Annotated in this window: 40 protein-coding genes, 2 tRNA genes and 1 pseudogene (1 of these 43 running past the window's edge); 36 read left to right on the forward strand and 7 right to left on the reverse strand. The window is 43.9% G+C overall.

Features of this window, described 5'->3' with window-relative positions; translation table 11 throughout:
* The 15 genes and pseudogenes from RDN93_RS03795 to RDN93_RS03865 form a co-directional block, all read left to right on the forward strand.
* The coding region (locus tag RDN93_RS03795; protein ID WP_308744242.1) for an RNA polymerase sigma-70 factor at positions 1–485 on the forward strand (485 nt) is incomplete at its 5' end.
* A gap of 63 nt (positions 486–548) precedes the next feature.
* Positions 549–1,511: a FecR family protein gene (locus tag RDN93_RS03800; RefSeq protein ID WP_308744243.1), complete on the forward strand. Its 963-nt coding sequence runs from the start codon at positions 549–551 to the stop codon at positions 1,509–1,511.
* Between the two features lie 76 nt (positions 1,512–1,587).
* Positions 1,588–3,147 carry an ATP-binding protein gene (locus RDN93_RS03805; RefSeq protein ID WP_308744244.1) on the forward strand — a complete coding sequence of 520 codons (1,560 nt, stop codon included), beginning with the start codon at positions 1,588–1,590 and terminating at the stop codon, positions 3,145–3,147.
* 170 nt (positions 3,148–3,317) lie between these two features.
* Positions 3,318–6,740 carry a SusC/RagA family TonB-linked outer membrane protein gene (locus tag RDN93_RS03810; RefSeq protein ID WP_308744245.1) on the forward strand — a complete coding sequence of 1,141 codons (3,423 nt, stop codon included), beginning with the start codon at positions 3,318–3,320 and terminating at the stop codon, positions 6,738–6,740.
* 18 nt (positions 6,741–6,758) lie between these two features.
* Entirely contained in the window at positions 6,759–8,300 is a 1,542-nt protein-coding gene (locus RDN93_RS03815) for a SusD/RagB family nutrient-binding outer membrane lipoprotein (protein ID WP_308744246.1), read from the forward strand.
* Positions 8,301–8,312: 12 nt separating this feature from the next.
* Entirely contained in the window at positions 8,313–9,218 is a 906-nt protein-coding gene (locus RDN93_RS03820) for a glycerophosphodiester phosphodiesterase family protein (protein ID WP_308744247.1), read from the forward strand.
* A 16-nt stretch (positions 9,219–9,234) separates the two neighbouring features.
* Positions 9,235–10,131, forward strand: a complete 897-nt coding sequence (locus RDN93_RS03825; RefSeq protein WP_308744248.1) for a glycerophosphodiester phosphodiesterase family protein — start codon at positions 9,235–9,237, stop codon at positions 10,129–10,131.
* Positions 10,132–10,219: 88 nt separating this feature from the next.
* Positions 10,220–11,731 carry a sulfatase gene (locus tag RDN93_RS03830; protein ID WP_308744249.1) on the forward strand — a complete coding sequence of 504 codons (1,512 nt, stop codon included), beginning with the start codon at positions 10,220–10,222 and terminating at the stop codon, positions 11,729–11,731.
* 17 nt (positions 11,732–11,748) lie between these two features.
* Entirely contained in the window at positions 11,749–13,104 is a 1,356-nt protein-coding gene (locus RDN93_RS03835; protein ID WP_308744250.1) for an MFS transporter, read from the forward strand.
* A 125-nt stretch (positions 13,105–13,229) separates the two neighbouring features.
* A complete protein-coding gene (locus RDN93_RS03840) occupies positions 13,230–13,352 on the forward strand; it encodes a hypothetical protein (RefSeq protein WP_256380237.1) in 123 nt (40 codons plus the stop codon).
* An 8-nt stretch (positions 13,353–13,360) separates the two neighbouring features.
* Positions 13,361–13,636 (forward strand): hypothetical protein, encoded by a 276-nt coding sequence (locus tag RDN93_RS03845; protein ID WP_308744251.1) that lies wholly within the window; start codon positions 13,361–13,363, stop codon positions 13,634–13,636.
* 222 nt (positions 13,637–13,858) lie between these two features.
* Complete coding sequence (locus tag RDN93_RS03850) at positions 13,859–14,152, forward strand: type II toxin-antitoxin system HigB family toxin (RefSeq protein WP_308744252.1); 294 nt, start codon at positions 13,859–13,861, stop codon at positions 14,150–14,152.
* A gap of 4 nt (positions 14,153–14,156) precedes the next feature.
* Positions 14,157–14,522 (forward strand): type II toxin-antitoxin system HigA family antitoxin, encoded by a 366-nt coding sequence (locus tag RDN93_RS03855; protein ID WP_073348210.1) that lies wholly within the window; start codon positions 14,157–14,159, stop codon positions 14,520–14,522.
* Positions 14,523–14,844: 322 nt separating this feature from the next.
* A pseudogene (locus RDN93_RS03860) lies at positions 14,845–14,985 on the forward strand (type II toxin-antitoxin system RelE/ParE family toxin); the annotation flags it as partial.
* Positions 14,966–15,271 carry a helix-turn-helix transcriptional regulator gene (locus RDN93_RS03865; RefSeq protein ID WP_308744253.1) on the forward strand — a complete coding sequence of 102 codons (306 nt, stop codon included), beginning with the start codon at positions 14,966–14,968 and terminating at the stop codon, positions 15,269–15,271. The pseudogene RDN93_RS03860 and the gene RDN93_RS03865, both read left to right, overlap by 20 nt.
* A gap of 63 nt (positions 15,272–15,334) precedes the next feature.
* Here RDN93_RS03865 and RDN93_RS03870 read toward each other — a convergent pair whose 3' ends face one another.
* Both RDN93_RS03870 and RDN93_RS03875 read right to left on the reverse strand, forming a co-directional pair.
* A complete protein-coding gene (locus RDN93_RS03870; RefSeq protein ID WP_308744254.1) occupies positions 15,335–17,455 on the reverse strand; it encodes a BT4734/BF3469 family protein in 2,121 nt (706 codons plus the stop codon).
* 93 nt (positions 17,456–17,548) lie between these two features.
* Positions 17,549–17,779 (reverse strand): DUF4248 domain-containing protein, encoded by a 231-nt coding sequence (locus RDN93_RS03875; protein ID WP_308744255.1) that lies wholly within the window; start codon positions 17,777–17,779, stop codon positions 17,549–17,551.
* 194 nt (positions 17,780–17,973) lie between these two features.
* On the opposite strand from RDN93_RS03875, the gene RDN93_RS03880 reads away from it, so the two are divergent.
* The 3 genes from RDN93_RS03880 to RDN93_RS03890 are packed head-to-tail and all read left to right on the forward strand — an operon-like array spanning position 17,974 to position 19,106.
* Positions 17,974–18,468, forward strand: a complete 495-nt coding sequence (locus tag RDN93_RS03880; protein WP_308744256.1) for an HU family DNA-binding protein — start codon at positions 17,974–17,976, stop codon at positions 18,466–18,468.
* 40 nt (positions 18,469–18,508) lie between these two features.
* Complete coding sequence (locus RDN93_RS03885; RefSeq protein WP_308744257.1) at positions 18,509–18,676, forward strand: hypothetical protein; 168 nt, start codon at positions 18,509–18,511, stop codon at positions 18,674–18,676.
* Entirely contained in the window at positions 18,663–19,106 is a 444-nt protein-coding gene (locus tag RDN93_RS03890) for an N-acetylmuramoyl-L-alanine amidase (protein ID WP_308744301.1), read from the forward strand. Before RDN93_RS03885 ends, RDN93_RS03890 begins: the two co-directional genes overlap by 14 nt.
* Positions 19,107–19,131: 25 nt before the next feature.
* Here RDN93_RS03890 and pflA read toward each other — a convergent pair whose 3' ends face one another.
* Positions 19,132–19,860 (reverse strand): pyruvate formate-lyase-activating protein, encoded by a 729-nt coding sequence (gene pflA / locus RDN93_RS03895; protein ID WP_308744258.1) that lies wholly within the window; start codon positions 19,858–19,860, stop codon positions 19,132–19,134.
* A 14-nt stretch (positions 19,861–19,874) separates the two neighbouring features.
* A complete protein-coding gene (pflB, locus tag RDN93_RS03900) occupies positions 19,875–22,103 on the reverse strand; it encodes a formate C-acetyltransferase (RefSeq protein ID WP_308744259.1) in 2,229 nt (742 codons plus the stop codon).
* Positions 22,104–22,343: 240 nt separating this feature from the next.
* Between pflB and RDN93_RS03905 the strand changes: the two genes are divergently transcribed.
* Together RDN93_RS03905 and RDN93_RS03910 are read left to right on the forward strand one after the other, a co-directional pair.
* A tRNA-Ser gene (locus tag RDN93_RS03905) sits at positions 22,344–22,428 on the forward strand.
* Between the two features lie 81 nt (positions 22,429–22,509).
* A tRNA-Ser gene (locus tag RDN93_RS03910) sits at positions 22,510–22,597 on the forward strand.
* An 80-nt stretch (positions 22,598–22,677) separates the two neighbouring features.
* Here RDN93_RS03910 and nuoE read toward each other — a convergent pair.
* The 3 genes from nuoE to nuoF are packed head-to-tail and all read right to left on the reverse strand — an operon-like array spanning position 22,678 to position 26,859.
* Positions 22,678–23,154: an NADH-quinone oxidoreductase subunit NuoE gene (nuoE, locus tag RDN93_RS03915; RefSeq protein ID WP_008021615.1), complete on the reverse strand. Its 477-nt coding sequence runs from the start codon at positions 23,152–23,154 to the stop codon at positions 22,678–22,680.
* Positions 23,155–23,172: 18 nt separating this feature from the next.
* The gene (locus RDN93_RS03920; protein ID WP_308744260.1) at positions 23,173–24,939 is read right to left on the reverse strand and encodes an NADH-dependent [FeFe] hydrogenase, group A6; all 1,767 of its coding nucleotides are present in this window, start codon (positions 24,937–24,939) and stop codon (positions 23,173–23,175) included.
* A gap of 12 nt (positions 24,940–24,951) precedes the next feature.
* Positions 24,952–26,859 carry an NADH-quinone oxidoreductase subunit NuoF gene (nuoF, locus tag RDN93_RS03925; protein ID WP_308744261.1) on the reverse strand — a complete coding sequence of 636 codons (1,908 nt, stop codon included), beginning with the start codon at positions 26,857–26,859 and terminating at the stop codon, positions 24,952–24,954.
* 160 nt (positions 26,860–27,019) lie between these two features.
* Here nuoF and RDN93_RS03930 point away from each other — a divergent pair, with 160 nt between their 5' ends.
* The 16 genes from RDN93_RS03930 to RDN93_RS04005 form a co-directional block, all read left to right on the forward strand.
* The gene (locus tag RDN93_RS03930; RefSeq protein WP_308744262.1) at positions 27,020–29,776 is read left to right on the forward strand and encodes a heparinase II/III family protein; all 2,757 of its coding nucleotides are present in this window, start codon (positions 27,020–27,022) and stop codon (positions 29,774–29,776) included.
* A 242-nt stretch (positions 29,777–30,018) separates the two neighbouring features.
* On the forward strand, positions 30,019–30,564 hold the full coding sequence (locus RDN93_RS03935) for a DUF3575 domain-containing protein (RefSeq protein WP_308744302.1): 546 nt from the start codon (positions 30,019–30,021) through the stop codon (positions 30,562–30,564).
* A gap of 32 nt (positions 30,565–30,596) precedes the next feature.
* Positions 30,597–32,630 (forward strand): carboxypeptidase-like regulatory domain-containing protein, encoded by a 2,034-nt coding sequence (locus RDN93_RS03940; RefSeq protein ID WP_308744263.1) that lies wholly within the window; start codon positions 30,597–30,599, stop codon positions 32,628–32,630.
* 23 nt (positions 32,631–32,653) lie between these two features.
* Entirely contained in the window at positions 32,654–35,020 is a 2,367-nt protein-coding gene (locus tag RDN93_RS03945; RefSeq protein WP_308744264.1) for a hypothetical protein, read from the forward strand.
* A 196-nt stretch (positions 35,021–35,216) separates the two neighbouring features.
* Entirely contained in the window at positions 35,217–39,311 is a 4,095-nt protein-coding gene (locus RDN93_RS03950) for a two-component regulator propeller domain-containing protein (protein ID WP_308744265.1), read from the forward strand.
* Between the two features lie 113 nt (positions 39,312–39,424).
* A complete protein-coding gene (locus RDN93_RS03955) occupies positions 39,425–40,837 on the forward strand; it encodes a glycosyl hydrolase family 28 protein (RefSeq protein WP_308744266.1) in 1,413 nt (470 codons plus the stop codon).
* Between the two features lie 39 nt (positions 40,838–40,876).
* Positions 40,877–42,730 carry a beta-L-arabinofuranosidase domain-containing protein gene (locus RDN93_RS03960; RefSeq protein WP_308744267.1) on the forward strand — a complete coding sequence of 618 codons (1,854 nt, stop codon included), beginning with the start codon at positions 40,877–40,879 and terminating at the stop codon, positions 42,728–42,730.
* Between the two features lie 521 nt (positions 42,731–43,251).
* A complete protein-coding gene (locus tag RDN93_RS03965) occupies positions 43,252–43,770 on the forward strand; it encodes a sigma-70 family RNA polymerase sigma factor (protein ID WP_308744268.1) in 519 nt (172 codons plus the stop codon).
* Between the two features lie 43 nt (positions 43,771–43,813).
* Positions 43,814–47,065 (forward strand): TonB-dependent receptor, encoded by a 3,252-nt coding sequence (locus RDN93_RS03970; protein ID WP_308744269.1) that lies wholly within the window; start codon positions 43,814–43,816, stop codon positions 47,063–47,065.
* A gap of 28 nt (positions 47,066–47,093) precedes the next feature.
* Positions 47,094–48,872 (forward strand): RagB/SusD family nutrient uptake outer membrane protein, encoded by a 1,779-nt coding sequence (locus tag RDN93_RS03975; protein WP_308744270.1) that lies wholly within the window; start codon positions 47,094–47,096, stop codon positions 48,870–48,872.
* A 25-nt stretch (positions 48,873–48,897) separates the two neighbouring features.
* Entirely contained in the window at positions 48,898–50,067 is a 1,170-nt protein-coding gene (locus RDN93_RS03980; RefSeq protein WP_308744271.1) for a DUF5013 domain-containing protein, read from the forward strand.
* A gap of 25 nt (positions 50,068–50,092) precedes the next feature.
* Positions 50,093–51,601 (forward strand): IPT/TIG domain-containing protein, encoded by a 1,509-nt coding sequence (locus RDN93_RS03985; RefSeq protein ID WP_308744272.1) that lies wholly within the window; start codon positions 50,093–50,095, stop codon positions 51,599–51,601.
* A 24-nt stretch (positions 51,602–51,625) separates the two neighbouring features.
* Complete coding sequence (locus tag RDN93_RS03990) at positions 51,626–52,945, forward strand: alginate lyase family protein (RefSeq protein WP_308744273.1); 1,320 nt, start codon at positions 51,626–51,628, stop codon at positions 52,943–52,945.
* 105 nt (positions 52,946–53,050) lie between these two features.
* Positions 53,051–54,490 (forward strand): glycosyl hydrolase family 28 protein, encoded by a 1,440-nt coding sequence (locus tag RDN93_RS03995; RefSeq protein ID WP_308744303.1) that lies wholly within the window; start codon positions 53,051–53,053, stop codon positions 54,488–54,490.
* Positions 54,487–56,073, forward strand: a complete 1,587-nt coding sequence (locus RDN93_RS04000) for a glycoside hydrolase family protein (protein WP_308744274.1) — start codon at positions 54,487–54,489, stop codon at positions 56,071–56,073. The genes RDN93_RS03995 and RDN93_RS04000 overlap by 4 nt, the downstream gene beginning before the upstream one ends.
* A gap of 15 nt (positions 56,074–56,088) precedes the next feature.
* Positions 56,089–57,671, forward strand: the 5' portion of a protein-coding gene (locus tag RDN93_RS04005) for a glycoside hydrolase family 97 catalytic domain-containing protein (RefSeq protein ID WP_308744275.1). Its footprint extends 328 nt past the window's final position; only the first 1,583 of its 1,911 coding nucleotides appear in the window; it begins with the start codon at positions 56,089–56,091; the stop codon falls past the right edge of the window.

The raw sequence follows: 57,671 nt of genomic DNA on the forward strand, positions 1-57,671 counted from the left end.
TGCGGCTTTCTTCCGGCAATCAATATATGGCTGAAGAAGTGGTGCAATCCACTTTCATTCGTATATGGGAAGTGCGTGCGAAAGTAGATCCCGATGCTTCATTCATATCTTTTCTCTGTACGATAGCCAAAAACTTACTGATGAATATGTATCAGCGTCAGACCATTGAATATGTTTACAATGAATATCTGATGAAGAGTGGGGTAGACCGTGACTCGCAGACAGAAGATAATATTGACCTGCGTTTCTTGAACGAATATATCGACTCTTTGGCAGAGGAACTGCCGGCTCAACGCAAGAAAATCTTTATCCTGAGCAAGCGTCAGAACTATACGAATAAGGAAATAGCCGAGATGATGGGGATTTCCGAAAGCACGGTCGCCACACAATTATCTTTGGCTGTGAAGTTTATGCGTGAACAGTTGATGAAGCATTACGATAAGGTAATTGCGCTTCTGTTCGCCTTCTTTGTTAATGAAATGTAATTGTAATACACATTTTTGGATAGTAGATAGGATGAAAATGTATACCTATAAATAAGTAAGAAGATGGATAAAATATATTATAAAGAGCTGATTGATAAGTATTTCGAAGGAAATATAACGGATAATGAGATTAAAGAGCTATCCGATTGGATAAAGAACGACCGCCGCTTACAAAGCTGGTGGGAAGAGGAGTTTTCCAAATCGGATGCCGACATTAATCCGATACTGCGTGACAAACTATTTGCCCGAATCAAAGAAGAGACACAAGGGGAGGAGAAACGAAAGGTCATTCGCATGAATCCGTGGAAATGGGCTGCCGCCATCCTTCTGCCTATCTGTGTCGCCTTCTTTACCTACTATCTTATAGATTCTTCTCAAACAGCGGGAGCTCCCTTTATAGTAAAAGCCGATAAAGGAGACAAAGCAACCATTGAATTGCCGGACGGAACGAATGTCGTGCTAAACTCCGCTTCACAATTAAGCTACCTGAATAATTTCGGAGAAAAAGTCCGTCGTGTACAACTGAATGGCGAAGCCTATTTCAAAGTAGCCCATGATGAAAAGCGCGCCTTTATTGTGCAAGTCGGTGATTTGGAAGTGAAAGTACTCGGCACTTCTTTCAATGTATCCGCCTATGAAGACGCCAAAGACGTGACAGTCGTTCTTTTGGAAGGAAAAGTGGGAGTCTATGCGCAGAAAACGTCGCATATCATGAAGCCCGGCGATAAAATAGAATATAATAAAGCCACTCATAAGATAACAACCGCCCAGGTGCACCCGGATGACTACATCGAATGGACGAAAGGAAACATTTATTTCGAGAAAGAATCTTTGGAAAATATAATGAAAACCCTTTCACGCATTTATGACGTAGAAATCCGCTTCGATTCCAGTAAACTGCCAAAAGAATACTTTACGGGAACCATTCCGGGTGGTGGCATACAGAACGCTTTGAATATCCTGATGCTTACTTCACCTTTCTATTATGAAATGGACGGTTCGGTGATTGTCTTGAAGGAGAAATAAGTGGAACTTTCATAGAGTATCTTTGTTTATTCATCGAATAACGTCTATATTTGTGGTACACTAATTTGAAGATGCAATGAATACATTAGAACGTAAATTGCCGATAGGGATACAGACGTTTGAAAATATACGTAAGGGCGGTTTCCTTTATGTAGATAAAACGGCTATTTTGTGGCAAATAATAAATACGGGAAAGCCTTATTTCCTTAGTCGTCCCTGTCGTTTTGGCAAAAGTCTGCTAATTTCTACTTTTGAAGCCTATTTTCAAGGTCGTAAAGACCTTTTTGAAGGCTTGGCAATTGAAAAGTTAGAGACAAAGTGGGAGCAATATCCGGTTCTGCATCTTGATTTGAATGCGAAGAAATATGAGACGGCAGCAGATTTGGTTGCCATGCTAAACCAATATTTGGAGAAATGGGAAGCCGTCTATGGTGATGAGAAGAAAGACCGTAGTCCTGAAGAACGTTTTAGTTATGTCATTGAGCAGGCCTGCCTGAAAACAGGAAAAGGAGTTGTGGTATTGGTTGACGAGTATGATAAACCCTTACTGCAAGCCCTTTTGGACGAGAACCTGTTGGATGAATACCGTCGTATTCTGAAAGCCTTTTATGGTGTGCTGAAAAGTTCCGACCGCTATCTCCGGTTTATATTCTTGACAGGAGTCACTAAATTTGCCCAAGTAAGTGTGTTCAGTGATTTGAATCAACTGAATGATATTAGCATGAAGATTCCATACGCCAATATCTGTGGTATTACTAAAAAAGAATTAGTATCCACATTTACTCCCGAGTTGGAGCGGTTGGCAGAAGTGCAGGAGATGTCCTTTGAAGATACAGTCGATAAAATGACAGCGATGTACGATGGCTATCACTTTACATACAGCGAAGAAGGACTATTTAATCCCTTCAGTGTACTCAATGTATTTGATGGATTAATGTTTGATAATTATTGGTTTCAGACCGGTACTCCTACCTATCTTGTAGACTTGCTGAAACAAAGTGATTATGATTTACGTTTGCTGATAGATGGCTTGGAAGTAGGAAGCTCCGGGTTTGCCGAATACCGTGCAGAGACGAAGAATCCTCTTCCGATGATTTACCAAAGTGGTTATCTGACCATTAAAAACTTTGATAAATCATTGAACCTATATACGCTAGGTTTTCCGAATGACGAAGTGAAATATGGTTTCCTTAAATTCTTGATACCCTATTACACCCCCATCTCTTCCGATGAAACAGATTTTAATGCTGTTAAGTTTGTCCGCGAACTTCAGTCGGGCGACGTTCATGCTTTTATGGAACGTATGAAATCTTTCTTTGCCGACATTCCCTATGAATTGAATACAAAGACCGAACGTCATTATCAGGTTATCTTTTATCTCGTCTTTAAGTTGATGGGACAATATGTAGATGCAGAAGTCCGTAGCGCAAAAGGTCGTGCCGATGCTGTGGTGAAAACAAAAGACCGCATTTATGTTTTTGAGTTTAAGTTGGAAGGAACGGTAGACGAAGCTCTGAGGCAAATAGATGAAAAAGGATATTTGTTACCTTACCGGACGGATGGGCGTGAGTTAGTAAAAGTCGGTGTCTCCTTCAATGCTGAAGAACGTAATATTGGTGAATATAAAGTAGTTTAATCGTTCATTGAGTACAATATAGAATAGAGCCATTCCGGAGCCCACTTCTTTGGAATGGCTTTTTTATTCTCTGAATCAAATAAGTTAACGAGAGTTAAAGTACGATAGGCGATTGGACGAGCGGATATAACAGTCTGTATACTTATCAAACAACTTAAAAGTTTTGATATATGAAAAACGGAACAACCTTTGAAGCACTCCCTGGAACGTTGGAAGGGAGAAGTAAGAACTGGAGAACATTACGGGCTATCTGTCTAGTCTTGTTTTTAAGTATTTCTTTTACCGCTTACTCTCAAGTTACGGTAAATGTGAAGGACCTTTCTTTAAGAGCATCCTTAAAGAAGATTGAGCAGGTAAGCAGTTACAAATTTTTCTACAATGAGAATCTTCCTGAATTAAATCAGAAAGTTTCGTTGGATGTGCAGAATGTAACTATTGAACAGGTTATGAACAAACTTCTGACCGGAATGGACTTGACTTACAAAAAAGAAAAAGAAAACGTAATTGTTTTGATTCGTAAATCTCAGGAGAAGCAAACTACTAGAAAAGTAATGGGAACGATAGCCGATGAAAAAGGCGAACCTATTATTGGGGCTAGTGTCTTGGTGAAAGGAACTACTATGGGGACAATAACTGATTTCGATGGAAAGTACAAACTAGATGATGTACCAGGGGATGCGATGATATCTATTTCATATATTGGTTATCAGCCGGTAGAGCTTAGTGCTTCAAACAGTAAAGATTTAGCTCAAATTATACTAAAAGAGGACAGTAAAGTGTTGGATGAAGTAGTTGTTACGGCACTCGGTATTTCCCGTAAAGAGAAAAACTTATCTTATGCCACACAGGCTGTTGCCGGAAAAGAACTGGAGCAGGTACGTGATTTGAACGTTGTCAATTCTCTTTCCGGTAAAGTAGCAGGTTTGGATATTAGTAAAGTATCTTCCGGTTTAGGAGGTTCTTCAAAGATTTCATTGCGTGGAAACCGTTCTATTAGTGGTAACAATCAGGCTTTGATTGTTGTCGATGGCGTACCTATTGACAATACGTCTTCCACCACTCGTTCACAAGGTTCGGATGGTAAGGCATTAACGGGCGGATTTGATTCAGGAGACGGTATCTCTTCTATCAATCCGGCTGATATCGAATCTATTAATGTTCTGAAAGGAGCATCTGCGGCAGCTTTGTATGGTTCACGCGCCAGTAATGGTGTAATTATCATAACTACCAAGAAAGGAACTGTCGGACAAGGGTTAGGCGTCACCTATTCATCTTCTTTCTCAATAGATTCTCCCAATATAATGTTAGACCTGCAAGATGAATATGCGCAAGGTTCAGGAGGACAATATAATAAAAACACTTTATATAATTTTGGTCCTAAGATGGAAGGCCAGATGGTCGAACATTGGTCTAACAATCCTAATTATGCCGGAAATAAGGAGTACGCTTTAACTCCCCAACCCAATAATGTAAGAGATTTCTTTAATACAGGTATCAATTGGTCTAATTCTGTTGGGGTGTCTACCGGGACAGAAAAGACACAAGCCCGTTTTTCTCTGAACCATGATTATGCGACGGGAATTGTTCCTCAGAACCGGTTGAATCGCGCTTCCGCTTCTTTACGTTTGAATTCAAAACTAAGTAAGAGTGTAGAAATAGATGCAAAAATAAACTATATGAACCAAAAGGTAAAAGGTAAACCCTGGACGGGGGAGAATATTTTCAACCCTGTACGCCAGATTTATACCATGCCGAGAAATATCGTGTTGGATGATGCTAAAACATACGAATATGTAAGTACAGGAGGTACGATAAAGACATTACAACATCATTGGCTGCCAGGTGGCGCAGACCTTTCTCAGAATCCATATTGGGTTGTTAATCGCAATGTACGGTCAGACGAACGTAATAAAATATTGGCAATGGGATCTGTAAAATGGACTATACTTGAAGGATTGAGCTTGATGTTGCGTTCCAGTGTAGATTATTATCACGATTCGGGTGAATTCAAATTATATAATGATACTTATCAAAGAGCGCCGAATGGTAACTATATATTAGATTCTTATGATTCTTTTGAATGGAACAATGACTTCTTGCTGACTTATGCCAAAACCTTGAGTGAGGATTGGACTTTTGACGTAAACTTTGGTGGAAGTACTTTCTATCAAAACAGGAAAGGAAGCAGCTATTCAAATACAGAATTACTGGCAGAAAACTTATTCTCACAATCCAACGCAAAGAACCTGGTAGGAGACAATTCTTTGTTCCGTCGTAAGCTGAACTCTTTTTATGGCTTTGCACAAGTAACATATAAAGGATTCCTTACTTTGGATGTGACAGGTCGTAATGACTGGTCGTCTACTCTGCCAAAATCAAGCTTCTCTTATTTCTATCCATCGGTAGGTTTGTCGGCTGTATTGAGTGATATAATCAAGATGCCCGAATGGTTTAATTTTGCAAAGGTGAGAGCTTCTTATGCGCAAGTGGGTAATGATACAGACCCCTTTATTGTCAATCAGACCTATTCGTATATCGCAGGAGGAAATAATGGATATGTATACCAATCAAGTAAATTGCCTGCAGTAGACTTGAAACCGGAAAAAACAGATTCGTTTGAAATGGGTGTCGATGTTCGCTTCTTTGGTGACCGTTTGGGACTGGACTTTTCTTATTATAACTCAAACACTACTAACCAGTTGATTTCTATACCTATGCCTTTGCCCTCAGGTTACCAGAACCGTTTTATAAATGCAGGTAAGGTACAGAATAAAGGTGTTGAAATCAAGCTATACGGTACTCCGATAGAAACAAAAGCCTTCTCTTGGACTACTCAATTCAACTTTAGCAAGAATACGAATACGATAAAAGAACTGACAAAAGATGTGAAAACCATCACTTTGGGCTCTGAAGATTTTATAGCAAATGTGGTGGCTGAAGAAGGAGGTTCCTTTGGTGATATTTATGTGCGTGGATTTCAGCGTAATGATGCCGGTGAAATACTGGTGGGGGCAAACGGACTACCTAAATTGACCTCTAAGAAAACAGTGAAAGTCGGTAATGCAAATCCGGACTGGACAGGCGGCTGGTCAAATACATTCAGATATAAGAATTTATCATTGAATGTTTTGATAGATACTAAACAAGGAGGTAAGATTGTATCTTTCACAGACGCAGTATTAAGTGGGTATGGTTCTACTGCCCGTACATTGGCCGGACGTGAAGGCGGTATTGTATTTCCCGGAGTGTTGGATAGTGGAGAGAAGAATTCGAAAGAAGTCAATGCGGAAGCTGTGTGGACTACTTTAGGAGGACGTAACAATCCGGTGGGTGAAGTATTTGTATATGATGCATCCTTCATTCGTCTGAAAGAAATCTCACTTTCCTATTCTTTCCCGAAATCAGTATTAGGCAAATTGCCTTTCACAGGATTATCCTTAGGAATCTATGGTAAGAATCTTTGTTACCTACAAAATAAAGCAGGAATCTTTGATCCGGAAATGACGGTAGGTACAGGAAATAATCAGGCGTTGGAAGCTTTTGCTTTGCCTTCCACCCGCTCATTCGGTATTAATTTGAACGTATCTTTTTAATGAATAAACTTTAGAATTATGAAGAAAATAAACTATCTATATCTGTTGTTACTGACCGTGGTAACTTTATGGGGATGCTCTGATTTCGAGGATTTGAATAAAGATGACACGAAACTTCCGGAGCTTGGGATGGCACACGTTGGTGCAGCTTTCGCATATTCGCAATATTGGGGAATGTATGTTGACCGTTACGAGTTTGAACTGGTAAGTTCGGTAATGTCCAATTTGTATGTTCAGTATTTTACGAATGTAACCCCGTCTTTTCAGTCGGATAGGTTTGCCGCTCCTGATAAGTTCTCGAGAAGAGCATGGGCTACTTACTATTTGAAAGCACTTCCGCAATTAGAAACCGTACTTGAAATGACTGAAAGCACATTGCCGGTGGCACACGCGGTTGCTTTAGTTTGGAAAGTGCAAATATCTCATCGTGTAGCCGATTTATATGGACCGATGCCTTATTCTGATGCAAATAATGCCCAAGTAAGCGTGAAATATGATTCACAGGAGGATGTTTATAAACAGATGTTTACGGATTTGAATACAGCTATTGCGGTATTGGCTCAAAATAGAACTGCTAATGCATTTGGCACAGACGACCAAATATATAGTGGAAGTGTAGAAAAATGGTATCGGTTCGCTAACTCGTTGAAATTACGTTTAGCCATGAGAATTTCGGATGTAAACTTTGCAGACGCTACAAAATATGCAGAAGAAGCAGTAGCGGCCGGAGTTATGGAAACTGCCGGTGATGATGCTTTCCTCATTGCTACTCCCTCATCAACTACTCCTTATGGTTGGCTTTCCGCTTGGGGAGAAACTTACATGAGTGAGGCAATGCAAAGTATATTGGTGGGTTACGATGACCCGCGTTTGCCTGTATTCTTCAATAAGCCTGTTGACGAGACATATAATAGCAATTATAGAGGTGCGCGCAATGGCATGAATTCTATTGAAATGGGACTTGCAGAACATGCGAAAAATACATTATCCTTGTTGGGTTCGCGTTTTTCTGATTCCGATTCTAAAAATACAGAGCCACTAATGGTAATGAATGCGGCTGAAAGTTATTTCTTGAGAGCGGAAGGAGTGATTAAAGGATGGAATATGGGTGGAACTGTTGAAACATTGTATAAGAAAGGTATTGAATGTGCCATGAAAACATGGGGAATCCCGGATGCAGCTATTACGGCTTACACAACTTCCGAAAAATTGCCGATGGCTCCGGGAGGTCATTTTAACACTCCGGCAATGAATCAGTTACCCGTTAAATTATCTGCCGATGAGTCCGAACAGCTAGAACAGATTGCGTTACAGAAATGGTTGGCTCTGTTCCCTTACAATTCGGTAGAGATGTATGCTGATATACGCCGTACCGGTCGTCCGCATCTTTACGACCGCATACATACAGATGATGAAACAGTAGGAGTGAATCAACTTCCGGCCCGTTATTTATATCCGGAGGATGAAATCACTAAAAATAAAGCAGAATATCAGAATGGATTAAAATTACTCGGTGGTGAAGATAAGATAACTACGCGTGTTTGGTGGGATATAAAATAAGAAATGTGCATCATGAATACTAAATATTTAACCATTATAACATTTATGCTTTTTATGAGTGGAGTTTTCTCCACTCATGCTCAAAATCGGTTGGATTTTCTTTTGAATACTTTGAAAGACAGCGGTAAATCTGATTATGTGATGATTTTTGCTCATCGTGGTGATTGGCGGAATGCTCCGGAAAACTCACTTCAAGCGTATAAGAGCTGTATTGATGCCGGATTTGACGGTATTGAGATTGATGTACAAATGACAAAAGACAGCATCATAGTCATGATGCATGACCAGACGATAGACCGTACAACGACAGGAACCGGTAAAGTGTCTGACTATACTTGGGCGGAATTGAAAGATTTAAAATTAAAAAGTCCTATCGGGGTGATTACACGCCAAAGAATACCTACTTTCGATGAAGTGCTGGAACTGGCTAAAGGTAAAATTTTAATTCAGGTAGACAAATGGCAGCCCATTAAAGAAAAAGTTATAGAGGTTGCGAAAAAACATGGATGCTTGGAACAAATAATTCTACGTGGAACGACAGATAGCAAGCATGTAGCCCAAACTTATGGTAAACTGCTGGACGGAGTAAATTATATTCCCGTATTGGTTTGCAAGGGAGAAGGTGATGATGAGAAACTGGATGATTTTATGGATAATATAAAGACATCTGTTATTAGTCTTTCTTTCACAAGGGATGATTTTCCTGTGATAGACCGGGCTAAGGAAATAAAGGACAGAGGATTCCGTATTTGGTACAATTCATTGTGGGCAGAGTTTAACGGTGGGCATGATGATGAAATGGCAATGGACAATCCGGAGAATAGTTATGGGTGGTTACTGAAAAAAGGAGCTAATATAATATTTAGTGACCACCCGTTCCTGCTGGATGCATACTTGAAGAAAATAGGAAGAAGATAAATAATACATAAACGAGATGAAGAAACTCATATTAATTGTAGTTGCTGTACTGGCAACAGTTCAACTTTATTCGCAGGATAGAGTAAGTTTGATACGTGAGAAGCTACTGAACCGTGAACAAAGCACAGTTATAGTTGCCTCTCATCGTGGAGATTGGCGTAATTTCCCCGAGAATTCATTGGAGGCGATAGATAATGCAATAAAAATGGGAGTGGATATTGTTGAATTGGATGTGCAGCGTACTAAAGACGGACAGTTGATACTAATGCATGACCCCACATTAGACCGTACATCTACGGGAAAAGGGAAAATAGCCGAAGTTACATTGGATTCTATACGCAAACTGAAACTGAAGAACGGTTGTGCAATTCGTACCATTCATAATGTACCGACACTTGAAGAAGCTCTACTACATGCTAAGGGTAAAATCATGTTGAATTTAGATAAAGCCGACCGCTACTTTGAGCAGGTATATGCATTGATGAAAAAGACGGGAACGACTAAACAAATCATAATGAAAGGAAATAAATCCGCCGAAGAAGTAAAAAAGCAGTTTGGTGATTATTTGAATGATGTCATCTATATGCCTATTGTCAATTTGGATACTCATGGTGCGGAACAGCAGATTGAAACTTTTATTAAAGATATGCGACCGGTCGCTTTTGAATTGCTTTTCGTCAAGGATTCAAATCCTCTTCCTGTCAAATTGAAATCGTCTCTTGACGGACGGGCATTGATTTGGTACAACACCCTTTGGGATACAATGGCTGGCGGGCATGATGATGATATGTCCTTAAAGAATCCTGATGACGGCTATGGATATCTTATCGATACACTTGGGGCAAGAATCATACAAACCGACCGCCCTCAATATCTGCTTGACTATTTGAGAAGCAGGAAACTACACGACTAATAGTAAGTTTGCATTTATTTTTAATATAGGCTTATTCCGGACTTTATAGTTCGGAAAAGCCTGTTTTATACTTAAAAAATAACGATACATGAAAGAAAATTCGATATTGTCAGGTGCAGTTTTGATTTCAACAGTGCTGGTATCCTGCCAATCACAGCATAAGGAGAAAGTTCGTCCGAATGTTATTTTCATCTTAGCGGATGACTTGGGGTGGACGGATTTGTCATGTTATGGCAGTCGTTTTTATGAGACACCCAATTTAGACCAACTGGCTAAAGAAGGTGTCCGTTTTGCGAACGCTTACGCTGCTTGTCCGGTAAGCTCGCCTACACGTGCATCTTTTCAAACGGGAAAATATCCGGCACGTCTGCATTTGACTGATTATATTCCCGGCGGCTATTCCATTCCTTCAAGAAAAAAACAGATTGAAGAATATTGTCCGGTACTCCCGGTCGATTTTGTGCAAAATATGCCTTTGGAAGAATTGACTATTGGCGAAGCATTGAAACAGGAAGGCTATCAGACAGCTCATATTGGTAAGTGGAACTGTTCGGTAGACTCATTGACCTATCCTCAATATCAGGGATATGATATAAATATAGCAGGTTGTAATAAAGGTGGCCCAGGTAAAGGAGGATATTTTTCACCCTATCATAATCCTTATTTGAAAGACGGGCCGGCGGGAGAATATCTGACGGACCGGTTGGGTGATGAATGTATCCGTGTCATACGTCAATTCAAAGATGCTCCTTTCTTTATCAATCTGCCTTTTTATCAGGTGCACACTCCATTGTTGGCGAAACCGGATAAAGTGAAATATTTTGAAGAAAAGGCTTTACGGATGAACTTGGACACTTGCCGTACTTTTGATGAGAATCCGGAATGGAAGTCTATGCAACCTTATCAAGATGCTTCTCATCATGAAAGGCTTGTACATAGCAACGCTGTATATGCTGCTATGCTCGCCAGTATGGACGAGAATATCGGGCGAATAATAAATGAGTTAAAGCGCCTGAAACTCTATGATAATACTATTTTGATTTTTACTTCGGACAATGGAGGTCTTGCTACTTCTGAAGGCTCGCCAACTTCCAACCGCCCATTGCGGGGTGGGAAAGGATTTACTTATGAAGGTGGTATTCGTGAACCTCTGATTATACGTATGCCGGGAGTTACGATTCCTGCTACTATTTGCGATGAAGTAATAACCTCTACCGATTATTATCCTACAATTTTAGAAATGACAAATAGCAAGATGCAGCCACAACAACATTTGGATGGAATTTCTTTTCAGCCTTTGCTGAATGGAAAAAAAGAACATTTAGATAGGGATGCTGTCTATTGGCATTTTCCTCATTATTCCAATCAGGGCGGCAGGCCTTCGGGTGCCATTCGTTGGAATAATTATAAATTGATTGAATTTTATGATACCGGTACAGTCGAGTTGTACGATTTGTCTAAAGACATATCCGAACGCAATAACCTTGCAGAACAGAATAAAGTGTTAACTGACGAACTTTTAAAAAAACTGCATCATTGGCGTACAGAAGTTAATGCAACGATGCCGGCTAAGAATCCCTTATTCACGACTTGCAAATAATAATAAAATAGTCTTTTATGATAAAGAAGTTGCTGAATTTCTACAAAATCTCTCCTCCGGCAGTCGGGGGAGAGACTGATTCCGAACACTCTGCCCGTTTTAAACGTATCCGTTGGGCTACATTTCTATCCGCCACTACCGGATATGGCATCTACTATGTTTGCCGTCTCAGTATGAATGTAGTGCGTAAGCCGATTGTAGAGGAAGGAATATTCTCCGAAACTCAATTAGGAATCATAGGCTCCTGCCTGTTCTTCGTGTATGCAGTGGGTAAGCTGACGAATGGATTTCTTGCCGACCGTAGCAATGTGCGACGTTTTATGTCTACCGGATTAGTATGTTCCGCTTTGATAAACCTGTATTTGGGCTTCACCAGTTCATTTTATGCATTTGTCATACTTTGGGGATTGAATGGTTGGTTTCAGTCAATGGGGGCGGCGTCCGGTGTCGTTTCGCTGACACGGTGGTATAGCAGTAAGGAGCGGGGGACTTTCTATGGTTTTTGGTCTGCCAGTCATAATTTGGGCGAAGCATTGACGTTTATCTCCATAGCATTGCTGGTTAGTTGGATGGGGTGGAGATATGGAATGATTGGAGCCGGAGTAATTGGTATCCTGGGATTCCTGATGATGCTTGTCTTCATGCGTGATACGCCACAGAGTCAGGGATTCTTGTTGGACAAAGATTCTTCCTCCGCAGATTCCCAGTCTTCATCCGGTAAACAGACGGAAGATTTCAACAAAGCTCAAAAAGCAGTTTTGAAGAATCCCGCAATTTGGATTTTGGCTTTATCAAGTGCATTTATGTATATCAGCCGCTATGCGGTAAATAGTTGGGGCGTTTTTTATCTGGAAGCTCAAAAGGGATACTCTACATTGGATGCCAGTCTCATCATATCTATCAGTTCCATTTGCGGAATCATCGGCACGGTATTTTCCGGTATCATTTCCGACAGGTTCTTTTCCGGCAGTCGTAATATTCCCGCTTTAGTATTTGGGGTGATGAATGTGTTTGCTCTCTGCCTGTTTCTCTTAGTTCCAGGTGTTCATTTTTGGATAGATGCATTGGCAATGGTACTTTTCGGCTTAGGTATCGGAGTCTTGATCTGTTTTCTGGGTGGTTTAATGGCAGTGGATATTGCTCCCCGTAATGCATCGGGCGCCGCTTTGGGGGTAGTCGGCATTGCCAGTTACATCGGAGCCGGACTGCAAGATGTGATGAGCGGTATACTGATAGAAGGGCAAAAGACCGTTCAGAATGGAGTAGATGTTTATGACTTTACATATATCAATTGGTTTTGGATTGGTGCGGCATTACTTTCAGTATTGTTTGCTTTATTAGTTTGGAATGCAAAATCAAAAGAAGTCAATTAAAGTGAGTACATTAGGTTAGAATATAAGTCTTTGTTTTCGAGGTATTAGTCACCATTCCGGGAAGTAAGTAATGATTGCTATTCTTCCTGGAATGGCTTTTTTATAATCAATTAAATAATAGTTTTATGGAAAATTCATGTAATGATGAATTGTTTTGTTCATTGAAAAATGAACTTCGTGAAGTAGATGCACAAATCAATGTGCAGAGTGAAAAACTAATCGAGCTGTTCGACCAAAAAAAAGATTAGTCGGTCTGTTGGTTCGGGAACTTGAATCGCATACGCCTGCCACAATCGAATATCTGGGTGACCCGAAGCAGTACATTTCCGTAGTGCTGGCGGCTATCGACCACGGTCGTCTTACGTATGACGGAGTAGCGAACTGTGAACAGACTTTCCGCTCTTTGGCGAATGTGATAGATGTCATAAGTCCTAAAAATGGGAAAGTGCTTAGTGTGGAGACGTTGGTGTCTTATGAGAAGAAAGAGCGTTCCGGAGATTTTAAAGATTATTCGGAAGGGAATTTTGAATAGTCCGGGGTGGCCCGGAAGCTGATTAGAAAACGTGGCGGGAAATCTGAAAACATAATCATTGTCGGATTTCTGCCACTTTCAGCTTTTTTTAATCTATTATGTAAGCACTATCTATATTCAAGAATAATGATTGTTTTTTGTTCTTGAATTATAAATATTAGAATAAAGTTTTGAAAAATAGAATTATGTTTTTATCTTTGTCACATGAAAAATGAGTAACTAATGAGAATATTTACTGAACAGGCATTAAAAGAATATGCAGAGGAGCATCCCGATTCAAAAGTCGCTTTGCAAGAATGGGCTGTTATAGTCAAAAGAAGTGAGTGGACTTGTTTCGCGGATATAAAGAAAACTTTTAATAGTGCTGACAATGTAGGTAATCAGCATTATGTTTTCAATATTAAAGGCAACAATTATCGGTTGGTAGTAGTTATTAAGTTTACTGTAAAGTTTGTATATATTCGCTTTATTGGTACTCATAAAGAATATGATAAAATAGATTGTTCTAATATTTGAAAGTATGACGAAGATAGAGAACCAAACCCAATATGAATGGGCTGTAAAAAGAGTAGAGGAGCTTCTTCCGTTGGTGAAAGATGATACTCCTTTGGATGACCCTAACAGCATAGAGTTGGAACTTCTTTCTAATCTTGTTGCTGACTATTCCGAAGAACATTTTTCTTTGGGAGAGCCTTCACTTGTCGATGTCCTGAAACTTCGTATGTACGAGATGGGACTTAATCAAAAGTCACTATCTCAGTTAATAGGAGTCAGTCCTTCACGTCTTAGTGACTATATTTCGGGAAAATGTGAGCCGACATTGAAGGTGGCTCGTGAGATAAGTAGGAAATTGAATATTGATGCTAATATAGTGTTGGGAGTATAGCTTCAAACTTAACTTTAAAAACGTGGCGGGAAATCTGAAAAAGACGGTTGTGTTTTTCGGATTTCCCGCTGTCTTTTTAAAGAAGAAAAAGAGAAAGTGTGAGGGGTGTGAGGGAGGATTTCTAACATTCGTGTCTATTTTATTAGAAAATATAGATAGGAAAAAATAAAATATAAGAGTAAAAGGTTGCAATTCCTCCCTCACACCCCTCACACTTATGTGGTAAATAGGATGAAAAATAATATAAAACAGACTGTTTTGTTGTATAGTTGAACAACGATTTGTACCTTTGTGATATGGAAAGGAAAATAATTGCATATAAAGGATATTCTTTTGTTTTGACGAAGGACGTATTGTGATATTATTCAATGGTTTTCAAAAAAAGTCTGAAAAGACACCTAAAAAGGAGATTGATAAAGCAAAGATATTAAGAAAGGAGTATTATGGAAGTAAAAACAAATGAAGAACTTTTTGATGTCAGTGCATTGATTGATGAGCGTTTTGGCAAACAGGGCACCTCTGAACGTGCGGAAGCAGAAGAAAAAGCTTATGCTTTTTACACGGGGCAGATTATTGAGGATGCGCGGAAAAAGGCTAAAATCAGTCAGGCTGAATTAGCCCGGCGTATCGGTTCCGACCGCTCTTATATATCAAGAGTGGAGAGTGGGCAGACTGAACCTAAGGTATCTACTTTCTATCGGATAATGAATGCTTTGGGGTGTAGAATCGAATTTTCGATGAATCTATAGAAACAAAAAAATGCAGAGTTGTAAAAGACAGCTCTGCATTTATGTTATAAACACTTCCTCTTATTATTCATATAGCCTGTTCGACTTTATCTGCTCCGTACTGATAACATATACAGCATATCTTCTCCCGTTTCTTCCATTCTTGAACTCAAAATTATGCTTTGCCATTACCTTGCCAATTTGAATCTTCGAACCGGTTGAATACTGATAACCGGTACGTTCGTGGATTAACTCGGCAATCTCGCTGACAGTGAGATACTGTACCGTTTCAAAACGTTCCGGTTGGCGGATATGGGTCAATACAAGTTCCTCTTCGGGCGTGTGAAACAAGAAACCCTCGTTGTTTTCTTCAAGCCGTGCATTATCTTCCTGCGTGAACCAGTATTGATACCCCGGTTTATTGAGCAGATACTTTATCTGTGCATATAGCTGCGCGTAATTGATTTTTATAAACTCGATAGAGTCGGCATGAAAACAAAGATAGCGGCGGTTGCCCGTTGTGTCGTGAAGTATCTCCTGATAATTGCACGTTCCTGCAAAGGAAGCGGAATGTGGAAAATTCTGCGAACGGCGTGCGTATGGCAGGCGGATACTAATCACTTTACGGGTGACCAAGTCTTTGAACGCACTCATGTCACGTCCACTCATACCTTCAAACTCATCGAGATTGATGAGCATTGCCTGGGTTACTCTAGCCAAATCATCTTTGTTGTTCGGGTTAATCAGGCCTGTGGAAAGATAAGCACGCAGTTCGGGCGGGAGCAGGTTGTTGATAAAAGTTGTCTTACCTATATTCTGCACCTCGCTGCAAAGCAGCAGAACTGTATGGTTTACAATCTCATCGCGGGTAGCGGCTGCACACATGGCTACCAAATACCGCTCCAGGCATTCTTGCCAGAAACTCTGGCGGCTTGTCTGTACGCTGTCCGCCAGGATACGGATATAGTCCGTCCCGTCCCATTCGGGCAACGAATCAAAATACTCACGGATGGGATGGTAGCTTGCGCTGAAATCAGAGTAAATTAAGTTCTGAATCATCTTTACGTTACAAGCATAGCCCAGCTCGTTTATCTCCATCCAGATACTATTTTCCATCATCTCATCCAGGATGCGGAAAGGTTCCGGCTGTTCGGTGTCAGGAACCCTTCGGCGATACTCCATGATATGAAGCAATTCATTATAACGGGTTTCATAACACTCACTGATGTGCTGTTCTATTTGCAGCATCCGTTTTTGGGTACTGTTCAGTTTGCGTGTATTGAACTCTTCGGTGTGCGTGTACGCACTATCAACCAATGAATCCGTTTCGTCCGCAGGAAGGTCGGTGAACTGGCTTTTGATGAAGGCTGCCGCTTCTTCCTGCGGGATTCCGTGCCTGTTGTATGTACACGCCAGATGATGCAGATAATTGTTCCGGTTTCCGGTGGTGTACTCTTCGGATTTGTTATGATAATAATTCAAAATGACCATTAGTGAAACGTGCGCAAAGTGATGCTTGAGCGCAGTTTCCTCATTCACCGGATTTGTGCCTTTTGTTGTTCCTTGCTTTTCCTTTCCGGGTGCTTTCTTCCTCTTCTTTTGCGATTTATAGAACATGGGCGGCTGCTCCACTACGAAAGCACTGGCATCGGGATTGAAGTAAATATGAGGGTCGTGCGAGAACAGACAGGTGCGCCCCACATCTTGGCCGGATGTGTCAATCTCTACCTGGCAAAGTTGGACATAGAAAGAAGCCACTTTGTTGTAGGCGGCATTGTGGAAATCTTCTATTTCCTGAATCGTTTCGGGCAATGTCCCGTCCGGGCGGCATACGCGTACTATGATTTTCAGTCCCATTCCTTTGGGACTGATGAAGGCGATGCGGGTATGTTTACATTCTTTCGCCAGAGACAGGATGCGTGTCAACTCTTCTTGATTCAGGTGGTCGATATCTACGACGATATATCCTTGATAGCTGATGAGTGTCGCACTCGAGCGTCCACCCCGGTAGCTGGCTGAGAATGTGACGGATGGCAGCTCTTTCTTCTTCTCGTTGGCTGCTTTTTCTCCTTGCTCTTGAAAAGTGCGGCGTATTTCCTCGACCATATCCCGATACTTGGAACTGCCGATGGTGGATACAATCTCTTCTTCGGTCATTTCCGCTATGATACGGTAGAAGTCAAGGAAGATGGTAAAATGTTTCATTCTTTAGTTGTTTTTTTATTTGCGGTTGCAAAGGAACTTATTTGTTGCGAGATGTAAAAGAACTTTTGATATAATGGCCGGAAGTTATTTGGATTAGGGCTCGCCTAAATAACGTACAATGGTTGCTACTTGTCGGGGAGAGAGCAGACGGTTGCGTGCGCGATACCCTTCTTCTTCGAGCTCGTGTAGGAGAGGTGGATTATACATAATCCACCGGCGGAGAATTTGTAAAGCTACTTTTATGCAAGTGGTGGGGTTGTAAAGGTGAGCCAGTTCCGCTTTCGTATAGGTGCGGATAATAAAGGAATTTTCTTTGTAATTCATATCGGTTTGTTCTTGTAATATGCTATAAAGTTACTGAAAATAACTGGTTTATTAAAGTATTAGCTTCACTTTTATTCGTTGGAAATCAGGAAACTTCGTTGGGGAATATGGGCTGTGGAAAAGGTTGTATTTTTGTGTCGTTAACAAGATGGAAATGCATTTCTAATGTACACAAAATTTGAAATTATTTTATTATGGCAATGACAGTTTCTTATTCGGTAGTGCCGCGCAAGAATCCTGCAAAGAAGGATGAAGCGGCAAAGTATTACGCACAGGCGCAGGCAGCCGGTGAGTTGGATTTCGAAGAATTGTGCGAGGCGATTACCAGTCGTTCCACCTGTACGGAGACGGATGTGCGGGCTTCGATTTCCGGAATCCTTTATGAGGCGAAACGCTCGTTGAAAGCCGGGCGTATCGTGCGGTTGGGTGATTTGGGCAGTCTGCAAATCGGTTTGAATAGTGAGGGCGCGGCATCGGTCAAAGAGTTCTCAAGCTCGATGATTAAAGGGGCGCATATCATTTTCCGTCCCGGAAAGACGTTGGCGGAACTGCTGAAAATCCTGAGTTATCAGCAAGTGTCGACGCGTGCGGTAGCTCAATCGGGCAGCGATAGCGGCAAGGATGATAAAGACCCCGATGACGGTGGCGGTTCGGGCGACGATGGCGAAACACCGGATCCGGCTGCTTGATATTCTCCTTTTTTGATAACCAATTAATTTTAAAGAAAAGATGAAAGAAATCGTAAGCAAGATTTTGGAAGTTATCATGTACATCATTCCTTTTTTCGGGAAGAGAAAGCATGATAGAGTAGTGAGAGAAGTGCGTTACAACACTACGCACAAGGAAGTGTGCAACGTGAAGACGACGGAAAGGAAGAAGGATGATGCGGAAGATTAGCCTGATTGTGATTCATTGTTCCGCCACCCGTGCCGACCGTGACTTCACGGCGCGGGATGTGGACACGGCTCACCGGTTCCGGGGATTCTCGTGTTGGGGGTATCATTACTACGTACGCAAGTCGGGACAGATAGAGCCGATGCGTGACGAAGATACGGTGGGCGCTCATGCACGTGGTTACAACGCGGTCAGTTTAGGGGTGTGTTATGAAGGCGGACTGGATGAAAACGGAAAGGCGGCGGATACGCGCACTTCCCGGCAGAAGGAAGCCTTGCATCGCCTGGTAAGTGAATTGTTGCAGTGTTATCCGGAAGCAAAGGTGGTGGGACATCGTGATTTGAGTCCCGACACTAATTACAACGGAATTGTAGACCCTTGGGAGCGGATAAAAGAATGTCCCTGCTTCGAGGTGAAAACAGAGACATGGTGATTCTCTCTATTTATTACTGTGGCGGTTAGTTGACCACCACAGTAGCAAAATACTCTTTAAATACTCCCGCAGCTTTTTCAAGTTGTTCGGGGGTATTTTCTTTTACATCTTTCAGCTTGTATTCCTGTTCCATGGCTTCGTATTTGTGTACGCCTAGCGTATGGTAAGGCAGCACCTCTACACGCTGAATCATCTTGTACTTTCCCAAAGCCTCTCCCAGTTGGCGGATATCCTCTTCAAAGTCGCTGTATCCGGGCACTAATACATAACGCAACCAAAACGGTTTTTCGTTCTCTTCGAGCCATGCCGCCGTGCGGATGGTCTGTTCGTTGCTTCTTCCGGTCAGTGTCTGATGGCGGGCGGGGTTGAATTCCTTGATATCAAGCAATACGAGGTCGGTCAGTTTGAAAAGCTCTTCTACATCTTCATTCCAGATGCCGCCGTTGCTGTCTATGCAGACGTGAATCCCTTTCTCCTTCAGTTCTCGGACCAGCGGGACAAGCGCTTTCGCCTGAAACGTAGGTTCTCCGCCCGAAAAAGTAACTCCACCGCGCTTTCCGAAGAAGGGACGCTGGCTCACGGCCATGCGGACAATCTCTTCCGGCGGGGTAGGCGTACCACCTTTGCCGGCTATCGTGTCGGGATTGGCACAATACAGGCAGCGGAAATTGCAGCCTTGAAGAAAAACGACGAGCCGTAAGCCCGGCCCGTCGAATGTTCCCATACTTTCGTATGAATGTACGTTTATCGTCATATAGAGTAGATAGATTACATACGTTCGTGGAAGCTACGGCTGATAACTTCCAACTGGTGTTCGCGGCTCAACTTCACGAAGTTTACGGCATAACCGGAAACACGGATTGTAAGCTGCGGATATTTCTCCGGATGTTCCATAGCGTCATAAAGCATATCACGGTTCAGAACGTTAACGTTCAGATGGTGAGCGCCTTTGGTGAAGTAGCCGTCCATCATGGTAACCAGGTTGTCTATGCGGTCTTCTGCGGTAGCTCCCAGTGATTTGGGAACGATGGAGAAGGTGTTGCTGATACCGTCCTGTGAGTCACGGTAGCGCAACTTTGCGACGGAGCTCAGAGAAGCGATAGCACCGTTCTTGTCGCGTCCGTGCATCGGGTTGGCACCCGGAGCAAAGGCAACGCCTTTGGCACGTCCGTCGGGAGTAGCACCGGTCTTTTTACCATACATCACGTTAGAAGTGATGGTCAGCAATGAAAGGGTAGGGCGGGCATTCTTGTACACCGGCAACTTCTTCAATTCTTCACTGAAGAAATATACCAGGTCAACACCCAGATGGTCTACCTTGTCATTGTCATTACCGAAACAAGGGAATTCGCCTTCGATGTCGAAACCTTCCGTCAGACCGATGTCGTTGCGGCGGGCGGTAACTTTCGCATACTTGATGGCAGACAGTGAGTCGAGCGCGATGGAAAGTCCGGCTACACCGTAAGCAAGGTTGATGCGCGGGTTGGTATCTACGAGGGCCATCTGTGCCTTTTCGTAGTAATACTTATCGTGCATATAATGGATGATGTTCATCGCTTCGTTGTAAACGCGGGCGATTTCAGTCAATACCTTCTTGTAGTTGCTCATTACTTCTTCGAAGTTCAGCGTGTCACTGGTCAGTACAGGGATGTTTTTCACCATGACCGTACCCGTGTTTTCGCAACGTCCGCCGTTGATGGCGAGCAATAGGGCTTTGGCCAGGTTACAGCGTGCACCGAAGAATTGAATCTGCTTTCCGATTTCTTGGTAAGACACGCAGCAAGCGATTCCGTAGTCGTCCGACTGGCGTACTTCGCGCATCAGGTCGTCGTTTTCGTACTGGATAGAAGAAGTGTCGATAGAAACTTTGGCACAGAATTCTTTGAAACCGTCCGGCAGTTCCGGGCTCCACAATACAGTCAGGTTCGGTTCTGGTGACGGGCCGAGGTTGTACAGTGTTTGCAGGAAGCGGAAGGAAGTCTTTGTCACTTTGGTACGTCCGTCGTTGAGACGTCCACCCAAAGATTCGGTCACCCAGGTCGGGTCGCCGGCAAAAATGTCGTTGTATGATTGCATACGCAGGTGGCGTACCATGCGCAGTTTGATGACAAACTGGTCGATAAGTTCCTGTGCGAAAGATTCGGTGATGGTTCCTTTGCTCAGTTCATATTCCATGTAGATGTCGAGGAAGGAAGAAACATTTCCTAATGACATGGCTGCACCGTCTTGTTCTTTAACGGCGGCAAGGTAAGCCATATATACCCATTGAACTGCTTCCTGTGCGGTGTAGGCAGGACGGCTCAAATCGAGTCCGTAATATTCGCCCATAACCTTCATGTCCTTCAATGCCTTGATTTGCTCTGCCACTTCCTCGCGCAGGCGGATGCGGGCCTCGGTCATCGGACCGGTCAGGTTGCGCAGGTCTTCTTTCTTGGCTTCAATCAGTCGGTCGATACCGTAGAGCGCCATACGGCGGTAGTCACCGATGATACGTCCGCGGGCATAGTTGTCGGGAAGTCCGGTCAGGAATCCCAGTGAGCGGAACGAGCGGATTTCTTCGGTATATACGTCGAATACGCCGTCGTTGTGCGTCTTGCGGTAGTGAGTGAATATATCTTTTACGCGGTCGTCCACTTCCACGCCGTTTTCGTGGCAAGCCTTGCTCACTACGTTGATACCGCCGAAAGGCTTGATGGCACGTTTCAGCAGTTCGTCTGTCTGCAGACCGACGATTAATTCGTTTTCCTTGTCGATATATCCGGCTTTGTGGGAAGTGATGGTGGATACGGTAACATTGTCAAGCGAGCGGACGCCGTTGTTTGCTCTTTCTTCCGCCAGCGCTTCGAGGCAGCGGTTCCATACGGCTTTTGTGCGTTCGGTAGGTCCTTCGAGGAAAGAAGCATCTCCGTAATACGGAGTGATGTTATGACTTACGAAATCCCTGACGTTGATTTCGCTGCTCCAAAGACCATCTTTAAAGATTTTATTTAATTCCATAAATGATAAAATTAGAGGTTGTAGTTATCCTTTTCTTTAGAGCGCACAAAGTTACAATCATTTTTCATATAATCAGCATAAATATGCTCCATTTTATGCTTTTCAACATAAAATACCTAGATATTGCTATCCTTTGGAAATCTTCTCGAAATTTTTTTTTGTGGAAACTCTTGCATGTTTAAAAAAAGTTCGTACCTTTGCACCGCTTTTAACGAAAAGCACTTCTGAAAAGGAAGTTTTGGAGAGGTGGCAGAGTGGTCGATTGCGGCGGTCTTGAAAACCGTTGTACCGCGAGGTACCCGGGGTTCGAATCCCTGTCTCTCCGCTGGAAAATAGCAGCTTTGAAGCTGCTATTTCTTTTGTGGAAAGTATATTTCCATTACCCTGTTTTTTTATTGAAAAATAAGGAGAGGTGCTCGAGTGGTTGAAGAGGCACGCCTGGAAAGCGTGTATACCCCTAAAGGGTATCACGAGTTCGAATCTCGTTCTCTCCGCTTTTTTTGTCTGTTGTTAAAAAATGTTTTAAAGCGGTTGCTTTGCTTTTTCAAAGCAACCGCTTTTTTATTCCGGACATTTATTCCAATTCCTCGATAATCTTCTTTACATCTATCGGTTGCAGCCTTCCGTACACTTTCTCGCCAATCATCACTACCGGAGCCAGTCCGCAGGCGCCTACGCAGCGCAGGCAGTCCAATGAGAATTTTCCATCCGGTGTGGTTTCGCCGACTTCGATGCCTAGTACGCGCTTGAATTCTTCAAGCAGCTTTTCAGAACCGCGCACGTAGCATGCCGTACCCATGCAGACGGAGATGGGATGCTTCCCTTTCGGGGTCATGGTGAAGAACGTATAGAAAGTGACCACCCCATATACTTTCGATACGGGGATATTGAGCTTGGAAGCGATGATGCGCTGCATCTCTTCGGGCAGGTAGCCGTGCAGATGCTGCGCTTCGTGCAAAATATTGATTAATTCGCCCGGATTGTTTCCGTGCTTGTCGCAAATCGTTCTGACTTGTTCCGCCACGTCGCAGGCTAGTTTTATATCTGACATAATACTCTTCGTTTAAAGTTAATCCATAGATTTGTTGAAATAGTGGGTGTGCAATAGCATTTCCGATTTCTCGCCCAGGGGTTTGCCGAGATATTCTTCGTATAGTTTTTTGATGTACGGGTTATCGTGCGACTTGCGCAGCGGTTTGTTGGCGTCTTCACGATAAAGCGCATTGGCGCGGGCGTATAATACTTCCGAATTGCCGTGGTGCAGCGGTTGGCCGCCACCGCCGATGCAGCCGCCGGGGCAGGCCATGATTTCGATGACGTGATATTCGTTGTGCCCGTTCCGTATATCTTCCAGCAGATGGCGGGCGTTGCCCAGTCCGTGTGCGATGCCTACTTTCAGTTCAAATCCGTTCAGATTGACGGTGGCGCGGCGGACTCCGTTCAGTCCGCGTACTTGTTCGAAGTTTACATTCTTGAGAGGTTCTCCGGTGTAGATTTCATAGACGGAGCGCAGGGCGGCTTCCATTACGCCGCCTGTGGCGCCGAAAATGACGCCGGCGCCTGTCGATTCGCCCATCGGATTGTCGAACGGGCTGTCTAGTACCAGCGGGAAGCCGATGTTGGCACGTTTAATCAGCCGTGCCAGTTCGCGGGTGGAGATGGAGTAATCCACGTCGGGGATGCCATTTACTTTGAACTCGTCGCGGTCGCATTCATATTTCTTTGCCAGGCAGGGCATGATGGATACGACTACTAACTTCTCCCTGGGGATTCCCATCTTTTCCGCCCAGTAGGATTTGGCGATGGAGCCGAACATCTGTTGCGGGGAACGGGCGGTGGACGGTATATCCAGCATATCCGGGAAGTGATGTTCGAAGAAGTTCACCCATGCCGGACAACAGGACGTAAGGATGGGCAGGCGGACGGACTTGTCGCCGTTGAGATAGCGTGTCAGGCGGTTCAGGATTTCGGAGCCTTCTTCCATGATGGTGAGGTCGGCTGCGAAATCGGTGTCGAATACATAGTCGAATCCCAGTTCGCGCAGGGCGTATACCATTTTTCCGGTTACCAGTGTGCCGGGGGGGAATCCGAATTCTTCTCCCAGGGCAGCGCGTACGGCAGGTGCGGTCTGCACGATGACTACCTTGTCCGGGTTTGCCAAGTCATCGAGCAGGCGGTTGGTGTAATCACGTTCGGTCAATGCGCCTACCGGACAGACGGCTACGCACTGGCCGCAATAAGTACATTCACTCTCTGTCATCATGCGGTCGAAGGCGGGAGCTATCGTCGTGTTGAAACCGCGGCGGATGGCGCCGAGTGCGCCTACTGTCTGCACATCGTTGCATACACTTTCGCAACGGCGGCAGAAAATACATTTGTCCATGTTGCGGACTATGGAAGCGGTGATTTCCCGTTTGCGGGGAGACAGTTCACCTCCATTGAAAGGCATCTCGCGGATATTGAAGCGCAGTGCCAGTGTCTGAAGTTCGCAGTTGCCGCATTTCGGACAGGTGAGGCAGTCGTTGGGATGGTCGGAAAGAATCAGCTCGGCTACTACCTTGCGGGCGTTCATCACGCGCAGGGTACTGGTTTTTACTACCATGCCTTCCGTGCAACGGGTGGCGCAGGCAGGAGCCAGGTTGCGCCGTCCGATGACTTCGACCACGCAGATGCGGCAGGAAGCGGGATTGTTTTTTATGCAGGTTCCTTTCAGGTCAATGTGGCATAAGGTAGGTATGTTGATACCTATTTTGTTGGCGGCTTCAAGAATGGTGCTTCCTTCGGGGACGGTGATAAAATGACCGTCTATTTGGAGTGTAATTTGTTTTTCTTCCATGGTAAATAGACTTTAACAGACGAGAATGGCTTTGAACTTGCAGCGTGCCATGCACATTCCGCATTTGATACATTTGTCGGGGCTGATGATGTGCGGTTTGCGTACCAGTCCGATGATTGCGTCCGCCGGACAGTTCTTGGCGCACAGATGGCAGCCGATGCAAAGTTCGGGATTGATGGTGTAGGTCAGCAGGGATTTGCACTGTTTGGCACGGCAGGTTTTGTCGCGGACGTGTTCCAGGTATTCGTCATGGAAATTGTCCAGCGTAGACAGAACCGGGTTCGGGGAGGTCTGTCCCAGCCCGCAGAGGGCGGTGTCTTTGATAACTTGTCCCAAAGTGGCGAGAGTGTCCAGGTCTTTTTCCGTGCCCCTTCCTTCGGTTATCTTGTTCAGCAATTCAAGCAGGCGTTTATTGCCGATACGGCAAGGCGTACATTTCCCGCAGGATTCTTCTACGGTAAAGTCCAGGTAGAAGCGGGCGACGGATACCATGCAGTCGTCTTCGTCCATCACAATCATACCGCCGGAACCCATCATGGAGCCGGCAGCCAGAAGATTGTCGAAGTCGATGGGGGTATCCAGGTGCTTCTCTGTCAGGCAGCCGCCCGATGGACCGCCTGTCTGCACCGCCTTGAATTTCTTTCCGCCTTTGATGCCGCCGCCGATTTCGTAGATTACTTCGCGGAGCGTAGTCCCCATCGGTACTTCAATCAGTCCGACATTGTTTATCTTTCCTGCAAGGGCGAATACTTTTGTGCCTTTGGAACGTTCCGTTCCAATCGTTGCGAACCATTCGGCGCCTTTCGTCAGGATGATAGGGATATTGGCGAGCGTCTCTACATTGTTCACGTTGGTAGGCTTGCCCAGGTAGCCGGATTCGGCGGGGAAAGGCGGTTTGAGAGTCGGCTCGCCGCGTTTTCCTTCCATGGAGTGAATCAGGGCGGTTTCTTCGCCGCAGACGAAGGCGCCTGCTCCATAGCGTATCTCGATGTCGAAACTGAAGTCTGTTCCTAAGATGTTATCTCCCAGCAGACCGTAATTGCGGGCTTGCTCGATAGCTGTTTTCAGCCGGCTGATGGCAAGAGGGTATTCGGCGCGGATATACACCAGTCCTTTGCTGGAACCGATGGAGTAACCGCAGATACACATGGCTTCTACGATAGAGTGAGGGTCGCCTTCCATGATGGAGCGGTCCATAAATGCGCCGGGGTCGCCTTCGTCCGCGTTGCAAACTACATATTTGATGTCCGATTGCTGCTTATGGGTAAACTCCCATTTCAGTCCTGTGGGGAAGCCGCCACCGCCACGTCCGCGCAGGCCGGAGCGTTTGATGAGGTCGATTACGTCCGTCGGCTGCTTATTGAGAAGGCAGTCCGCCAGTGCGTAATATCCCTCGCGGGCGATATATTCCTCGATATTTTCCGGGTCGATAAAGCCGCAGTTGCGCAGGGCGATGCGTAGTTGCTTCCGGTAGAAATCCATGTGCTTGGAGTCGCTGACGGTATGTTCCGTTTTCGGGTCTGTGTACAGCAGTCTTTCTAGCTTCCGACCGCCGATGATATGTTCGGTGATGATGTTTTCCGCGTCTTCGGGGGTGACTTGTGTATAGAAGGTGTTGTCGGGGATGATTTTCACGATAGGTCCTTTTTCGCAGAAACCGAAACAGCCCACTGTGATAACTTCTACTTTGTCGGCAATGCCGTTCTTTTGGATGGCTGACCGGAGATTGTCCGTAATGTCTTGGCTTGAAGAGGCTTTGCACCCTGTGCCGCCGCAAATCAGGATTTGAAGGTGTTGCGTGCCGGATGCCAGTCCGCAACATTTTTCGGTGACTTTCTCATTACTTTCTTCACGTAATGAAAGTTTGTGTTCCGCTCTTTTCCTGATTGTTGCCAAATCATGGATAGATAAGATTTTCATAAGTAATCAGAATTGTTAGTAGGTTTTTTGCAAATATAATTCTTTGTTTGGAAAAACATAGTCCCGGACAAATAAAAAACGGTCTTTACCGGAAGGATTAGGTAAATAAATCTCTATCTTCGTATTTAATAGGTATCAAACCTAAAAAAGAAATTGAAGTATGAGACGAATTTTATTGGGATTCTGTTTTTTATCTTTTCTGGGCAGTGCATCAGGACAGGAGATTCCTTTGCCGGAAAAGATGCCGCAGGAGCACCCGCGGGTGCTGACTACTCCGGCTGGAAAACAGGAAACATGGAAACTGATTAAAAAGGAAGAATGGGCGAAAGATGTTTTCGATAAATTGAAGGAACGGACGGAAGTATATACGAACCTGACGGATGCTCAACCGTCCTGGTTGCTGTCCCGTCTGGCAATGTATTGGAAGTCTCATGCCACGGAAGTATATGTAAAGGGCGAAACGTTCGATCATGCGGGCGGTGAGAAAGCTCCGTATCCTACGGTGCGCTATACAGGAACACGTGGAACGGCTGCCACCCACGGCCGTCCCAAGTTGGCGGATGTCGTTCCTTATGATGATGACGGGAACGGAAACGTGACTTTCTGTAATAATGCACTTCCCAATCGTCCTATGGAGCGTGTACACCCGTCCAAGACCGGGCGGAATATAGAGAGTCTGAACTGCGAAATCCTGGGGATTGCCCGTGACGCTGCTTTCCTCTATTGGATGACGGACGAAGAGAAGTTTGCCAAACTTGCCGCAGGGGTCTTTGATACGTATATGACGGGTATTTATTACCGGAATGTGCCTGTCGATTTGAATCATGGTCATCAGCAGACATTAGTGGGGTTGACTTCCTTTGAAGTAATCCATGAAGATGCGCTTCATATCGCTGTCCCCTTATATGATTTTCTGTATAATTATCTGAAAGATAATTATCCGGACAAAATGGAAATCTATGCCGGAGCTTTCAAGAAATGGGCGGATAATATCATTGCAAACGGTGTGCCTCACAACAACTGGGATTTATTGCAGGCACGTTTTATAATGAACGTAGGGCTGGTATTGGAAGACAACAAGGAATATGCCGATGGAAAAGGACGCGAATATTATATTGACTATGTGATGAACCGTTCCGGCATCCGTCAGTGGAGCCTGACGCGCCTTGCTGATTATGGCTTCGATTCCAATACGGGAGTTTGGGCGGAATGTCCGGGATATAGCAGTGTGGTAATCAATGATTATGCCAATTTCGTGAACCAGTTTGATGTGAACCTGCAATATGATTTGGTGAAAGCGATGCCTGTGTTGTCGAAAGCAGTGGCGACCACGCCCCAATATCTGTTCCCTAACCGTATGATTTGCGGCTTTGGGGATACACATCCGAGTTATCTGAGTACGAATTTCTTTATTCGTATGATACAGAATGCGCAGGCGAACGGGAAAAAGGAACAGGAAAACTATTTCACCGCCCTCCTGAAATGCCTGAACCCGGAGATGGGAAATGACAAAACGGAAAAGAAGAATGTACGCGTATCGGTCAACTCTTTCTTTGAGGATAAACCGTTGGTTTTGAACCCGAAAGTGAAACCGGGAAATATAGAGGATTATGTCTCTCCTTTGTTTTATGCGCCTAATGTGTCCTGGCTGGTACAGCGCAACGGTATGCATCCGCGCAATAGCTTGATGATTTCATTGAATGGCAGCGAGGGAAATCATATGCACGCCAACGGCATCTCGATGGAACTTTACGGGAAAGGCTATGTGCTGGGACCGGATGCGGGTATCGGGCTTTTCTTATATAGCGGACTGGACTATGCGGAGTATTATTCCCAGTTCCCCAGTCATAATACCGTTTGTGTGGATGGGGTATCGAGCTATCCGGTGATGAAGAGTAACCATTCTTTTGACTTGCTTTCTTGTTTCCCGGCTTCGGCAGAACCGGGGAAAGGGTTTACTTCCGTCACTTACAGTAATCTTTATTTCCGTGAGCCGGAAAGCAGGGCAGACCAGACACGTATGATGAGTATCGTCACTACGGGAGCGGAGACGGGGTATTATGTCGATGTGTTCCGTAGCCGGAAGGAAAAAGGCGGGGACAAGATGCACGATTATTTCTACCATAACCTCGGACAGACTTTGACATTGACAGCGGCAGATGGCACCGACCTGAATCTGCAACCCACGGAAGAATTGGCTTTTGCCGGCGCGCATCTTTACGCTTATTCCTATTTATATAACAAGAAGGTTGCTGCAACCGACAAGGATGTCAAGGCGACTTTCACCATAGATAGGAAGGATAAGGGTGGTGATGACATATATATGAATCTTTGGATGAAGGGGGAACCGGAACGCGAGGTCTTTACGGCATTGGCTCCTATGACTGAAGGATTGAGCCGTACGCCGAATATGCCTTATAATATAAAGGAGCAGCCGACGCTGACTTTCGTTGCCCGGCAGCATGGGGAAGCGTGGAATCGTCCTTTCGTTTCCATCTATGAGCCGAGTACGAAGAACGAGCCGTCCGCTATTCAGTCTGTTTCTTACTTTGATGCGGAAGAGCCGGGGTTGAAAGACTTTGCAGGCATCTGTGTGGAAAGCAAGAACGGGCGTATAGACCATATTTTCTCCTTGTCCGATGCGGTGCAGACTGCTACTTATCAGGGAATGAAAGTGAAAGCGGACTATGCGGTTATCAGCAATGAATATGCGGGAAACCGGACTTTATTCCTGGGAAATGGAACGCAGTTGGTTGCGCCCGGAATAATGGTTCAGACAGATAGTGCCGCCAATGTATTGCTCGAAAAGAAGGCGGGCAAATGGTATATTCTTTCTTCTGCTCCTTGCACGGTTGTTATCAATGGTAAGAAGATGAAATCCGGTGTTACGTCAGAACCTGTATTATTACGTATCTGATGTTTCATTTGTAAGAAGGAATAATTGTATATCTTATCCGTGACATGGCATATTGTGCTCTAAGGGGAAGAAATGTTACAATAAAAAACAAAAAAAGCGTGTTTAAACGTTTTTAATGCCATATTTTTTCTAATTTTGCGGCTTCTTGTTCAAATTGTATATAATATGGACAGGAAGCCCTTTTTTGTGGGTAAATATTTTAGTGGGAAATATTTAGTGGGAAATAAATTATGGTATATGTGATGAGGAATGGTCGCAGGGTAATAGCTGCGTTATCATTTCTGTTATTGTTTTGTGGTGTACATGTACACGCACAACGAGTGGCTGTAAAAACGAATGCATTGGGATGGCTGACCGCCAGTCCTAACGTTGAAGCCGAGTTCGTATTGGGTCGTCATATCTCCTTGAATATGGGGATTGCTGCAAACCCAATCAGTACTGACAATCTCAAAACTACTTTCACGCATTTTCAGCCGGAAGTACGTTATTGGCTAAATCGTCCGATGGTGAGCCATTTTCTTGGAATCACCGCTTTCGTGAATAATTTTAATATGATGGTGAAAGATGTGCATCACAAAGGTGATGCGTATGCTGCCGGATTGACCTATGGATATGCGTGGGTACTGGGCAACCACTGGAACATTGAAGCGACTGCCGGCGTAGGTGTGTTGCGCTACCGTCAGTTTAAATACGATAAGGGTACTCCGAAACCGGGTGCGGTCAATGATACTAAGACTACCATTGCGCCTGTCAAGCTGGGGGTATCCTTTGTTTATATTATTCGATAAGTAGAACGAACATTAGCTAGTCAGAAAAGAGAATGAAAATCAATTTGAAACGTGATAGATTAACAGGTATACTTCTCGTGGCGATGATGTTCGTCGGCATGAATGTATCCGCCCAACGGATCCGTGTGCAGGGGCATATCACAAACCCGCAGGGAAAAAGTGTTCCGAATGTGAATGTGCTGAATCCGGTCAATGACGAACGTATAGAAATGTCCGACGAGGATGGCCGTTACAGTGTCTTAGTTGAGAAAAACGGCTCGTTGAAGTTTACATGTGTCGGTTATGAAGACAAAACAGTGAAGGTGGCAGGAAAGCAGATTTTGAATGTAGTATTGAAAGATGCCGTCATCGAGCTGAACGAAGTAACGATTACTTCCAAAGTGAAGGACAAAGTGATTCCGGAACCTACGGACATCGAAATCAAAGGTAATTATTTCCATCTGAAAACCCGTGTCCCGGTGCCTAAGGAAATGTTTAACTCGCATCGCCGGTTGGTATTGCAGCCTTCCATTTATGATGTGACACTCAAAAAACGTCTGTTGATGCGTCCTGTGGTATTCGACGGTGGTACTTACAATACGACGCAAAACCGGATGTACGATTATGATATGGATAAAGACCCTTTGCATGAATACATTCAGGTGAAAACGACTTCTTCACGCGAGGGGGATGTTATTGCCTACCATGATTCTATTTATATAGAGTATCTGCAACATGATTACCGTGCGGACGTGCATCTTGCGATGGAGAACTATCGGAATATCATTTACCGTGATTCTTTCTCCATTGCACGCGGAACTGTCAACCCGCTGCGCTTTCTGGAGTACAAGTTTTCCGCTTTCAATCTGACGGATGAGAAGTATCTTCCGAAACCTGTCATGCAGCTACGGGATACGAAAGGGGAAGTGAATCTGACATTCTTGGTAGGCAAAGCCGATTTGGACGACAAGAATCCTCAGAACCAAGTGGAGCTGAACCGCTTGAACCAGGAACTTCGTGCTATTGAAACGAACCCGGATGCTTCTTTGAAGAGTTTCCATATCACAGGTGTGGCTTCACCGGACGGTTCATACGAGAGAAACCTGCAACTGGCGAAACTGCGTACGAACAAGGCATTGGAACGTATCCTGTCGCAACTGGATCCGGAAACGCGCAAGCTGCTGGAAGTGAAATCGGATGCGGCGGTAGCCTCTTGGAAAGAGGTGGCGGAATTGCTGAAAAAAGACTCTAAACCGGAGATTGCCAAGGAAGTGGAGGATTTAATCAAGCAATATGAATCCGTTCCTTACCGCTTGAATAATGTTTTGAAGTCGAAACCTTTCTATAAGGAAATTGCTGCTACTTATCTGCCTAAGCTGAGAAAGGTGCAATATACGTACGGCTATTCAATCTTCCGTTTCCTGACCGACGATGAGATTAGGGGACTTTACAACAAGAATCCGAAGGAACTGACCCGTTTCGAATATTATCGTATGATTACGATAGCAAAAACTCCGGATGAAAGGGAGAAGTATTGCAGGGAAGCTCTTGAGCTTTACGACAACTTTACGTATGCGGCCAATGAACTGGCGGTAGCGACCATACAGAAAGATGCGCCGGATTCACGTATCCTCGAACCGTTTGTCAGCAAGTCTGCGCCGGTAGAGTTATTGTCCAATCAGGCTATTGCCCTGTTGCACGAAGGAAAATATACGAAGGCGGATTCTGTATTGACATTGGTTCCCGAAGGAGCGGTTTCTGAGGATTTGCAGGCAATCGTACAGGCTTTGGCAGGTTATTATAAGGATGCTTTCGAAAAGGTGGCAGCTACCAGTCCTTTCAATGAGGTGGTGATGTTGCTGGCAATGAAGAGAAATGAGGAAGCATGGGAAAAGATTTCTGCCATGAACGTAGAAACTGCCCGCGAATATTATGTGAAAGCGATTGCCGCTAACCGTTTGGAGAAAGTGGGCGATGCTATTATGAGTATTGAGAAAGCCCTTGAACTCGATCCATCCTTACTGGAAACAGCGAGAGTGGACGGTGATATTATTGACTTGCTGCCGGAAGAGCAGAAACTTAAATAATGATAATACAACAAGAGTAAACGATGAATATCCTCAGAATCAAAAATAAATATATGGCAGTGGCATTGTTTCTGATGCTTGCTGTCACCTTACAGGCACAGGATTATGGTGCATTGCAATATATGTTGCAGAAAAGGCCTGCAAATGAGAAGTTTGGGAGTAATAAGTTCAATGAACATCTCTTTTTCTCTGCCGGAATAGGTCCGTATAGCTTGCTTTCGGGTAAGGATGTCCAGGACGGATTAGGTATGACCGCTCATCTCTTTATGGGAAAGTGGATTACTCCGGTTCACGGACTCAGGATAGGGGTGAATATGGGTTATCTGCCATCGAAAATATACGATTCTAAAATAAAGATGGGTGGCGGTAGCTTGGATTATCTGCTGAATATGTCTTCCTTGGCATACGGATATAATGCCAACCGTCGTTTTGAGTTATTTGGAATCGCAGGCATAGAAGCCGGTTATTCTAAAGTCGGTGATAACAGTGAACGTTCCGAAAAATATCCGAATTTGAAAGGTGGGGGTGAATTTTATTATGGCGCCCATATCGGTTTACAGGGAAATATACGTCTTTCCCGTACATTGGATTTGTTCGTAGAGCCACGGATTGGTTGGTATAATGACGGTTTGGCGCATACGGAAAGTTGGAGAAATTATCAGATGGGCGGTTCGGTGCTGGTCGGCTTGACTTATATGCCTGCTGCTCCGATGGGTACTAAGATTCATTTTGATGATTTTGATAACAGTTCATTCCTGAATCATATGTTTATTTCTTTATCCGGAGGTATCAGTACTTTGAAAGTCTCAGGATTTAAGAATACGTTCAAAGGTATAGGCCCCCAATTCTCAGCCGGAATCGGTAAATGGTTCTGTCCTTCTTCCGGGCTGCGTTTGTCCGGGACGGTTGGATTTTCGGATACGCCCGTCGGCAGTAAGAGCCGGCATTTCAAGCATGTTGATTTGCATGCGGACTATATGCTGAATATCAATAATGTCCTTTGGGGATATGATGAAGACAGGATATTCAATCTGATTGGTATTGCCGGTGTTAACCTGGCGGGAACAAAAGGAGTGGAAAATTCTGCCAAGTATGCTCCGGGAATAGGAGTGGGTGTACAGGGAAGTTTTCGTCTCAACCGTTCCGTAGATTTATTCATAGAACCTCGTTTCAATGTTTATCACAAGAGATATGCAGGTGGTCGTGGATTGGGCGGCAATACAGACCAGCTCGGAGAACTTAATTTCGGTCTGACTTATCATACGATTGACCGTGCGGCACGTCCGGCAAACGGATTCTCAAGTAATCATGTCGCAGACAATCTGTTTATGACTTCGGGAGTCGGTCTGCAAATGTTCCTGAATAAAACGAATATTGAAAATCTCGGCTCTTTAGGTCCGCAGGCTTCGGTCTCTCTCGGTAAGTGGCTGAGTACTTATTCCGGTTTGCGCCTGGTGGGTACAGGTGGATTCTTTACGAATTATGTAGTTCCCGGTGATGTTAAGGAGGGTAGACTCAGACATATCAGCGTCAGCGGCGGTCTTGATTATTTGTGGAATATCACGTCTACCATGAGCGGTTACAACCCTGACCGTATCTTTGATTTGATAGGTTCCGTGGGTGTCAATTTGGCTTATACTTCCAATTCAGACCATAAGTTCCAGCCGGGCATTAATGCGGGCATACAGACACTATGGCATGTGAATGAGTTTCTTGGTTTGTATATCGAGCCGCAGGTTCGATTATATGGCGACAAGTTCATTGAAGGTAATTTGGGATTTATACAGAAAGACGTATTGGTAGGCGTCAATGCCGGTTTCCATTACCGCTTCGTCCCTTACTCAAAAGCAGCGAATCGTAGTGAATTTGGTAAGGATGACAAACGTTACTTCGTATCGGGAGCACTCGGAATGGGTAGCTTGCTGGTTGGCAACAAGGATTTGGTGAAGAACGCAGGTGTGGAGGCGAAGGGAAGTTTCGGCAAGTGGTACACTCCGTTGTCGGCATGGCGTATCAACGGGACAATCCTGTATAAATCGAAAGCGCAGAATAAATTACCTTTGCATTATGCCGGTTTAGGAATGGACTACATGATGAGCCTGGCTACGTTAGCGAAAGGATACAGTCCCGACCATGTGATAGATGTCGTTCCTTTTATGGGAGTTACTGCCGGTCTGGCACGTCGTAACGGTGAGTTTAAGGTAGTGCCGGGACTGGATGCCGGTGTGCAGTTCAAACTGAGGGTAGCTTCTTCCGTCTATTTGTATGCCGAACCTAAGGTGGGTATCCGAACGGATACATACGATGGCATCGAGCAGGGAAGGCCTGACCGCGTAGCTTCTATGGTATGCGGATTATTATACAGGTTTAAGATGCCTACTTTCCAATAAGGAGTTTGTAAGATTTAATCAGATAAGGGTTGTACAAATCATTGAGCATTCAAGGTTGTACAACCCTTTTTGTGTATTACATATTGGCATAGTGCTGATTAAATAAAGTTAAATCAGGAACAGTATAAAGCGTATTTTGCCAGGGCTTCACGTAGATAGTTATATATTGCATAATAATCGTTTATATCTTTGCGGCATGAAAACACGTTATATACTATTTCTTATTTTATCTTGTTTGCTATGTCCGGCAAGGCTGGACGCAGGACAAGCTCCCTATATCTTCCGGCATATCGGAGTAGCCAATGGACTGCCCGATAATTACGTGAAGAGTATATTTCGTATTCCTGACGGTCGTCTGGGAGTACGTACCACTGTTTTGTTAAGCCTCTATGACGGTAGCAGCTTTTCCGACTTTCCCTATGATACGAGAGATAATTATTACATAGACTATGACCACGTTATTCCCCGTCAGTACGTTGATGCAGACAGTCGCATATGGATGAAGGAGCGTGGTTTGCTTCGTGTCTTCGACCTTTCTACGGAGCGATATATAAACAATATTGATTCGCTGCTCTTTCGTTTTGGATTGAAGGAGAAGATAGCGGATATGTTTATCGACTCCAATCAACGCTATTGGTTCGTAACTTCCGGATATTCGGTCTACTCGTATGCTCCTTCCGAAAAGAAACTGGAAGAGATTTGCACAAATGATGAGTTTGTCCGGCATAACGGAACGTTGCGTGAAGTGGCGAGCTATGGAGATTTGTGCTGGATGGTGCACCGGAAAGGGATGATTCGCTGTTACGACTTAAAGCAGAAACGTTTTGTCCGGCAGGAAGACTTCCTGGTCGGCAAAATGAAATCCGAAGACCAGGCGATTCTGGAAGTACTGGACAATGGAGACTATTGGCTGATGTGGGACAGGGGAGCCGGATATTATGATACCCACACGAATGAATGGACTGAAATGACGGATATCTACACGAACGACTATACCATGCTCACGACAATTACGACTGATAATGATGGCAATCTTTGGATAGGTTCAGTCTCTAATGGTGCATATCACATCACCCGGAGAAATTTCTCTGTCACTCATCTGAAAACTTTCCCGTTGCTGACAGGCGGAGTTATTCAGAATGACATTCACAGTATCTTCTTCGACAAGCAAAGTGGCGGACTTTGGATTGGTTTCTACAATCAGGGCATTTGTTATTATCACCCTACAATGAATAACTTTCCGGTGTATAACAAGGAAAATGTGTCTGGTGACTGGAAAGACGAATCAGTCCGGTGTATGCTGGAGACGAAGAACGGAAACGTGCTCATAGGGACTGCCAAAGGGCTGTACCGGTATAATCCGAAAACGGGCGTGATGGATATTCCTTATAAAGAGCTTAATCATCAGATTTGCAGGAAGCTATATAGGGACAGTCATAATCGTATTTGGCTGGGAACTTTCCATGACGGGCTGTATTCTATTATTGACGGAAAAGTGAAGAGTTACTCTTATCCGAATATGAATTATCAGAACGACCCCGATTATAGCAATATCCGCGCTATCCTTGAAGACAAGAAAGGACGTATCTGGCTGAGTGTATATGGCGGTGTCGGGGCATTCAACCCGGAAAATGGAGAAATCGACTTATTGTTCAACAAGCATCCTCTCCTGAAAAAATACAAGACAGCCAATACATTGGAATTGGATAATCAGGGACGCCTTATCGTCGGGGCGGATAACGGATTGTATTTCTATGACCCGGAGAAAGATTCTGTATATATTCCGGAAATAGACGAGCCGGGTAATGCGCTTTATAACCATGAGAGTAATAAGTATAATTGTATTCTGAGAGATAGCCGGGACGCGTTGTGGTTCGGCACGCAATACGGGCTTAATGTAGTGACAAAAGAGCAGAAGATATACCGGATTGGCAAGGAAAACGGTCTGTTCAATACCACCATTCAGAGCATACAGGAAGATAATAATGGGGATATCTGGCTCTCTACTATTAATTCCCTTTGTAAGATTAAGGTAGAAAGCGGCAACGGTGATTATAGTTTCCACGTCATCAGTTTTGCTTCCGAATCGGGTTGGCAGCGGGACGACTTGTACGAATTCAGTTCGCTGAAAACAAAGAATGGAACCTTGTATTTCGGGCGGGTGAACGGCTTCAATGCTTTCACGCCGGAAAACATTGCCCATGAGCAAGCACCGAACCGTCCTCTTATTACTTCCTTGCGGCTTTTCAACACACCTGTGCTGCCGGGAAACGAATACAACGGACGTATCTTATTTGATAAAGCTATCAACTCCGTAGAAAAAGTATCATTGGACTATGATGAGAACTTCATAACGCTTGACTTCTCCGGGCTGAATTTCATGAACCCTTCACAGACCTTCTTCCGTTATTGCATGGAAGGGTTTGATAAGGGCTGGACTGAACTTCAATCTGAAAACGGGCAGGGGCGTGTGACTTATAATAATCTTCCACCGGGCGAATATGTATTTAAGGTCGTCACAGCCGGCAGCAATAAAGTGTGGGGAGAAGAGTCGGCGCTATCCTTTACCATTCATCCCCCATTTTGGGATACGATAGCCGCCCGGATTATTTATTCTATTCTCTTCTGTTTGCTGATGGGTGGAGTGATAACCTTTCTGAACCGCCGCAATCGCCGCAAGCTGCTCCAGGCGCAGGAACAGGAAGCCCTGAGACAGAAAGAAGAACTGGATCAGATGAAATTCCGGTTCTTTACGAATATAAGTCATGAACTGCGTACTCCGCTGACGTTGATTATCACTCCTTTGGATATGTTAAGGCGTAAAGTCGCTGACGAAACAATCGGCAAGCAACTGAATAACATTTACCGGAATGCGCAAGAACTGCTGGTGTTGGTCAATCAACTGCTCGATTTCCGTAAACTGGAGATGAAAGGAGAGACGCTGCATCTGATGAATGGCGATATAGAAGAATTTGTGACTTCTATCTCCCATAGCTTTATGCCGATGGCGGCAGAGAAGCATTTTAATTTCATCAACCAGTCGGAGTGTAGGGCGCTCTATATGTATTTTGACAGGGATAAGGTACACAAAATCGTGAATAATCTGTTATCCAATGCCTTTAAGTTCACGAAGGAAGGCGGGACAATCAAACTGCAACTATCCAAAGAAGAACTGGACGGCAGGTGGTATGCCCGTATGGAAGTATCCGACACGGGAATTGGAATTTCCGAAACCGATTTGCCGCATATCTTCGACCGTTTCTATCAGGTGCAGAACAAGGTGGACGAGAAGCCGGGAAGTGGTATCGGCTTGCACTTGATTAAAGAATACGTGAATATCCATGAAGGCAAGATTGCTGTGGACAGCCATGTCGGTCAGGGCTCCGTCTTTACTGTCTGGCTTCCTGTCGACTTGAAACCGGAAAAGGAGGTGATGCCCGAGTCTTCTCTTACCTCTCCGGCAGAGCGGGAACAGCCGTCCGTAGAAGACTTGTCCGCAGAAGCTCTTCCGGCAGATGACGGTCGCAAGAAACTTCTGATTGTAGAAGATAATAAAGAGTTCCGCTCTTTCCTGAAAGAACAATTGGGTGAATTTTATAAAGTGATAGAAGCTGCCGACGGGGAAGAAGGGGAAAAACAGGCTGTCGATGAGAATCCCGATTTGATAGTGAGTGATATTATGATGCCTAAAATGGATGGTATCGAGCTTTGCCGCCGTATCAAGACGAACGTGCAGACTTCTCATATACCTGTTGTCCTGCTTACCGCCCGCACGGCGGATGATGTGAAAATCAGCAGTTATGAGGTGGGAGCCGATTCGTATATGTCGAAGCCGTTCAGTTTTGACATGTTGCTGATTCGTGTACGGAAACTGATTGAGCAACAGGAAAAGAGAAAACAGAATTTCCGTAAGAATCTTGAGGTGAATCCGGGCAAGATAACGATTACTCCATTGGATGAACAGTTGATACAGAAAGCGCTCGAATGTGTGGAAAAGAACATGGATAACACTGGCTATGCGGTAGAAGATTTAAGCCGTGACCTGGGAATGACCCGTATGAACCTCTACCGGAAGTTACAGTCTATCACCGGGCATACACCTACCGATTTCATAAAGAGTATCCGTCTGAAACGGGCTGCCCAATTACTGCAAGGCAGCCAACTGAACATCGTAGAAATAGCCGACCGGGTGGGATTCAGCTCTTCGAGCTACTTTACGAAATGCTTTAAGGATATGTTTGAACTCTTGCCCACCCAGTATGCGGAAAAGTGTAGAAATGAGCAGGAATAACTATCATGTGAATATTAACTGAATAAATTTGATGAAAGGATAGGCAAATCCTCTTTGTTGTTCGTAGTAGCAATAAAGAGGATTTTTTTGTTATCAGTTTAATCATGAATAGAATGAATATATTTAGAGTGCTATCGGGGAGACGAAAGTGGTTGTTGGCTGTGTCTATCACCTTTTCAACAATGGCAAGTGCGCAGTTGGCGACCTATCCGGAAGGAGTAAATGCAGGTATGCCGCATAACGATGACTATACCGTCCGGGTGCGTGTGCCTGGGGGAGAATGGAAAGACTTGTTCGAATATAATGTCAACGTGGATATGGACAACGTACAGTCGGCTTCCATGGTGCAGTTTGATATGGGCAGTCCTGTCGAAGTCATGGTGAAGAAGAATAACGGGCTGATTCAGGATGTGCAGATTCGGCCGTTGGCGAGAGGCGTGCGGCACACGGTGAACCGGAATACCATTCAGTTTATGCTGGAGAAACCGCAGTACTTATCCGTAGAGTTTAACGGTGACCGCCTGCACAATCTTCATCTTTTTGCCAATCCTTTGGAAACGGAGACGTATACCGGAAGCAATGAGAAAGTGATGTATTTCGGCCCGGGTGTTCATCGTCCGCAGGATGTGCCCAATAATCAGATACAGATTCCGTCCAATACGACTGTCTACTTGGCGCCTGGCGCTGTAGTGAAGGCCAAATTACTGGTGGATAAGGCGGAAAATGTACGGATTATAGGGCGTGGTATTCTGGAACACCCGATTCGTGGCATTGAAGTGACTCATTCCAAAAACGTATTGATTGACGGCATCACAGTAGTGAATCCCGACCATTATACTGTTTTTGGCGGAGAATCTGAAGGGCTGACCATTAAGAACCTGAAGTCCTTCAGTTGCAAAGGTTGGAGTGACGGCATTGACATGATGTGTTGCAATGATGTGCTGATAGACAATGTGTTTATGCGGAACAGTGATGACTGTATCGCCATCTACGCGCATCGCTGGAGCTATTACGGCGGTTCTAAGAATGTGACGTTACAGAACTCCGTCCTTTGGGCGGACATCGCTCATCCCATTAATATCGGCGGACATGGGAATGCCGCGTGTGCGGAAGGAGAGATTCTTGAAAATATAACTATCCGCAATATTGATATCCTTGAACATGATGAGGACGATTCTCCCTATCAAGGTTGCATGGCGATAGACTGTGGGGATAAGAATCTGGTACGTAAAGTGTTATTTGAAGATATCCGCGTGGAAAGTATTCAGGAAGGGCGTCTGTTTCATATCAATGTGCGTTTCAATCCGAAATACGACAAGCAGCCCGGTCGCGGCATTGAAGATATAACGTTCCGCAATATCACTTATGATGGAGTAGGAGAGAACCCTTCTCTTTTGAAAGGTTTCGATAAAGAACGGGGGATAAAGAATGTAACTTTCGAGAATGTGATGATTAACGGAGTGAAGATGAAAAGTACGGATGATTTCATAACGAATGAGTTTGTAAAAGGGATTAAAGTGAAGTAATAGAATTATCTTTGCAAGAACAATAGATGAATCACGGTTATGAAAAATAAATATACACTACTGGTAGCTTTATTGGTTTTCTTTCAAATTCATTCTTTCGCCCAGGATATGTTCAATACTGGAGTTGAAAAAGCGAAGCCTTATTCTAATGCGGCAGTCACGTTAAGACCTTCCTGGATTAAGCAGCGTGAAGAATTAAACACCAGGTTTCTGAAATCATTGGAACCGGACAGATTGCTGCATAATTTCAGGGTGAATGCAGGACTGCCGTCGGATGCGCAACCGCTGGAAGGGTGGGAAGCTCCTAAAATAGGGTTGCGTGGGCATTTTGTCGGACACTATCTTTCAGCCATATCCTGTGCAGTGGAAAAATATCACGATGCGCAATTGGCCGGTGCGCTGAATTATATGATTGAGGAACTGTATAAGTGCCAGCAAGCCTTGGGAAATGGATACTTGAGTGCATTCCCCGAGAAAGATTTTGAGGTACTCGAAACCCGCTATTCCGGTGTATGGGCTCCTTATTATACTTATCACAAGATTATGCAGGGGTTATTGGATGCATATGTCCGGACAGGGAACAAGAAAGCGTATGATATGGTAATACAGATGGCCTCTTACGTAGACCGCCGTATGTCGCGTCTTGATGCCCGGACCATTGAAAAGGTTCTTTACAGTGTAGGCGCCAATCCTTCCAACGAGGCGGGGGCGATGAATGAGGTTCTATACAAGTTATATAAAGTATCTAAGAATCCGAAACATCTGGCTTTGGCGAAGATATTCGACAGGGACTGGTTTCTTATCCCATTATCGCAAAATCAGAATATCTTGTCCGGATTACATTCCAACACCCATCTGGTATTGGTGAACGGATTCGCCCAGCGCTATTCAATCATGCGTGATAAACCCTATTATGATGCAGTAGTGAATTTCTGGAATATGCTGATGAAAGAACATACGTATGTAAACGGTTCGAGCAGTGGCCCCCGGCCAAACGTTGTGACCCGTACTTCTCTTTCGGCCGAACACTGGGGAGTGCCCGGACATCTTAGCAATACACTGACCAAAGAGATTGCCGAATCCTGTGTTTCTCATAACACTCAGAAACTGACTTCAACTCTTTTCACGTGGGAAGCGAATCCTATCTATGCAGATGTCTATATGAATACATTCTATAATTCTATCCTGGCACTGCAAAGTGCCCACACGGGAGCTTGTGTCTATCATTTGCCTTTAGGTTCCCCACGCAAAAAGGCTTTCCTGAAAGAAAATGATTTTCGCTGTTGCAATGGCTCGACCATAGAAGCATTTGCACTGCTCAACTCCGGTATTTATTATCATAATGATTCTACGCTTTGGGTGAACCTCTATGTCCCTTCCGAACTGGACTGGAAAGAAAAGAATATTCGCCTGGAACAATCCGGTGAATTCCCTATGAACTCTTCCGTAGAGTTTTCGGTTTCTGTAAAGAAACAGACCGCATTCGGCTTGAATCTCTTTATTCCGTCCTGGGCTAAGGCAGTAGACGTATTTGTGAATGGAGAAAAACAACAGACGGAAATAACTCCTGATTCTTACGTAAGCATAAACAGGAAATGGAAGAATAAAGACAAGGTAAGATTAGTGTTTCACTATGATTTTTATATCAAGACCATGCCTGACGACAAGAACATGATTGCTATATTCTATGGTCCTATCCTTCTGGCATTTGAGAATGGCTCCGAACTTATCCTGAAAGGAACCCCTGAGGATATACTGAATGGGCTGAAGGTGCAAGGTGATGATAATGGTAGCTTTACCTTGAATAATGGCGGACGGGTATATTCGCTAAAACCGCTATATGCTATTGAAGAACATAGTTATGGCGTATATGCTACTATAAGAAACTACTGATAACCGATACTACCTGACCTCTTATCTCTTAATAGATAACTTCCTATCTATTAAGACTAAACTTCCTTTTCTCTAGTGGTAAACTTCCTTTCGGCTTACACTAAACTATAAACGCAAGCTTTGATTATAAAAACGCAAGTTCTATTTTTATAATCAAAGCTTTCATTTATAAAAACGCAACTTGCGTTTGAAGATTACAATATGGCGAGAATAACTTTACTACTAGAGGAAAGGAAGTTTGCAATAGGGACCTGATAACTTTTCTATTAATAGCTGAGACGACAAGAACTGCTGGATTGGGTATAAAGCTGTACTGAAACGAATCCAACACACAGGATAACATAGGATAAAGGAAGGAAACGCAATAATTGTAACAGCCATATTCTTCGATGAAATGGGGATTTTTGTTATCAACAAGCATGTATGTTACCAATTTCGTATCATTTGTTACTACATTACCATTCCAAGATACCTTCTTGCTCTACTTTTGTATCATCAATCAATGACTAATTATGAATGCTATGAGCGCACATGTAACCACATTAGAAGATTTCTTCTCGGAATGCTACCTTCAATACTATGATGTCATCAAAAGGTATATCGCTTCCCGTATCTATAACTCTTATGAGGCGGAAGACTTGGCGCAGGATGTCTTTGTACGTTTATGGGAACACAGGGCATTTGTGAATAAGGATACGGCTCGCCCGTTGCTTTTTACTATTGCACGGAATTTGGTGATAGACAAGATTCGTCGCTATTATAAAAAGGAAGAGATTTTCTCCTATATATATAATGCACAAGAGACGGGTCGGAATACAACCGAGGATACAATCTATTCCAAGGAGCTTCAGATATTACACCGTCAGGTAGTGAATGCGCTTCCTGGCAGACGCCGTCAAATCTATGAACTTAGCTTTCGTGGGATGGCTTCGCCTGTTATTGCAGACAAGCTTTACCTGTCTACCCGCACCGTTGAAGGGCAGTTGCTGCTTGCCCGCAAATCGGTACGCACTTCGTTAAAACAACAGTTGGCAGGTTGATTATATAGAAAAATATACTAAATTCAATTTTTAAATTAATATTATGAGAATTAAACCCAGTTTCTTATCTAGTAAAGGAGCCGTTATAGCTTTGGCTATGCTGGTAGGCGGTTCGTCCGGTACGTTGCTACTGGCAAACACCGGAGTAGAAGAAAACATGATTGTCGCCCAAACGGGGCGGACAGTCAAAGGAGTTGTTACAGACCAGAACGGTGAGCCGTTGATTGGCTGTAATGTCGTTGTTGTAGGTTCGCAAGAAGGAGTGATAACAGACCTTGATGGAAGATTCAGCTTGAAAGTGTCTGATGGTGCAAAACAGTTGAAGGTTACCTATATCGGGTATGTAGAACAGATTGTGACTATCGGCAGTAGTCCGGAAATAAAGATAACGTTGAAAGAAGACAATAATGCGTTGGAAGAAGTGGTCGTTGTAGGTTACGGAACCCAGAAGAAAGCTACGCTGACCGGTTCTATCGAGCAGGTGAGCGGGAAGGCATTGGAAAGTCGTGCGGTAACCAATGTCGGTCTGGCTTTGCAGGGGCAGACACCGGGCCTGGCAGTGACCCGTTCATCCGCCCGTCCGGGAAATGAAGACTTGAAGTTCCAGATTCGTGGCGCGACATCAGTCAATGGGGGTGACCCGTTGGTTATCATTGATGGAGTTCCCGCTTTGAATGGACAATCTTTTCAGAATATGAACGCTGACGATATTGAAAGTATCAGTGTCTTGAAGGATGGTGCAGCCTCTATCTATGGTGCGAAAGCTGCTAATGGCGTAATCCTTGTTACTACCAAAAAAGGTAAAGGAAAAGTGAGTGTCGATTATAACTTCAATATGCGCTTCAATACCAATGGTATTACGGGATTCTCGCCTTCCATGTCAGAATATGCCCAAATGTGGCTGGCTGCCAACAAGGAAGAAAAAGTGCCCGACTGGTGGGCATGGGTTTCGCAGGCAAACATGGAGAAAATGGCTCAGGGGATTGAAGGAATCTATCCCACCCAGTATTATGGAGACATATTTATCGGCAATGCCAACCGTTTGGAAGAAATGTTTGCCACTCGTTTTTCTTATCAGCATAATCTGAGTATCTCCGGTGCCACGGATAAATCCGATTTCCGTATTTCGGCCGCTTATGCCGATAATCAGGCGAATCTGGCTACCGCTTATGACGGACAGAAGCAGATAAACTTACGTTTGAACTATGGTTATCAGTTAGCCAAATGGATAAGACTGGAAACAGGGGCAAGTCTGGTAAATACAGATACGGAATCTCCTTCCGTGGGGTTGGACAATTCATTGTATGGCAATGATATGCCTTTCTTCCCTGCAAAGAATCCTTACGGACAGTGGTATGCCAACTTTGGTAATGTAGGTGACCGCCAGGCGGTTGCCGCAACAACCGACGGCGGACGCGATATCAAGAAGTCATTGACTACCCGTATAGATATGAAAGCAATCGTTGATATATGGAAAGGAATCAGCTTTGAAGGTATGGCTTCTTTCCAGAATGAAGAATTCAGACGTGAGCGTTGGGTGACTCCGGTGCAGACTTATGACTGGTTCGGAAATCCTGCCCAGCAACTGGTCAGCTCTACGGTAACGGGACTGAATACCACAGACCCGTCGAATCTGGACCATAATAATCCGGGCTACCTGACTGTTGCCGAAAATTATTTCTATCAATATTATTCTGCTCTGCTGAAATATAACAAGACATTTGCCGGCGTGCACAATGTGTCTGCCCTTATGGGTATCAATGCGGAAAAGAAGCAAGTGAAGAAGCTGGCTGCCGGACGCAAGGACTTTGAGAATGACGGAGTATATGACTTGAATCTGGCTGATGGCACATTGCAGGGAAATAGTGGTGGAAAGTATCAGAATGGTACATATTCATACATTGCTAAAGTGAACTATGATTATGCGGAAAAATATCTGATTGAGTTGATGGGACGTCGTGACGGTAATTCCAAGTTTGCGGACGGTTATCGTTTCCAGAATTACGGTTCATTCTCTTTGGGATGGGTATTTACACAAGAGAATTTTATAAAGCCCATCTCTTCTTTTATTGGTCTAGACTTCGGTAAGGTACGTTTGAGTTATGGTAGTTCCGGAAATGACGCCGGACTGGGTAATTATGATTACGTGTCAACTATTAATCAGGGAACCACCATATTGGGTTCACCCGCCGGCACACACATCTCTACCTCATTGAATAATTCCGGCTTGATTAGTCTGACGAGGACATGGGAGCGCGTGGAGCAGAAGAATATCGGTGTGGACTTGAATTTCCTCAATAACCGTCTGGTCTTCAACTGGGACTATTTTATCAAAGACAACAAAGGTATGTTGTCCGAAGTTTCATATCCTGCCATCTTGGGGGCTAGAGCTCCTAAGACGAATAGCGGTCATTTGCGTGTAAGGGGATGGGAAGTTTCCTTGACCTGGCGGGATCGCATAAAAGATTTCTCATACTATGTTACGGCGAATGTCAGTGATACACGTAGCAAGTTGATGGAGCTGGAAGGAGCCAATACGATTGCCGCCGGAAAGAATAAAACATTGAACGGCTATCCGCTGAATGCTTACTTCTTATATAAGACGGACGGTTACTTCCAGTCGCAGGAAGAGGTGAACGCTTATTATGCGAAATATGGTAATACGGGAGCACTGGCATCCCTGCCGGCAGGCGGCAGCACGGAACTTCGTCCGGGCGATATCAAACGTCTGGATTTAAGTGGAGACCGTTCTATTTCTGCCGATGGCGGCGCGTCCAGTGACTTGATTTACATGGGAGATGGTAATGCGCATTACCTATTCGGCATTACGCTTGGCGGTTCGTGGAAAGGGTTTGATTTTAACGCCTTATTTCAGGGAGTTGGCAAGCAGTTGATTATGAGACAAGGCTGGATGGCTTATCCGTTTGCTACCAGATACACCAATCAGAATTTCAACTTTATAGGGCAGACTTGGACGGAAGATAATCCCAATGCGGAGTTTCCACGTCTGACTGTCTATACGGAACGTGCGAAATGGAATTACGAGAACAATGACTTCATGCTGCAAAACAACAGATATGTTCGTCTGAAATCGTTAGTCGTTGGTTATACCTTGCCGCAAGTGTGGACGAGAAAAGCGAAACTGGAAAAAGTCCGCGTCTACTTCTCCGGTAACGACTTATGGGAGGCAACGAGTATAAAAGACGGATTTGATCCGGAAATGGGGGAGATGTCGCAAAACTCCGGTTACCCGTTCTCCAGAACATGGTCGTTCGGTATTAATGTTGGTTTCTGATTTTGTAACTTTTATAAATTTGATGGATATGAGAAAATTATATATAATGATTCTTTCCGGTTTGTTGCTTGGCTTGTCAAGCTGTTCGGACATCTTTCTGGATCTCGATCCGCAAGATCAGCGGACGGATGTGGTGTATTTTAAAAAGGCGTCGGATTTTAAAGACTATGCCACAGGCTTTTATGGACAGCTTCTAGGATGGCGTACGCCGTATGGCAAGTACTCTATTTACAACTTTATGGATTCTTCTTCGGACTTGGCTTCCAATTTTCTGGCTTCATCGGAGGTAGGACGTGGAACGATTGCTATTTCATCTTCAGATGAACGTTGGGATAAGTGTTATGGCTATATACGTACCGTTAATATTTTGTTTGAGAAAGCGAAGAATTATCCGGGCAACCAGTCGGAGATAGCGCCTTATCTGGCGGAAGCTTATTTCTTCCGTGCCTATAATTACTTTACGTTGTTGAAGGCTTTTGGGGGCGTGCCTGTGATAACTACCGCGCTGGATACAGATTCTCCGGAACTAAAATCTTTCAGAAACAGCCGTTATGAGGTAGTCGACCTGATTCTTTCGGATTTGACAAATGCGATAGCTGCTCTTCCTATGGAGCAGAATATCCCTGATACTGATAAAGGACGTGTCAGCAAATGGGCTGCCGAAGCTTTTAAGGCACGTGTGTTGCTTTATGAAGCTACCTGGAGAAAGTATAACGGGACATCAACGGACTTTGCCGGATCTACCGGTCCTGCCAAAGATCAGGTAAATGACTTTCTGGACGAGGCAATCACCTTGTGTGAGGATGTGACGAAGAGAGGCGGGTATCAAATCTGGAATTATAATAGCAATGAGAAGATTAAGAATCAAAGCAACTTATATTTGTTTAACCTGGAAGATGCGGGAAGTAATCCGGCGGGATTGACTAAAAGCAGTAATAAGGAGTTTATCCTCTATGGTGTTTATGATATTAATTTAAGGACAGGCGGAGTGAACTTGAGCCATACCGTTATGTCAATGATTCCGAGCCGTAAATTGATTGATATGTTTCTTTGTACGGACGGTAAACCGATTGACAAATCCGACTTGTTTCAGGGATATCATAAAACCGGGGATGAATTTAAGAACCGTGATTATCGTTTAATGAATTATATCAATGGCGGGACAGAACCTACACCGGGGTCGGTGACACTGGACAAAGGATTGGCCGGGTATGACTGTACGAAATTCAAGGCTTACAACTATCCGACTTATCGTAAGGCAAATGATGAATCGGCTAACTATCCGGTATTACGTCTGGCGGAAGTATATCTGAATTATGCGGAAGCTTGTTATGAACGTCACGGAAAAGTGACTGATGCACAGTTGGCAGGAATCAACGAATTGCGTGCCCGTGCCGGTGTAGCTGCTTTGACTAACAAGCTGGTTGAAGATAACGGATTGGATATGTTGGAAGAGATTCGTCGTGAACGTGCAATAGAGCTATATATGGAAGGTGCCCGTTTCGATGATTTGAAACGTTGGGGAATTGCGGAAGAGGCACTGAACGCTTCACGTTGTGGCATGGTTGTTGGCGGTGATGGTTATGCGACAGATTTCAAATCGGCAGACGGTACTGTTACGGGACGTTATGCGCCGAAGACTTTTGTCTGGGGAGAAGAAAAGGTACAGACAGGAGACGGAGTTCTGAATTGTGTGGTCATCAGCAGTGCTGCAAACCATTCTTTCAAAAAGAAGCATTATTTGTGGCCGATACCTCAGACACAGATTGATTTGAATCCGAATTTGAAACAGAATCCGGGATATTGATTAATTATTTAACATGGATAAGATTATGAAGCGTTTATTTATAAAAACCATAAGTTACTGCTTGCTGGCTTTGGGAACAGTAGTCTTTACTAATTGCGAAAAAGACAGTAATATCAAACAGTATGTATATCCTGCTCCTGAAGTGTCGGGATATTCGCCTGCTGCAGGCTATGTGAAGTCCCGCGTGGCAATATTGGGACATAATTTCGGTGACCGTACGGAAGCGGTAAAAGTGTCTTTCGGAGGAATACCGGCGGACAATGTATTGTCTTGTAACAATAATTGTGTGGTAGTGGAAGTGCCTGGAGGAGCTATGAATGGTGACATAACTTTGCAGGTGTGGACTCATTCGGTAAATGTGGGAAATTATGAGATTTGGCCTTCGCCCATTGTTTCTGAAATGATAACAGAAAGTGGTTCTACTATTGTCAGTCCCGGAGAAACGGTTACAATCAAGGGTACAGGCTTCGGTACGGCAAAAGAAGATGTTGTTGTGAAATTCGGTGGTGTGAAAGCTACTGTGGCTAGCTGGTCGGAAACGGAGATTCGGGCGGTAGCTCCCGAAGATTTTCCTACCGGAGAGTTAATCATTGTAGTCAATGGTTTTGAAGTAGTCGCCGGAGCTGTGTTGAATCCGTTTGCCAAAGGAGACGTTTCAGTTGCTTACTTGAAGAACTACAGGCAACCGTTCAAAATAGACCCTAATATGACTGATGCGCAATTGGGGACTAATCCCGGAACTTATTTGCCGGCTGATTGGACTGTAAATGCGGCGGCTCGCAGTATGCAGAATACAGGGGCGTCAGAGAAAGTGGCAGGTTTGAATAGTGATAACTTACTTTTGCAGGCCGGATGGGGAGCTAACAACTTTACGAATGGTAAGCTTTATCAGACAACGACATTACCGAAGGGAAAATACCGTCTGACAGTAAATATGAAGGAGTATGGAGTGAAGACCAGTACGCTTTATTTAGCTGTTGCTGCGGGAAGTGAGCTGCCCGATGTTACTGACATTGCAGATAATGAATCGGTTAAAGGATTCTATCTGTTTGAGGGAGAGAATAGGTCAGCTTCCGTTGTACAGTTCGAATTTGAGCTTACAGAGGAAAGCACTGAAGTAGCCCTCGGGTTTGTATGTTCTCTAACCGCCAACGGCTGGTTCAGAGCGACGGAATTAAAGTTAGAATTATTATAATCATACTATAAAAACAAAGAAACAGATGAGAAAGATATATTTAATATTACCGTTGTTGTTCTCATTGCTGACCATTTCTTGTGATGATGATGCAGAAATAGTACGGCTGACAAATGAAGATCCTGCTCTGTCAGTTTCCAATATATCACCCCAACGTGGTTATGCCGGGACGGAAATCACTATTGAAGGGGCCAACTTCGGAGCGGCGAAAGAGTTGGTGAAAGTATTTTTTGCAGGTATGGAAGAGCCGGTGGAGCTACTAACTTGTGAAGATACCAAATTGGTCGTGAAGGTTCCTGAAAATGCGACTAGTGGTCCTTTGACTATTGAAGCGAACAAAATGAAGATTGTAACGACAGACTGGCTTTTTACGGTTATTCCCGATCCTGAAATGACGGAAATATCACCGGCAAGGGTAACAGGCAATGCGGAGGTTACAATTACCGGTAAGAATTTCGGTACAGTAAAAGAAGATGTGAAGTTGTATTGTACAATAGATGGAGAAGAGGTTCCTTTCACGATAAATTCATGTACAGATGAAGAAATAAAGGCTATTGTTCCTGAAACTACGGTATTTGGAGAGTTTGACGTCAAAGTGCAGATTCAGGGAAAAGCGGCAAAGAATACATTGAAAATCACTTTGCTTGAGAAACCGACTGTCACTGCTGCGAAATCTGATAATGTGTTGAGTGGAAGTTTTGCATTTGCGGGAGACAAAGTGACAATTTCCGGTACAGGCTTCGGCACTGATGCCGCTGCTGTCACAGTGAAATTCGGTGATATAGTTGCTGCTTCCGTTGAATCTTGTGAGAACGGGAAAATAGTGGCGATTGTTCCGGATGGTTTTGTCGGCGGTAAAGTTACTGTGACAAAGGATGAGCTTTCTTCTACTTCTACGGATGAACTGAAAGTGTTGGAGGCTGATACGGACATATCAAGTTATGTACTGAAAAATTATAAGGCTCCGTTTGCTCGTAATGAATATAAGGAAGGACAGGGAAGTGATGCAAATACTTGGGCTGAACCGGCTGGCTGGATTGTGAATGAAGCTGCGCAGAACTTGTTGAACAGATATATCAATAAGAACTGGTGTACAGTACCCGTTGGAGGATTGAATCTGAATGAGCAAGGTGAAGGAGTGGCGTTGGTAATGCAGGCAGGTTGGAACAACGATGCTGTTGCAGGTACAAAGTCGATAGATAATGGTAAAATGTATCAGGTGATTACCTTGCCCAAAGGTTTATATAAACTGGATGTCATTTATGGAGAGGTCGTATTGAAAGGTAATCCTAATGTTGCGATTAGTAAGAATAAGACTGAATTACCCAATCCCGAAGATTTGTCGGCTACTAATGGGGATGTATTCTGGAAATTTGTTAATCATAGTAAGAATGATCCTGTTGCAACTCATTCTATCTCTTTTGATTTGTCGGAGACAACAGAGGTTTGCCTGGGCTTTACAGCCGACTTGCCAAATGGTTCTTGCTTTAAAGTCACTGAACTCAAATTAGTTTATGTAGGTGATGTACAATAGTTCTAATTTATAAAACGAGTAAATATGAAAAAGATATATTATTTGATGTTCTTCAGTCTATTGTCGTTGTCGACGGCTTGTGGTGACGATATTGACCCGATAGAAAGAAATTGGGTGACAGATAATGGTGAAGAGGAAATTCCCCATAACATCGTGATAAAGGATGAAAGTGAAGCAATGATTCATCCGGGCGGATTGCATAGTGCGGAAGAACTGGCACGTGTGAAAGAAAAAGTGGCAAATAGTGAATCTCCATGGATTGAAGGATGGAATAAACTTTTGGAAAACAACCATTTTCAGGCAGCTACTTCGGAAGCGATGTTTGCTGACGGGCTTGGGCTTCCCAATACTACCGTTGTTCCTAATCCTACAGCGAAACTTATCAGAGGCGGAGGTACTGTTTGGGAACCGGAATCTGATAATTATAATAATGCAGCCAATCAGGCTCATGCAGCTTATCATTATGCGTTGGCCTGGAAGGTTACAGGTGATGCGAAATATGCACAGGCATCCGTTAATATTCTGAATGCGTGGGCTACTACCTGCAAGTCTATCAATGGTGATTCCAATCTGTCATTGGCAGCCGGATTATATGGCTATCAGTTTGCTAATGCCGCAGAGCTTATGCGTGACTATTCCGGATGGAACTCTGATGATTTTAAGGCATACCAGCAGTGGATGATAGATGTCTTTTATGCTGCCAATCATGATTTTCTTGTCAGGCATCATGGAGCTAATGTGCTGAATTACTGGGCGAACTGGGGACTGGCTAATCTGGCATCTATGTTGTCTATCGGTATTTTGGCCGACCGTCGTGACATTTACAATGAGGCCGTTGAGTATTTATTAAACGGTGACGGTAATGGCTGTCTGAGAAAAACAATTGTTCATGTATTTGATGGTGAGAATGCAGGCCTGGCACAGATTCAGGAAAGCGGTCGTGACCAGGGACACTCTACATTGGTGATTGGGCTGTTGGGAGTGATTGCTCAAATGACTTACAATCAAGGAGATGATTTCTTCGGTTATAACAACAATGTTATCTTGAAGGCATCGGAATATGTAACCAAGTATAACGTGGCAATGCTGGATGTTCCTTTTGTGGAATATAACGGATATCATGGAGTACATACGGAAATTAGCGCAGACGGTAGAGGCTCAACACGTCCGATGTATGAAGTGCTCTATTGGCATTATGCTAGAATCAAGAATGTAGAGCCCCAATGGATGCGTTATACATTGATGGGGGTAAATCAGATGCATCCGGAAACCGGTGCACAGACCGGTGATAATGGGGGTGCCTATGATTTGTTGGGATACGGTACGTTGATGTATCCGAGATAAGAAATTAGATTATTAATAAGTACAGGCTGGTATCTTTGGACTATCAGCCTGTATATTCTATATTTGACAGGAAATTTAATGATAAATGTTGTAAGATATTATATGATGAAGAGATTCTGGGTCTTGTTATTATTTTGTACAGTAGTACTAAATTGCATATCAGCTTCTATAAAAGAACCTTTGGTAACCTATGCCGCTCCCGGGGGAGCAGCATTAAATGATGATTTCACAGTCCGGGTTCGGCAAAAAGGGAGAGAATGGGCTGTATTATCTACCTATCTGGTCAAGGTTGATGAAGTAAGGAATACAAAACATCATGTAGAAAGTGCTTCAATGGCGACTTTTGATTTTTCAGGAACGGTAGAGGTGGCTGTTACCTATAATCGGGGAAAAGTGAATGCGGCAAGAATTCGTCCTCTTTCATATAATATACCCTCTCAAATAGAGAATAATACAGTAACCTTTTCATTGGATCGTCCCGGAAACTTGTCGGTAGAAGTGAATGGAGATATTTTCCATAACCTGCATTTGTTTGCTAATCCGATAGAGGAATCAGTGCCGGATAAAAATGATCCGGATGTACTTTATTATGCTCCGGGCATCCATACCTTAGAAAACGGAGAATTGAGAGTCCCTTCCGGGAAAACAGTCTATCTGGCGGGTGGAGCTCTTCTGATGGGACGTGTAGTGATTGATAATGTACATGATGTCAAGTTGATAGGAAGAGGAATCATTGACCACACAGTGAAAGGAGGTATCAGGATTGCAAATTCACGGAATGTATATGTGGAAGGTATTGCGGCTACGCAGTGTTCTACAGGCGGGTCGGACAATGTCACCATTCGTAATGTGAAATGCATAAGTTATTATTCATGGGGGGATGGCATGAATGTGTTTGCCAGCACCAATGTTTTGTTTGATGGCGTTTTCTGCCGTACCTCGGACGACTGTACTACGGTTTATGGAACCCGTCTTGGTTTTGTGGGAGGATGCAGAAATATAACGATGCGGAATTCTACCCTTTGGGCTGATGTAGCTCACCCCATTTTCATAGGGCTTCACGGAAACACAAAAGAACCGGAAATACTCGAAAATCTGAATTATATTAATATTGATATATTAGACCATAAGGAGAAGCAGGTGGATTATCAAGGTTGCCTTGCTATCAACGCAGGTGATAATAACCTGGTGCGTAAAGTGCGTTTTGAGAATATCCGCATCGAGAACATCCGACAGGGACAGATTGTGAATCTGCGTATCTTTAATAATGAAAAATATTGTACGGCTCCCGGAAGAGGAATTGAAGATGTATTGTTCAAAAACGTATCATATGCAGGAGAGAATGCAGAACTGTCAATCATAGAAGGGCATAATGAAGAGCGCAAAGTGAAAAATGTCCGTTTTGAGAATCTTTCTATTAATGGCGAGTTTATTTATGATGAAATGCCGGATAAACCGAAATGGTATAAGACGGCAGATATGGCCCGCTTTTATATTGGGCCGCATGTGGAAGGGATTACGTTTACAAAAACAGATATAAAATGAGGAGGAAATTATTACTATTGATTGGACTGTGCGGTTTCTTTGCCGGTATGGATGCGCAAATCACAGAGCGCAAGCGACCGGAAGAATGGCAATATTTGATTGAGGGTGGACGTTTTATGGATCGTTTCTTACCTATGCAGGGAAGTGTTACCGCAAAAGATGTATGGGGAACCGATAGTGTGCGTCTCCGATACGTAGACAATGGCATTGAACTTCCTGCAACTTCTTTCTGGGGTGGAAATATATTGCAGACTCCCGATGGTAATTACCATTTGTTTGTTTGCGGATGGCCTGAAAACTCTCCCAAGGGGCATATGTTCTGGCCGCATTCTACTGTTTATCATGCTACTAGCAAATATTTACATGGCCCATTTGTCATAAAAGGATCCATAGGTAAGGGACATAATCCGGAAGCCTTCGTCTTGAAGGATGGGCGTATTGTGGTTTATGTCATTGACGGTTACTATATTGCTGATAGCATGGACGGCCCATGGACATACGGCAAGTTTGATTTTGACGCCCGGGATCGGAAAATTATAGAGGGCCTGTCTAACCTCACATTTGCCCGGCGGCAGGATAATTCTTATCTGATGGTCTGCCGCGGTGGTGGCGTGTGGGTGAGTCGTGACGGTCTTTCCACTTACAACCAGTTGACGGATAAAAGAGTATATCCGGACGTGGACGGACGTTTTGAGGATCCTGTTGTATGGCGGGATTCTCTTCAATACCATTTGATTGTAAATGATTGGCTGGGACGAATCGCCTATTACCAACGTTCGAAAGACGGGGTACATTGGGTGACCGAACAAGGAGAAGCATACATGCCCGGTGTATCATTCCATAAAGATGGATATGTGGAGCATTGGTTCAAATATGAACGTCCGAAAGTTTTTCAAGACAAGCAAGGGCGTGCCGTTCAGATGAATTTTGCCGTTATTGATACTATTAAGTGGAATGACCTTCCCAGTGACCATCATAGTTCCAAGAATATTTGTATTCCACTGAACAAGGGATTATTACTTTCTGTCTTGAATCAGGAACCGATAAAACCGGATACACGGACTATTGAGGTCAAGATCGAGGCGGAAGATGATTTTGATCCGCAGACAGAAGTTGATATAGAGTCTTTACGCTTTGGCTCGTACACGGAAGTCAATTTCGGGCGAGGCTGTAAACCTCTTCGGACAAAGAAATCCGGTAAAGATTTGATTGTGGTTTTTAACGGGAAAAACAGTGGTATCACGGAGGAAGAGTTTGCACCCAAGATGATAGGAAAAGATAAAAAAGGAAATTTGATATACGGATATGCCCGTCTGCCGTTTGTTTGTTATACGCCTCCATTACTTTCGGCACGTCGCCCTGTCATGGACGATGCGAAAAAAGAACTAACTGTTGAAGTACAAAACTTTGGCCTGTCCGTTTCTCAAAGGACGGGGGTAAAAGTATTATGCGATGGAAAAATCCAGGCACAGGGTACGGTCGGACCGTTGAATCCCTATGAGCAGGTGGTACTTTCTTTGAAGATAGAAAATAAGGCTATTTCCGAACAGCCTTCCTATGAAGTTGTCTTTTTTAGGTTATAAATAATAGACTGAACAATGATAAAAATTAAATATATAGTAGTTTTGTTAGCTATAATGCTGGCAAGTAGCGTATTGTGTTATTCAAAAGAATCCTATGGTGTGTCTTCTCCAAACGGTAAACTTTATTTAAAAGTTTCGGCAACGGAAGGAAATGGAGGAAAGGCTTATTTCACGGTAGAATACAATAACCGTTGTATACTTTCACAGACACGTTTGGGAATAAATACAGACCAGCAAAGTTTTGCGGGAGATTTAAAGTTGAAATCTGTGTCAGAAGCAGAATTGGTAAAGGATGATTATGAAATGTTGATAGGAAAAAGAAGTCACTGTACCAACGAGGCTTTTGAAAAAACTTATAATTTCGTTAATTCACAAGGGCGGGAATTGGCAGTTACTTTCAGAGTATATAATGACGGAATTGCTTTCAAATATGGGATAAAAGCTGTTTCTGCTGATGAGCATGTTCTTAATGAAGTAACTACTTACCCGATATCCGCAGGGAATAAGAGGTGGATTCAGCAACATAGCAAAGATTATGAAGGTTTTTATCCTTTAGTTACGGATGGGACATCAACTGTAGAAAAGAAAAAAACATATTGTTGGGGGTATCCGGCTCTTGTTGAATTACAAGATTCAGTTTTTATGTTAATTACGGAAGCTGATATTCTGCGTGGACATTGTGCGTCTTTTTTATATAATGGGGTAGAACCGAATGAGTATCAAGTGCGTTTGGCTACTGATAACCTGCCTTTTAAAGAAGCATGGCAGTCTCCTTGGCGGCTGCTTATTATAGGCTCTTTGGCTGATGTCGTGGAATCTACTTTAGTCACGGATGTGTCCGAACCTTGTAAATTGGCAAATACGGACTGGATAAAACCGGGAGCTGTTTCATGGGTATATTGGGCGTATAATAACGGTTCCAAAGATTTTAAAATTGTAAAGGATTATATTGACTTGGCTGTGAAGATGCAATGGCCATATAGTTTGATTGATTGGAAATGGCATGAAATGGAGAATGGCGGAGACGTACATGATGCATTGCGATATGCGTTAAAAAAAGGAATTAAACCTCTTTTGTGGTATAATTCCTGTACTGCATGGGTTGGAAAAGGAGCTCCGGGACCTATGGACAGGTTAAACAAGAAAGAAAATAGAGAAAAAGAATATCAATGGCTTACTGAACAAGGGGTGTCGGGTGTTAAAATTGATTTCTTTGCTGGCGATAAGGTGGAAACAATGGATTATTACCTGGATTTGCTGGAAGATGCTGCAAAATATAAATTAATGGTGAATCTTCATGGAGCCACCATTCCCCGTGGATGGCAAAGGACTTATCCGCATTTAATGACGATGGAAGCAGTGTACGGAGCAGAATGGTACAATAATACTCCGAGATTAACCCAACTGGCTGCGAGACACAATGCCACATTGCCTTTTACGAGAAACGTGGTCGGTTCGATGGACTATACGCCCGGTACTTTTTCCGATTCCCAGCATCCTCATATTACATCTTATGGCCATGAACTGGCATTACCTGTTATCTTTGAGTCCGGATGGCAACATATGCCCGATAGACCTTCTGTGTATGAGTCAATGCC

This window comes from uncultured Bacteroides sp., from assembly GCF_902491285.1.
GTDB lineage: Bacteria > Bacteroidota > Bacteroidia > Bacteroidales > Bacteroidaceae > Bacteroides.

Excerpts from the sequence above, each read along its gene's own strand:
- RDN93_RS03955 (WP_308744266.1), top strand. The coding sequence starts at position 39,425 with ATGAATATATTTAGAGTGCTATCGGGGAGACGAAAGTGGTTGTTGGCT.
- pflA (WP_308744258.1), bottom strand. The coding sequence starts at position 19,860 with ATGACGATAAACGTACATTCATACGAAAGTATGGGAACATTCGACGGG.
- RDN93_RS03945 (WP_308744264.1), top strand. The coding sequence starts at position 32,654 with ATGAATATCCTCAGAATCAAAAATAAATATATGGCAGTGGCATTGTTT.
- RDN93_RS03805 (WP_308744244.1), top strand. The coding sequence starts at position 1,588 with ATGAATACATTAGAACGTAAATTGCCGATAGGGATACAGACGTTTGAA.
- RDN93_RS03995 (WP_308744303.1), top strand. The coding sequence starts at position 53,051 with ATGAAGAGATTCTGGGTCTTGTTATTATTTTGTACAGTAGTACTAAAT.
- RDN93_RS03825 (WP_308744248.1), top strand. The coding sequence starts at position 9,235 with ATGAAGAAACTCATATTAATTGTAGTTGCTGTACTGGCAACAGTTCAA.
- RDN93_RS03940 (WP_308744263.1), top strand. The coding sequence starts at position 30,597 with ATGAAAATCAATTTGAAACGTGATAGATTAACAGGTATACTTCTCGTG.
- RDN93_RS03855 (WP_073348210.1), top strand. The coding sequence starts at position 14,157 with ATGACGAAGATAGAGAACCAAACCCAATATGAATGGGCTGTAAAAAGA.
- RDN93_RS03880 (WP_308744256.1), top strand. The coding sequence starts at position 17,974 with ATGGCAATGACAGTTTCTTATTCGGTAGTGCCGCGCAAGAATCCTGCA.
- RDN93_RS03990 (WP_308744273.1), top strand. The coding sequence starts at position 51,626 with ATGAAAAAGATATATTATTTGATGTTCTTCAGTCTATTGTCGTTGTCG.
- RDN93_RS03810 (WP_308744245.1), top strand. The coding sequence starts at position 3,318 with ATGAAAAACGGAACAACCTTTGAAGCACTCCCTGGAACGTTGGAAGGG.
- RDN93_RS03970 (WP_308744269.1), top strand. The coding sequence starts at position 43,814 with ATGAGAATTAAACCCAGTTTCTTATCTAGTAAAGGAGCCGTTATAGCT.
- RDN93_RS03865 (WP_308744253.1), top strand. The coding sequence starts at position 14,966 with ATGGAAGTAAAAACAAATGAAGAACTTTTTGATGTCAGTGCATTGATT.
- RDN93_RS03820 (WP_308744247.1), top strand. The coding sequence starts at position 8,313 with ATGAATACTAAATATTTAACCATTATAACATTTATGCTTTTTATGAGT.
- nuoF (WP_308744261.1), bottom strand. The coding sequence starts at position 26,859 with ATGAAAATCTTATCTATCCATGATTTGGCAACAATCAGGAAAAGAGCG.
- RDN93_RS03875 (WP_308744255.1), bottom strand. The coding sequence starts at position 17,779 with ATGAATTACAAAGAAAATTCCTTTATTATCCGCACCTATACGAAAGCG.
- RDN93_RS03980 (WP_308744271.1), top strand. The coding sequence starts at position 48,898 with ATGAAGCGTTTATTTATAAAAACCATAAGTTACTGCTTGCTGGCTTTG.
- RDN93_RS03920 (WP_308744260.1), bottom strand. The coding sequence starts at position 24,939 with ATGGAAGAAAAACAAATTACACTCCAAATAGACGGTCATTTTATCACC.
- RDN93_RS03965 (WP_308744268.1), top strand. The coding sequence starts at position 43,252 with ATGAGCGCACATGTAACCACATTAGAAGATTTCTTCTCGGAATGCTAC.
- RDN93_RS03815 (WP_308744246.1), top strand. The coding sequence starts at position 6,759 with ATGAAGAAAATAAACTATCTATATCTGTTGTTACTGACCGTGGTAACT.
- RDN93_RS03800 (WP_308744243.1), top strand. The coding sequence starts at position 549 with ATGGATAAAATATATTATAAAGAGCTGATTGATAAGTATTTCGAAGGA.
- RDN93_RS03985 (WP_308744272.1), top strand. The coding sequence starts at position 50,093 with ATGAGAAAGATATATTTAATATTACCGTTGTTGTTCTCATTGCTGACC.
- RDN93_RS03890 (WP_308744301.1), top strand. The coding sequence starts at position 18,663 with ATGCGGAAGATTAGCCTGATTGTGATTCATTGTTCCGCCACCCGTGCC.
- RDN93_RS03870 (WP_308744254.1), bottom strand. The coding sequence starts at position 17,455 with ATGAAACATTTTACCATCTTCCTTGACTTCTACCGTATCATAGCGGAA.
- nuoE (WP_008021615.1), bottom strand. The coding sequence starts at position 23,154 with ATGTCAGATATAAAACTAGCCTGCGACGTGGCGGAACAAGTCAGAACG.
- RDN93_RS03960 (WP_308744267.1), top strand. The coding sequence starts at position 40,877 with ATGAAAAATAAATATACACTACTGGTAGCTTTATTGGTTTTCTTTCAA.
- pflB (WP_308744259.1), bottom strand. The coding sequence starts at position 22,103 with ATGGAATTAAATAAAATCTTTAAAGATGGTCTTTGGAGCAGCGAAATC.
- RDN93_RS03840 (WP_256380237.1), top strand. The coding sequence starts at position 13,230 with ATGGAAAATTCATGTAATGATGAATTGTTTTGTTCATTGAAAAATGAA.
- RDN93_RS03885 (WP_308744257.1), top strand. The coding sequence starts at position 18,509 with ATGAAAGAAATCGTAAGCAAGATTTTGGAAGTTATCATGTACATCATT.
- RDN93_RS03830 (WP_308744249.1), top strand. The coding sequence starts at position 10,220 with ATGAAAGAAAATTCGATATTGTCAGGTGCAGTTTTGATTTCAACAGTG.
- RDN93_RS03935 (WP_308744302.1), top strand. The coding sequence starts at position 30,019 with ATGAGGAATGGTCGCAGGGTAATAGCTGCGTTATCATTTCTGTTATTG.
- RDN93_RS03975 (WP_308744270.1), top strand. The coding sequence starts at position 47,094 with ATGAGAAAATTATATATAATGATTCTTTCCGGTTTGTTGCTTGGCTTG.
- RDN93_RS03835 (WP_308744250.1), top strand. The coding sequence starts at position 11,749 with ATGATAAAGAAGTTGCTGAATTTCTACAAAATCTCTCCTCCGGCAGTC.
- RDN93_RS03950 (WP_308744265.1), top strand. The coding sequence starts at position 35,217 with ATGAAAACACGTTATATACTATTTCTTATTTTATCTTGTTTGCTATGT.
- RDN93_RS03930 (WP_308744262.1), top strand. The coding sequence starts at position 27,020 with ATGAGACGAATTTTATTGGGATTCTGTTTTTTATCTTTTCTGGGCAGT.
- RDN93_RS03850 (WP_308744252.1), top strand. The coding sequence starts at position 13,859 with ATGAGAATATTTACTGAACAGGCATTAAAAGAATATGCAGAGGAGCAT.
- RDN93_RS04000 (WP_308744274.1), top strand. The coding sequence starts at position 54,487 with ATGAGGAGGAAATTATTACTATTGATTGGACTGTGCGGTTTCTTTGCC.